This is a genomic window from Pararhizobium sp. PWRC1-1 (assembly GCF_049897905.1).
GTDB lineage: Bacteria > Pseudomonadota > Alphaproteobacteria > Rhizobiales > Rhizobiaceae > Pararhizobium.
On sequence record NZ_JAFCXE010000032.1, the window covers coordinates 1 to 56,680 of the forward strand.

The following is a 56,680-nucleotide window of genomic DNA, read 5'->3' on the forward strand; positions in this document are numbered from 1 at the left end:
TTCAAGATCGCCTGCCTCGTACCCGGTCACTACGACGCCGGAATGCACGGCGACGTGACCGTGGCCAAGAAATAATCCGACGCAAGGAGACATGACATGAAATCCATCATCAAATTCGCCTCGACAGCCCTTCTCGCAGTCGCCCTCGCCTCAGGCGCGTTCGCCGCCGAATTCACAAAGGGCACGGTCAAGAAGGTCGATGCCAAAGCGAAGAAAGTCACGATTATCCACGAGGAACTCAAATCCCTCGAGATGCCCGCAATGACCATGGTGTTCCGCGTCAAGGATGACGCCATGCTTGATAAACTGAAGGAAGGCGGGAGCATCGAGTTTGTCGCCGAGCGCGTCGAAGGCAAAATCACGGTCACGGAAGTCAAGTAACGCGAGAGGGCCGGGCTTTCCAAGGCTCGGCCCTTCCGACCTCATTCCTCGGATCGGCGTATGCCGATCGTACCGATCTGGATCAATGGATCAGAAATCATCGCCTTTTAACAACAGCGCTTCCACCCGGGAACTACGGTCGGCCTCGCTGCGGTTCGTTGTCCTTTCGATCCTGTTCGCCAATCTCGTTTTCGGTGACGGGCTCGCCAGCTTTACGACCCATGTCATCGTCAGCTCGGTCTATCTGATCGTCAGCGTGGCATCCGTCGCGGTGGCTGTCTATTTCCCGACTCAGAAGCACCTCGGCACACTGTTCGTGACGCTCGATGCGGCCTTGGTCGTGGTGATCCTTTATGAACACATCCTGGCTAGTCCGATCACGCAAGACCACGCCCTTACCACGTCGAGCTTGGTCGTGTCATTCATCCTTCTGAACCACGTAGCCTTGAAGCTCGAGCGCAGACTGATCGTTTTGTTTTCGACCATCGTGGTCTTGGCATGGGTGCTTATGCTTGCCCTCATGGCGTTCCGTCACAACGCCAGCACGCCCGGAACATTGCTGACCAACTTCTTCAACCAAGACCTCGGCCTGACCATGAGTTTCGCGTTCACGGCGCTAGCCGTGTATCTGTTGGCGCGCGATCACGACCGCACCATCAGGCAGGCGTTGAGGATCGAGGAGAAGCGCATGAACCTGTCACGCTTCTTCTCGCCAGGGGTCGTCGCCGATCTTCAGACTGCCAGTGCCAGCCTTGACCTCGAGCGGCGTGACGCGGCGATCATGTTTGTCGATATCCGCGACTTCACGTCATATGCGGAAACGACTTCCGCACGCGAGCTTGCCCGTGTCCTCGGAGAGTACCGGCATATCGTCGCCGGCACAGTGTACGCCTATGGCGGGACTGTGGACAAGTTCATCGGCGATGGCGTGATGGCGGTTTTCGGGCAGCCGAAGCCCAAGGCGGACGATGCTCAGCGGGCATTGGCCTGCGCGTTGTCTTTGACCGCGGCGCTCGGCGAGTGGCGCAACGACAACATTGACAGGGGCGGCCCCTGTCTGGACGTGGGGATCGGCCTTCACTATGGCACCATTCTCGGCGGGGTCATTGAAAGCGGTTTTCATGACGAGTTCACCGTGATCGGCGACGCCGTTAATGTCGCCCAACGCCTGGAGTCTTTGGCAAGCCTTTTAAAATCGCCGCTCGTGGTTTCAGAGCGTATGATCGAAGAGGTGCCGAGGATGTTCGGGGCCAATGATTGGGTGTACACAACGGGCGTCAGTATCCCCGGCAGGAAAGCGTCGCTCAACATCGCGTATATTCGTCGCGCTGCCGACCTCGTGCCGCCAGCCGGTTATGAAACCGGGGACATGCAGACCGATTTCCAAAGGTCTTCTTTCCAGTCGCTTCCGGCGACACCACTGGTTGGAATGTAAACCGCGCCACCAACGAAGACCCTGCCTGGGCCGTCGCATTTCACGCGGACGTCGTGGGTTCCCTTGTCGATGTACCTGATCGAACCAGCGCTATCAAACTCCGTCAGGCCGATGGTCACGTCGAAGTCGTAGTCCTGGACGGGCGATGTCTGTAGCGACGTCACGGTTAGATTGACGGTAACGTCGTGCTGGAAATGCGAAACGTGGAATGGCGGCCGCTCTGCTGACTGGGCCTGGATGGCGGAAACGGGCATCGCGAACGGAAGCATCAAGATCGTGCGGATCCACATGGACCCCTCCCAAGGTATGTGAGGAACGCATCATAGCACCAATTCATTTGGGTCACAGGGATTCTCGTAAAGCCCTAAAACAGTCAGAATCGAAGACACGGACGGTCGAGATTACAAGTACAGTTTTTTATAGATCGCTCCCCGCGATTGTCGAGCGTTGCGAACATCGGCCGAATCGGGAGTTACCGTGCCGCCGGAGACGACGGCACGGTAACCATTGTCACATAACTTTCTTGATGTCGGAATACGCGCCCGAAGTCTTCAGGATGATCGTGACGTCGGCGGCGGTTCGGTTGCGCCAGAACCAGCCGTGCTTGCCGTCGAATGCCGCTTCCATTTCGCCGGACTCGGTTGGTGTAGCCCGCCCCTTTTCATAGCTGGTGGTCTCGCCGCCGTCCCCGTCCGCGTGCATGTCGAAATTGACGACTCCACCTTCCGCGGTCCACACATAGGTGGCCTTCGCGCCCTTCGACATGGTCAGCTTGATTTCGGTCGCCTCACCTGGCTTCAGCGTCACCGACATCTTATCCTGGCGCATTTCCTGGGCGTGCGCTGTTCCGGCAACAAGCTCCCGGAACAGACGGTCCATTAGGCTTGATCCCTGTTGAGGTACTGTCCCGCTGGTCGCAGCCGGTGATTTGACTTCCTGTGCCTTCTGCCGATCGTCTTCGGCCTCTTCGGCAAGCTGGGTCTTGATCTCGCCCATCTCTGTCAGGCCGAGGACGCTACCCGTTCCGGTCGGATCGATCCCGTATTCCGACGGAAGAACGATAGTGACGAGGATCACGGCTGCCGCAGCAGCGGCGATGACCGTGGACTTCACCAGTTGTTTCGAGGATGGCAGGTCGCCTGGTGCTGGTGCCTGAGAATTGAACATGGTCGTTTTCCTTTCGAGTTAAGCAACGAAATAGCCGGTGAGCTGATATCCGATCAGCACGAACCCGGCGGTCATCATGAGGACGTTGGCGGTGTAGGCGTGGCGCAGGAAGCTCGATGTCTTGCGCCAGTAGCTCATGCCGATGAGGATGACGGCGAGCGCGATGAGCTGGCCGATCTCCACGCCGACATTGAAGGCGAGCAGGTTGGGAACAAGGCCGTCCTTTGCGATGTCGTATTCAAGGATTTTGGTCGCCAGACCGAGACCGTGGAAGAATCCGAAGATCAGCGTGGCGAGCTTCGTGTCCGGTTGATAGCCGAACCATCGCTGGAAGGCCCCGAGATTGTCGAGCGCCTTGTAGACGACCGACAGGCCGATGATCGCGTCAATCAGGTAGGAGCTGACGTTCCACCCGAAATAGACACCCAGAAGCATGGTCGTCGAATGTCCGATGGCGAACAGGCTGACGTAGATAGCGATGTGCTTCAGCCTGTAGAGGAAGAAGATCACGCCGAACAGAAACAGAAGGTGATCGTATCCGGTCACCATGTGCTTTGCCCCGAGATAGATGAACGTGAGTAGATGGACGCCCGTGATTTCCTGGATGTAGCCCTTGTCGCCCTCGGCGACGGCGTGTGCGGCAGCCGTGCCGGCCAAAGCAAATAGCGACAACATGACCAAGATGAACTGGAGGACGAGCGAACGGGATGATAACCCGCGACCGCCGCCCCTAAGAGGTGGTTGCTTCATATGGAATTTCCGTGATTGCGTTGAACACGCCGCGAGAGCGGCAGTCGTCAAATCAAAGTCACGGTGCGCGGCGGGCGGCGGATGCCGTAAGGCGGTCCGTCGGCTACGCTTTCGGATGTGACAGGATAAGCAGGAGCGGACCGAAGGCGGTATCCGAGACCCAGGGCCGTTACGAGGCCAGCCTTGTCGTGGGTGTGGTCGGCATGATGATGGTCGGAAAGATCGTCTGACGACACATCGACGAGGTCGAAATCGTCATGCGAATGGCCGTGGACGTGGCTCTCCGAACTGACTGCGGCCATGGTCGAATGGAGGCTCGGCGCATGCTCGCCAACGCCTGCCAGCGTCAGGAACAGCACCGCGATCGCCGCTATGAAGGCGACGAAAACGGTCAACGGTCTTTTTCCCCGACAAAACACCATGGTCGCACTGATATCCGGCTTCGCGGGTTCGGGCAAGATCGGCCACTTGAAATATCCTCTCCAGGGGGATAGGTAATCGTTCATGACAGAACACCGACACGCCACCCATCCAGAAATCGTCAAGCGGCTCAGGCGGGCTGAGGGACATTTGAAGAGCGTGATCGCGATGATCGAGGGCGGCCGTCCCTGCCTCGACATCGCCCAGCAGCTTCAGGCCGTAGAGAAGGCGATCACCAACGCCAAGCGCACCCTGATCCAGGATCATCTCGATCACTGCCTGGACGACGCGGTCGGCCCCCTCGGCGGCGCTCAAAGGCGGATGATCGACGAGTTCAAGGCGATCGCGAAATACCTGTGATCGATGAGCCGACATGTGCGGCTTCGGGACAACGAAAGAGAATGTGAGTTAGCTATGTGGAACAAAGTTCTCGACTGGTTTGGCTTTGGAAGTCACGGCCACAGCCACGATCCCCATGGTACGTACGGGCATACGCATGGCGTGATCGACGCGACCATTGCGACGACGGATCGAGGCATCTGGGCGATCAAGTGGTCGTTCGTCATCCTCGCGGCGACCGCGGCAATGCAGATCGTGGTCGTCGCGATATCGGGCAGCGTCGCGCTCCTCGCCGACACCATCCACAACGTGGCTGACGCCACCACGGCGATCCCCCTCTGGATCGCGTTCGTGCTGGCGCGGCGCAAGCCGACCAAGACCTTCACCTACGGCCTTGGCCGCGTCGAAGACCTGGCGGGCATCATCATCGTGATGATCATCCTGTTCAGTGCGCTGGTCGCGGGCTACCAGGCCATCAACCGCCTCATCAATCCGGAACCGATATCTCATCTCGGCTGGCTGATTGCCGCTGGCGTCATTGGTTTCATCGGCAACGAAGCCGTCGCGGTCTTCCGTATCCGCGTTGGCAGGGAAATCAACAGCGCAGCGCTGATCGCCGACGGTTTCCATGCCCGCACCGACGGCCTGACCAGTCTTGCGGTCGTCGCCGGAGCCATCGGCGTCTGGTTGGGCTTTGCGATCGCCGATCCGATCGTCGGCCTGCTGATCACCGTGGCCATCTTCGGTATCGTCTGGCAGTCGGCGCGATCGGTGCTGACGCGGATGCTGGATGGCGTCGAGCCTGGGATTGTCGACGAGATCGAACACGCCGCCGCGCATATCAAAGGCATCGACAAGGTCACGGCGGCGAAGGCCCGCTGGCTGGGGCACAAGCTCCATGTCGATGTCGCGGTGGTCATTGACGAGGGCGTTCTGCTTGCCGAGGCCAACGTCATCACTTCCAAGCTGCAAGACCAACTCTTCGCCCACATTCCAGCGCTTGCCGTCGCGACGGTCAGGATCGTTGCACCAGACCCGCAGGGACACCATCACGCCCCTGACCCGTTCCAGGTGAACGGCAAGCTGGCGCAGGGTCTCCTCGAAATCGTCGATACCGCGGACGGAGAGCGTTTTCGCCTGCGCGTATCGCGGCATTCCGAGGGTCTCTCGGCCGCCGTCGCCATCAAGCGCGACGCTGGACTCGAACAGCACGCATTGGTCCCGGTTGCGGGCGACCACCACCTTCTGCAGAGCGTAGAGGCTCCCGCCGAACCGCACGAGTTCGACGCAGAGCTTGTGCTTTCCAACGCTTCGGACAGCGAGCGACTGGCCTTCAAGATGCTCGAGCCTGCGGGGCACCATCATTAGAAGCGTGGCGCGGGCATCCAGCCGTGGGTGATCTTTTCGCCTATTCGGGCCTCTTCGTCGCGGCCTTCGGGGCTACCCGTGGCCTAAGCGCACGTGCCTGATCTCCTCAGATTGTCTGGATATCTGATCGCCGCATCCGGCGGCGACGCCCCCCAGGGCGGGCGACGCGGGCTCGGTCCTGATTGCGGCCGCGGGTGGTGGTTGTCATGACTCGCTCCATTTTGTTGTTTACCGCAGGAAACGGGCGTCAAATCAAACGGTTCCCGCACACCCGCTGAATTGGGCGGTCAAAAAACTGATGGCCTCGATCTCGACCCTCACGTTAGGACATTTTGCGAACGGTGGCCGCTCACGCGACGTCGCGATCGAGAGGATTAAGGAGCTCGCTTTCGGCAGCGACAACGAGAAATTCGTCAGGAGCGAGACACTCCTCACAATGCCGCACCCATCGGCGGGTCGCTGAGAGAAGGTGACAAGGTCACTTTCGAAGTTGGCCAGGACCGCAAGACCGGAAAATCGAAGGCTGAAAACGTTAGTGTGCCCTGACCTGCAGGCCACAGACCAGCCTGATCTATATATTGGGGCAGGCTGGTCTCGTCCGCGCTCTACGGGCTCACTGAAAACTGCTGCTCTTCGCCATCTGGTATTTATCGTTTCAGTTTGAACCACTTTCCATTTCGCCCCGATCCACTCAAGCCGAATAAAGTTGTCTGCGTAGAGTTCACTCCATCGGATTTGGTGAGGTAACTCTAGATGAAAAAATGGGTCAAATCCTGCTGTAACTCAACAGCCATGCCTGATTGTTGCGGGAGCATCACGCTTTGGCGTCAAGTTGGTTTCGCCCGACAGGAACGGCACAGCCCCTTAGCCCGGAGTTACACCTATTTTCTGATTTCCGACGACCACGGAAAATTCACATATCGGTCGCGCGTGTCGAAACAGGTATTGCCGTACATCTTGAGATATTTTTCCCTCTGATCGGGATCAGCGAAGACCGCCGCTGGATTGCCCCAATCGGCCTCATATTGGACGATGTTGTTCTCCTGAAGTGCGATCGGTAGAATGTCCATTGCCTGAGGGATGCTCTTGCCGTCAAGCCAGTCGGCAGCAAACTGCCCCATGGCGTAACCGAATACCGGAGAAGACAGCGAGATACTTGCCTTGAACGGACTGTCACCTTTCTTGATTTCTGAAACAGCTTCCGGCTCGCCGTCAATACCACCGAGAAACTGATCTGGGCGATCCTTGCCCGCAGCACGCAGTGCTTTAAGCGCACCAAGCACCACTGCGTCTCCACCGAGCACGACGTCGATATTAGGGTTGGCCAGCAAAATCGTGTTCATGGTCGCAAAGCCGCTCTCCTTGGTGACTGGGCTTGGCGCAATATCGGCGACAATTGTCACCCCGGGTAGGGCAGCAAGGGCATCTCGCATGGCTTCGAAACGAGGTGTCAGAAACTCCATCGTATCCTGGGTCAACAAGACTACATTGGCCTTGCCTCCTAGCTTGGCATTAATGTGTGTGATCGCAGCCTCGGCCAGCGCTTCGCCTGTCGCATATTGTGGCGCATTGAGCAGCAAGGTGGCTGGCGGCGGCACAATCGTTCCGACAAACGCACCTGACCAGATCGTTTGCCGAAGGCTGCCGCTCACCGCAGTTGGGTCGGATGATGTAGCGATCAGGGCGCCCACCTTGGCGGCCCGAAAAGATTGTATTTCTGCGACAGCTTCGGCGACGTTGTTTTCCACCACGCTGCGTCGGTATTGCAAACCTCGGTCTTTTGCAGCCATCGCCAGGCCGTTGTTTACACCTTGCAAAAACTCGCGCTCATTCTCCTGCACATATGCCAGAACGTTGGTCAGTCCAGAAGGCTTGCTGCAGCTGGGCGCCACTGGATCAAAAGTCGGAAACACCGTGCGTTCGGTAATCCCTTGCGACCCCTCCTGAGCATTTGCTGGCCCAGGGAAGTTACCCGCAGCAATAAAAGCGGCGAGAACCATCAGTCGCGTGGCCGGGAACCAACCGTTGTTCATGTCTTGGCGTAAAGGCATTTCAATCACTCATCATTGCGAGGTTGATTTTTGAGCAAGTTCTAGCAGCAAGTTGAAAGCGGCTCGACAGCGTCCGTCGGTCACTCTACTGATGTTCGGCTACCAGTCCTCTGTGGCGAAGCCTCCGGAGAGCCGGCTCACGATGGGAGCCCACGCTTTGGTGTAAACACCAGATATGAGGCGGTGCCGGGTTCCCGTCTCCTATATTCGATCTTGCCACCCAAACTCATACTCATTGCATTGACGATACGAGTGCCTACACCAGTCCCTTTGGCTGGTGCGCCCTCCGCACGCCCGACACCGTCGTCCTCGACAACCAACTCGACCTGGTCTTCAAGTCTTTGTACGCGCACCCTGACGTTTCCCGGTCGATCGGGATATGCATATTTGAACGCATTAGTGACAAGCTCGGTGATGACTACGCCGAGATTGATGCTGGCATCGGTGTCCAGCTCAATCGGTTCGATGTCGAATGAGAGCGTTACGCCGTGTCCTTCACTGCGCAACGATGTTCGAAGGTGTTCCAACAATCCAGATAGGTACTCGTTCAACTCGACCGAGCGCACGTCTGAGGAACTATACAGGCGCTTATGGACGAGCGAGATTGCAAAGATACGGTCTTGTGTTTCCGTAAGCGCGTCCTTGGCCGACTGATCGACTACGCCTTTGGCCTGCAGGCTCACGAGGGATGAGACGAGAGATAGACTGTTGGCAACACGGTGATTGACCTCCGAAAGCAGCACCTCGGCGTGGTCACGTGCCTGCGTCAAGTCTGCCGTCCGGGTCGCCACGCGTTGCTCAAGTTCTCCGTTGAGGACATTGACTTGGTCGCGTGTCGTTCTCAATTCCTTAGTGTAGCGTGTGATGCTGTAGGCCGCTCCACCAATAACCGCAACGATAACGAGTGCGCCGATGCCGGATACAAGACGAAGCCATCCACTGTTGGTGCGTTGCTCTGCGACGCCCGCCGTCAGTCTGCTATCGGCCTGTCCAATGATACCAGCAAAGAAAACGTTGGCTTCGTCCGTCTGCGCTTTTCCGATGTTGGTCCGGATAATTGCAAGTGCCTCTTCCTCGCGCTTTTCCCGCTTCAGCGAAATCATATGGTTGAGCTCTTCGAACTTGGCCACGATAAGCGTGCTTAGCCTTTCAAGTTTTACATCTGATCCCGTGTAGGACGGCAGAAGCGTCTGAAGCGCTGCCAAATGACGTTGCGCCTGGAATTTGGCTGCCTGATACGGCGCCAGATAGATCTCATTGCCGGTGATGATGAAGCCACGCTGACTGGACTCTGCCGTCTGCATTGCGTTTCGCAATTCGACAGCTGCGATCCGTATATCACGTGCTCCACTTGCGTCTTCAAAATAGCTCTGCGCCCGTTCGCTAAGCCAGAAGTTCATCGCGACGATAGCCATGAGGGCCACGAAACCTATAAGAAGGAACGCGGACGTCGATCGCCGAATGGATTGGGTCGAAATGGGCATCGGCGCATTCGTGCCCTATTTGACAACGCCGCGCCACAAGGATTTTTTGGTTTCAGCTGTTCCACATGAGGCGCTCCAATATTCAATATGCCGGAAATCCCCCTGTGTGGCCGCGAGCCGGCGGATTCCATCTTCTCCAATCTGCTCGCGGCAATGTCAGTTCTGTTTTTGTTCAGAGGCGGAATTTGCGTGCGGCTTCGAAGCTTGAGACGACGGAAGTCACCGAAAACCTGGCGGACGCCGGATGCGAGGAGTTGCAGGGCTTTCTACTTGGCAAGCCATTGCCGATCGGAAAGGTTGCACGCCAGGTTTCGCTCGTGCTCGAGACCCTTCTGCTCGCCGCGCGAGATGGGTCCACGGATGCCGTCGATCTGATCACCATAGCCGGGCGCGTGCATCGAGAAACCGGCCTAGCTGACGCGCCTGAAACCACCCGGCGGTCGCTTAAGTGACTGCTTAAGGGAAGCCCGACGCGTATCAGGGCCGCGCCAGAACTTCCTTCAGTGCCGCTGATAGCTCAACAAGCTGGTACGGCTTGGGGAGTATCTTGATGCCTTCGGCCTCCGCTGTTTTTTTTAGCCAGAATTGCAACTTTGGTGCAATCGCCATCGTTTAGATGAAGGTCAAGGAGTGCCAGGAAGGCGTGTGCCTCTTTAGATATTCGCAACCGTCTGCACACGAAGTTACAACCGTGATGTCTTGGAAACCTGCATCCATGAGCGTGGTTTCCAAGTCGAGGGCGATAAGAGCCTCGTTTTCCAAGATGAGTATTGAATGTGTCAACATGGATCATTTCCGATCAACAAGAGCGCAGCACTTTTCCCCGGTGGAATTATAGGCAAGCTCGACGGTCGATCAATAGGCTTAATTTTCGACCAATCGTCCTCGACAGGTCATTCAGGCGGCTCAGTTGTCAACCCGACGCGCGCCAATCGTAATGCCCTTAGAAGCTCGGATTTGTGACGATCCGCATCACGCTTGGCATCAATGACCGCCTCGGCTACGCGTTTCGACTCATCGAAATCGCCAAGAGCTGAGAGACCTCGCTTGCGCCTCTTTTTCGCAATCTTATTCATGACATGAGTCCTCCTGCCCTGCCGGCATTTCAAAACGGCAATTGTCACGATGGAAAATGATGTAGATTGGAGAATATCCACGTCAAGATACCCGCTGAAATTTTCCATTCTGATCTCGGCTAGGCTGTTATGCGCTCTCGGTAGTGTCAATATGTTCAAGCCCGGCGCTGCAGAAACGAGAGCTTGCAAGCAGCTGCGCCGCAAGCAATGCGTAGCCGAGTTTTCCCCAGCGCTACTTTTCGCTTTCAGTCAACGACATTGCAGACTCAGCGCTAAAGCCGACGCTACCACTAAGAACTGATCTGGTATTGGAGCGAACCCCTCGGGCTGGGCGAGCGAGCAGTTGATTTGAGATTCCGGTCCTTGATTTGGCACCTAATTTGATATTTTCCGCAATGGCAGCGGCCTCACATCTTAGCAGCTGACATCCACTAAACCTGCACATTTATAGATACTTAAACTTTCAAATGGCAACGTGGGTGTATAATCTCAAATTAACTGCCAAGAGCTGCTGCAACGAACGCATTCTCACGTTTAACTGCCAAACGACACCAACTAATCCGAGCGGTTGGCGACGTCGCGGCGACTCGTCTTTAGAAGCCATGCGTCATGGTTGCGGAGAAATAAATTAAGCCGGTCGGCATAGTCTTCTGTGGCAGCATCGCGTACGCTCTGGCGCGGGGCGAGTGACCTTCGCCACGCAGTCACACGCGGTAGCGCATCAAACACGCCGGTTCGTATGATCGCATCGAAGACATCGAAATATCGAAAGATCGGTGCGAAGGCAGCATCGACCAAGCTAAATGTCTCGCCGGCGAAGAATGGTCCGTCGCTCAACTCAGCCTCGACACGACCAAACTTTTCGATGAGTGCCTTGCGTTTAATGTCGTAAGTAGCTGCATCTTTGGCAGTTTCGAAACCCCACAAGTCCGAAAGAATGGAGGAGCCGAACTCGATCCAGCCCCGATGCCGGGCCCGCGCCAGTGGATCGTCCGGATGGAGCCGAGGCCCGGGCTGGGTTTCTTCGATAAATTCGCAGATTACGGCGCTCTCGAACAACACTGTATCGCTGCCGTCGTCCTGTTTTACGATCAGCAGAGGTACCTTCCCGAGCGGGGATATTGCGATGAACCAGTCAGGCTTCGCTGACAGCTCGACATACCGACGGTCAAACGGCACGCCTTTCTCCGTCAGGGCAATTGCGGCTCGCTGCACGTAAGGGCATAGATGGTGGCTGATGAGGGTCAACTTTGTATTGAACATGACGATCTCGCTTTTTTTTGCTTCACTGAATTGCGCGGGAAGGACGAAGCGCATGGGGCCCGTCGCCAAACAGGAACTGCGCGACGGACAAAATGATCAGGTAAAGAGGATACTCCCAACCGCCGCCCGGCGCAGTGAACACCCATCCATTGCCGGAATGTACCCAGATGATCGCTCCAATCAGCGCTGGGATAAGCGCCACAGCAACCCATCGGGCATAAATACCGAGAACCAGCATGATGCCACCAATGGCTTCTGCGGCAAACGTGACAGAAGCCAGCCACCCCGGGAGGCCGATGGATTCGAAATAACCTGCTGTGCCAGCAAGGCCGAAGGTGAAGAGTTTAAGCACGACGCTATGGGCAAGATACATTACGCCAAGGCTGATGCGCAGTAGCGTCACGGCGTAATCGGACAGTCGGTCCTGAAGCATGAGAGAGTCGCCTTTCTATATAAATGCATTTGCATCTATATAGAAGCTTGCCTTTTAGGTCAATATAGATGCAGATGCATTTATGTCCGACGATTCACATGTCTTAGCTGCACAGCCATCGCCCGCCGTCACCCGGGCTTGGGTGGGCCTTTTGCGTGCTCATCAAAGCCTCATTGCGGCAATTGACCAGGAATTGAAAGCGAATGTGTTGCCGCCGCTTGGCTGGTATGACGTGTTGTTAGAGTTGTCCCGAGCCGAAAGAGGCAAGTTACGACCCTATGAAATCGAGGCGCGCACGCTCTTGGCGCAACACAATCTTTCACGCCTTCTTGACCGCATGGAAAAAGCAAATCTCGTCCAGCGTGAGGTCTTCTCAGAGGACGGGCGAGGCCGTTGGGTCATTATCACCGATGCCGGCCGCGCCATGCAAACACGCATTTGGGGTGTTTACGGATCAGCAATTGAGCGGCTTCTAGGCGGCAAGCTGGACGAAGCCCAAGCCGATCAACTGGCTGAACTATTGGCCTATATCGCGCAGGATTGTGGAGATTGGGGCCCAGAGCACGCCGCTGGAGCTTCCAAGTAATCAGTGGCGGGAAATGGCCCTGCAAGAAGATCATGAAATCTGACAGTCAGGTTGGGAACGCTCAGCGACCATCGAAATGCCTTTCGGTTTCCCATGCGCCCGCCGCCTGCTGATGGAGATCGAGATAGTGCCGCGCGATGTGGTCTGGATCGAACGCGGTTCCCGGCGCCACCGAACCGGCAACCGTAACCATGGCGACATGGATCCCGTCTGCTACCAACTCTGCCATGGCAAAGGTGAGACCGCGGAGAGCGGACTTGCCGGCCCTGTGAGAAGCGACACCGGCCATACCCGGGATAAAGCGCAAGAACGCCGCGCAGCCCGCTACAGTAGCGGTCACGGGTTTCGCCGGACAAAGTTTCGAAAACTAGATCGATGCCGCCTGCTGCGGTCGCAACCTCTCCAAAACGTTGCACGCGATAGTCGATTACCAAATCCACGCAAAAGGTTTTCAGCCGTTCCAGCCCGACGCTATTGCCGTGGCCACCCCCCATGCGCCGTGAACCTTGGCCAGTTGTTCCTACTTCAGGATCGTCGGCGTCAGGATCGGCACCATCAGCATTTCGAATTCAAGTTGCTGGCAGAGAGGGCTGGCTTCAGCTTTTCCTTTTTAATGCCTCGGGCTTGTGCGCGGCTTGTTTGCCAGACTTGGTGCTCTCAACGATCATCTGTGGATTAGACTTCGTTGCTTTCACGGTATGACCCTTGATTTTCGTGTCAGACGTCTGTTTTTTGACAATCTTTCCTTCGGTGTTCCCTTGGCTGGTCTCCCATTCGACCTTGTCGTCCTTCTTTAAGTTTTCGCTCATCGGATTACCTTTGGAGCTGTTGGCATGGATCTAGCCGATTTCATCATGGCCCCGCGCTCCGGGGACATCCGGGAACTGCCATGAGCGGCAGTTGTTCCTTCATTCGGTGAAATACTGCGGCAGAGACTCGTAGAGAAGACGGTCGTTATCCCGATACAGTCCATTCCACTCGTGCCGCAAACCGGAGCAATCGCCGCTGGGAGGCTTGCCGGACGCGTGCAGCTGATCAACATGGCGGCGATGCTGGCGCTGACCGCATCCGCGCTAAGCGTGCCGGTCGCACTTCTTACCGCCTCGCCCCTCTAAGCTGCCCTGATTGCCTGCGAGCGCGTGGGGTTCTCAAGCGAAAACAGAAGCGAGTGTGATGGCCTCAGGAACTGTGAAATGGTTCAACGTCACCAAAGGCTACGGTTTCATCCAGCCGGATGACGGATCGCTCGACGTGTTCGTAAATGTCTCGGCTGTGGAGCGGTCCGGTCTTTTCGGCCCGAACGGTCAGAAGGTCGCATACGAACTCGTCCGGTAAGACTTCGGCGGCGGACCTGAGTACTATCTAGCCACCGTCTTCAAACATATGGCTTTTGCACTCGCTGTTTGTTGGTCTGCAACTTGTTGCGGACCCGCAGGACGTGGCCCTGCAACTATCCGATTTTGAAGTGTGCCTTGCAGTCAAGGTCGCTGATCGTGCAAACACCATTTGTGCGGGTTGAAGAGACGAGTTGGCCAGATTCGTTCCCACCGAGCCGCGGCACCAGTCGCTCTCCCTCCAGGCACAGTTGGGTCTGCGCGTCGAGAACGCCGACACGTTCGATCCACGCTTCAGGCCAGATGATAGGGCTTTCAGCGTACGTCATGCACCTTGCAGCGCGACAGTGGCCGTATATACAGAACGGGCGGGGGGTTACCGCGCATTTGAAATTAGGGGCTGCCCGTCCAGAAGTGGCATACGCACTCAGCTGCCTCTTGAATTGCGCATTTCGTCCATCCATATACCATCCACACGGATGGAGAAAACAATGATTGACAATGTTTATAAGCTTCGCGACAAGGTCGCAGAGTCGGAAAAGATCACCATCAACCTCGGCTATGTCGACCTCGGTCGTATTGACCTTCTCGTACAAGAAGGGTTTTACTCCAACCGCACCGACTTCATACGTACGGCGATCCGCAACCAGCTTGGCGTCGACGGTGAGGCGGTTAAACAGTCGATCGTCCGCCACACCCTCGAGCTGGGATTGCGCGACTACAGCAGGGCCGATCTGGAATCGCTGAAGGCAGCCGGCGAACGAGTGCACATCAAGGTGGTTGGCCTTGCTCGTATCGCCGCCGACGTCACGCCCGGACTCGCCCTTGCAACCATCGAATCCATCACCGTGCTCGGCGCGCTCCAGGCCAGCACGGAACTGAAAGCCGCGCTCGCAGATCGCATGCGATAAGGCGTTAGCGCCCCCAAACAAGGACAAGACCATGAACAATGAATTTGCCGCGGCCATGCGCCGGGCGACGCTCTCCACGCATGCCATGAACTTCACCGAGGCCACCCGCGTGATCCAGGACGCCCTTGCCGAGCGAGCGGCCGCGAAGGAGCCCGGCCCAGCTCCCGATATCATGCCCCCTGCGGCGAAAAAGCGTCCAAAACCTTTCTCCGTCGATCCAAACGCCGAGGTCGTCGAGCCTTCGACAAAACTGGAGCCCGCCGGCACTCGGACGTATCCGTCCCGGCCGCTAAGGCCACGACGATCGCTCGCGGAAACGCTGAGGATGCTGGACGAGGGTCAGGCGTCCGACAGTTCGGTTCGATTTCCGGCGGCGGACTGCCCGGTGTAGCGAAACGTTCCCCCTCGCCTTTCGTTCCGGATGGGGCCCAATATCTGGCGCGCAGCTTCACTTGCGCGGCAGGCACGCGAGGTTACAAGCTCTACGTTCCGGCTTCGAGCAGCCGTTGTCATATGATGATGGAACTCATGAACCATACAGATGTCACGAGGGTTTCAACACGGATAGCAGACGGGTGCCACGATTACGGAAATTGGACTGAAACTCGAAATTCTGCCCACGGACCTCGACGCCCTTCTCGGGTCCGAGCTCCTCGGCGAACCGTCCGACATCATCGATCAACGTTCCACCTATTTCGACTTTGAGGACCGCAGGCTGTCTCCGATGAATGGGACCTGCTGGTAGCGGGGCAAAACGGCGATCGATCTTGGCCTGAGCGAACACATGGCCACTTGCGGAAATCGGTTACTTCATCCACGAAAACGGATATGGGAAAGATGCCGCTTCCGTGACGCTCGGTTGGTATTCCAGCAGGGGGAGTTGATTATCGCAGCGCTCATGATCGTTTTGGCGCGTCCGGTCCCGTGGATTACATGCTGACCGCGAGCTCGGGCGCGTGTTCAAAACGAAGCGACTTGCGAGTTTCGGGTCGATGCGGCCTATAGCGATGTGTCGATGGGGTCGAGACGAATGTCGTCGGTTTCAGGCTTTACAACGATTTCTCATGCAGGCGTCCGGCGGCTGACGATAGAAAGACACTCTGACTGCCAAAGTGAACAAAGGGATCATCATGTCGCCATTCCATAACGCTGGTCGGACATTGATCGAGCGAATTAGGGCGTTTGAGCTGACCGTATTGATCTTGTTCGGGGTGATCTCCGGCGGTGCTTTTCTTTTCTTCACATTGGCAAGCGAAGTACTGGAGGGCGAGACCCGGCGCATCGACGAGGCGATACTGCTGTCACTCAGGCAATCCGGTGACCCGTCTCTTCCGATCGGTCCTGGATGGGTCGGCCATGCCGTACGAGACGTAACGAGTCTTGGCGGCACCACCGTGTTGACCCTCGTGACATTGATAACGATCGGATATCTTCTGTTGGCGCAGCGTCGTCGCCTTGCAATCTTGCTCTTCTTATCCGTAACGGGAGGCTGGCTGGTCAGTCATGCCCTAAAACTGGGCGTGGCACGCCCGCGGCCGGACATCGTTGCCCATCTCACCGAAGTCAACGATTTGAGCTTCCCGAGCGGCCATGCGATGCTATCGGCGGTCACGTATTTGACGATTGCTGCGATCCTCGTGCATACACAAGACCGGAGCGGCGTCAGAATGTATATCATGTTGATCGCCGTCTTCCTTTCGCTCCTAATCGGTCTCAGCCGTATCTATCTTGGCGTCCATTATCCCACCGACGTCCTCGCCGGATGGTGTGCCGGAGCGGCATGGGCAAGTCTTTGCTGGCTGGTCGGGCGGTGGTACCTGGGCGGTACAACGAACCGAGGAGGTTGAAATATTTTATCTATCAAACACCACGCGACTGAGAGCTCATTCACAGCGCATGTTATAATGGCTGCAGGTCTTCTGATCTTATAAGCAATGAGATTTAGGCGGCGCCCTGACCATTTGGTATAAGGAAGTCTAACCTTACCGGTGTTGCTCAGAACTCCCTTGCCGTCCACACTGATCCGCAAGACACAGGACGCTGTGGATGAGTTGCGCGATGCGAAGCGTTTCTGGCAAGAGTGAAGTCCGACAAAGTTGACGCGACATCATCTCATCAACAAAGCTCGCTTGCCAGCTGGACAAGGAACATTCTGAGAGCGTCACGGCAGTGACGCACCCGCGTGCTAACGCTACCGGTGACACCAGTTCCCCTCTTTTGTGTCATTCATTTCGACCCCGTTGTTTCGGGGTCTTTTTTGTCTCGACTTTAGCGCATTCCCGTAAGGCTTGATGTCAAACGCACCCTCCAATGGTGTCACTTTATCCATGCGCGCTCCTCTCGTCTCCAATTCCCATGAATACCGTCTCTGCCGTGGCCTCCAATCAGGACCGTCACCCAGATCGATGAGCGAGGTCGCCCCCGGGAGTGAACGTTGCGAACGGCGAGACCTCAAGCTTGCAGTCAGACTGGTGATTTCGGCATTCAAGGTTCAACACTACAGCCAGGTTTAATTCGCGCTGCGATCAGAGAGGGTCGGCATACTTTTCAGCCTATGCCGCCGCGCGATGTTCTTCTCGCGACGCTTCCCAAACTTCTCGCGCTGCATCGATATTCATCACAGCAATACCTACACCTACAATCAGGTCGGGCCATGCAGAGTGCCACGCGTAGGCCGTGACAATACCGGCTCCAATGATGGCGATATTGGCGAAGGCATCATTGCGTGCCGAAAGGAATGCGGCCTTTGTCAGGCTGCCGCTTGCGTGGCGAAAAGCGGCAAGCATGTACGCGCAGCAAAGATTGACTGCAAGTGCGCCCAAGCCCGTTACCGTGAGGAGAAAGGGCTGCGGCGGAACCGGATCGATGAAGCTCTGATAGGCCGTCCAGAATGTTGCGATTGCGGGGGCAAGCAGGATGAACGCCAAGGCCATTCCCACACGAGCACGGCTCCTGAGCGACCAGGCAAGCGCAAGAAGGATCAGCAAATTGACAGATGCGTCCTCCAGAAAATCAACGCTATCGGCAAAGAGAGAGACGGAGCCGATTTTGAGCGCCACAGCGAACTCGATCCCAAAATATCCCAGGTTCAACAGCGCGACGAGCGCCACGATCCTTCGTAGGGGTGTATCGAGATAGCGGTGCATATGCTTACACTACGATGGTTGACTTGTAACCACCGTTACATCCATAAACTGCGTATGGCTACAGAGACTTGGTTTCTCCTCACATACAAGGTCCCCGCTGAACCCAATCGGCGTCGCGTCGCGCTATGGCGAAAGCTCAAAGGCTAGGCGCGGTCTATCTTCAAAACGGCGTCTGTCTGCTCCCGAAGACCGACGATCATCGACGCGCGTTAAAAGCGATCGAGAACGAGATTGCCGAGATGGAGGGTAACGCTGTCCTCATGGAAACCGTAGCGCTCGACAAGTCACAAGGCGACAAGGTCGTTGCCCGCTTCCGCGCCGATCGCGACGAGGAATACAAGGAGCTTCTGGGACGCTGCGACGACTTCGAAGCTGAAATCGCCAAGGAGACAGCGGCCAATCATTTCGCCTACCCGAGATCGAGGAGAACGACCTGGACCTGAAAAAGCTCAAGTCCTGGTTCGAAAAAATCCGCAAGCTTGATTTCTATGACGCAACCCTTGCCGGGCAAGCAGAGGCACGGCTGGGAAGATGCCGAGTGTTGCTGGATGGCTACGCCAATTAGGTGTTCGCCTTCAGGAAGAGGACCGCAGCCCGTCGGAACAGGAATGATCCGATGCGTTTACACATTAGTTGATGGGTATACATGACGTCGATGACAGCCGACGGTGGCAAAGGCGCTCATGAGCGCGGTGAACGCCTCTTTGCGAGCGCCTCCACCACTGCAAGGCGCGTGGCTGAAGGCCCACTGTGTAGCACTTTGCGAAGTTCATCCGGCCTGACTGCTTTGCGTAGGCTTGAACGTCGCTCATCAAATTTCGCAACGCGGGGGCGATCCTGAAGCTTGCGGTCAGGCCACAGAGGAAACGCGCATTGCGTCGATTGGCTGTCTTCATAGCAAAATATCTGTCGCCTTGAAACGGAATAGAACCCGCCAGCAAATTTCCCAGACCTCAACACGCTGATTACATGCGATAATGTCTTATCTTGATACTCGTCAAGCCGCGAAAACTGTAGATAGCCAGCCAGTCTCACACAACGCGAACTTGATTGGCTTCGTATGGATTATGCGGTTCGGGTTGCTCCTTGCGCCTTAACCACGGCTGACTGTTCAACTTTTTACCCTTATTTATCCCAGGGTTAGAGGCCGCTGCTGGTAGTCCTTATTCCAGAGGTGCTGATGTTCGATCCGCATCCATTTGGAAAGGTGAGGATCCGCCTTGCGCTAAAGCATCCAGAGCGCGTCGAAACCCTGATCGTACAGAACGGCAACGCCTATACCGAAGGCCTCGCCGCATTCTGGGATCCGATCAAGGCCTATTGGGCAGAGAAGACGCCGGAGCGCCGGGAAGCCCTCGCAGGCCTGGTCACGCTCGATACCACGAAGTTCCAGTATACCGACGGCATGGGCAATGTAGCGCATATCAGCCCCGACAACTGGGTCGTCGATCAGGCGTTGCTTGATCGCCCTGGCAACAAGGACATCCAGCTGGATCTCCTGGGTGACTACGGCAGCAACGTACCCCTTTACCCGCAGTTCCAGGCCTTCTTCCGCGACCGCCAACCGCCGACGTTGATCGTCTGGGGCAAGAAAGCATCTCCTCACTGCTGTCGTCGATATGCTCGTCAAGTCCTACGGGAACTCAGTCGAAGTCGAATATGCCATTGAGGACATCGATGTCTCGGCCGACACGGCCACGCCTTTGGCGCTTCTCGCCAACGAAGTCGTTACAAATAGCCTCAAGTATGCGTTCCCTGACGCCCAGGGTGGGAAAATCGCCGTGACGTTGAAGGCGTTGTCCAAACGCAGGGCTGCCTGGTCATCAGTGACGACGGTGTGGGGTTCGACCGCGAAAACATGCACTCTGGGATGGGTTCTCGTCTCATCAAGGGGGTCGTGTCGCAGCTGCAGGGCGAGTTCATCTACCAAAGGTATGACGGGACGACCTTTACGGCTGAGATGGACATTATTGAGACGGCGGACCCTGCTTAAACAAAAACGTTCTGAGTGGGTGACTGCCTTAGCCCACCCTCTTATGGCAGCGTTTTAACCGAGACTGAGGGGTTGGCCAGATCGAGGTTTGGCCGGTGCGGGGACCGCCTTTGTCGAAGCTCGCTTCGGCATCAGAGGCGACGTACTGAATCCAGCCCGTCGATCAAAATCTCCTAGCAAGCTCAGCGATCCGTTTGATGGGGAACCTTTTACCCGGGTTAGGATTGTCAAATTATCGTCCGACATCTGGAGTTCCCTATGCAAATCGCTCTCGCCGCCGCAGTATTCCTGATCGCCTCCATTCCGCCCGCATTCGCTGACGAAAGCGGATTCCTGAAATCCATCGGTGGGGCGTGGTCAGGCAAGGGCACAGTCACCACCAAAATCGGGACATCCCCGATGGATGTAACCTGCAAGTTCGCTGGCACCACGAATGGACCAGCGCTCGCGATGGCCGGCCAATGTCGAGGTTTGCTGGTAATCCGCCGGGCAGTCTCAGCCGACATAAAGGCAAATGGCGCTAAGTACAGTGGAACCTACATCGGCCCCTCTGGACGCCCATCCAGTCTTTCGGGAACTCGCAAGGAAACTCAATTAATTTCGCCGTACGATGGAGCCGGGAGATCAACGGAGATCGGTTGGCTCAAATGACAATCGAGAAAATTGGCACTCGTGGACTTCGTCTTCGCACTACCGACAAGGACCCCAAAACGGGGAGGAATGTGGTCACCAGCGATATCCGTCTCACGAGATAAGTCAGGTTGATTAGGTCATGAACACCAAGGGCATCCGGTATCTATTAACACGGATCGAAAACAGCGAAGTCACCGTCGGATCGCTTCCCCAAACCGTTGATGACATCAAACTGGTTCTCGCCGAAAACGATATTCCTGTAGAGGAAGGACTTGCGCATCTTCACCAGTTTGGCGCGCTAAAGCTCAGCCAGTCAGCCGGTGATGGATCGGTTGAGATCATCTTGCAAGCCAAACAGGTTCACTGAGGGCCAGTGCATCTAGGAATTAGGTCTGATCCGCTCAGTTTCGGTATGTAGCGATGGGCGTAATCGCTTTATGATTTCGTCCCGGCAATACCCTTTTACAGACTCAACCGTCGCCCGCACATACGGATTACTGTTCACGGGCGCTAGCTTTTCGTCAACAAGCTTTTCCACGGCGGTGATAGCGTGTGCGACCGCAGGAGAGGCTAAACCGACTGAAAAATGCTGGGCAAGCGCCACGTCGAGTTCGCGAAACGCCACCTCCGCCTCTTTGGCGAGGCTGCTATATTCCGTTCTGAAGCCCCTCATGAGCACCTCCGTCCAAGAATATATGTCAATCTTGGCGTGTGGAAAACCTTCAATTTGAGGGTTTAAAGTCCAGAGAAAGTTTCGAAGGCTGATAGTCGCACGCCGTTAATCGGTGGCCCTGGTCGCGAAGTTTAGAAGTCCGAGGCCGCGAGAGGGCGGCCTCGGAAGGCCTCAATTACAAACCGCGCTTAGCGTAACGGTTGCGCTCAGCATCGATCTTGTCCTGAGTGTATGGGTCAGCCTCATCGTCGAACGCCGTATCGCGAAAACAACTCTGCCGAACGGTCCGCGAGCGAGAAGTTCCATGCCAGAGATCCCTCCGAAGCGGGTCAGTCGCCTGACGCGCTAGTATGTTAATGCACGGTGTGCGACAGCCAGTGTTCGCCAACTGGCGAATGAGCCGAACTGTTGCCGCCTGTCCGCTGGTCCATCGGCGCGGAGGCCAAAAAAGACCCCGCCGATAGCGCGGTCAAGCAGTTCAGCTTCGTGCGTTGAATACGAGAGGGGATTAACGCACCTCGGGATGTTACCACACATTTGTGGCGATGGCATTTGCAGTTCGCCTGCCCGCGTACCGACCTCGCGTCATACTTTCGATCCACCCATGCGCCAGCACGATGCGGCGGAACTGAAGAGCAAAAGGCAGTCTGGGTTTGACCATTTACTCCATTGACGTTGTAAGTCGCGATTTTCACTTGGACTTGTGATCGCCCTTGGCACGCTCGCCGAGCTTCGCATCGTTCTTCGCGTTCTGTCGTTTGTCGGCGGAAAGCGAACGGCCGACATCAACGGATTCTTTGAATCTACCATCCTCGTCACGGCGCACGTAGCGTTTATCAGTTCCGGTATCGATCACTTCTCGCTTGGACATTGTAGCCTCCATTCGTTTTACTCGTCCGAAACGCACGGAAAGAAGTTACATATCGATGATGTCCGGCCTTGAAGCGTTGCGACAGCTAAGGCGCGCAGGCTTGTAGACACAGCCACAGCACCGCGAGTGAAGCCAGCACCAAGGCAGAGCGGATTACGAAGCTCTCGGGATACCGCGCGAGACAAGGAGACCGCGTAAAAACGTTTAACCGCCCTTGTATGCAATCACAAGGAGGAGACGGGGCGGTCTCAGCCGAGTGCAAGTGGCCGAAGGCCAACGCAAAACTGCGGAGCTCCGCCTCCGCGTCCCATATTTCTACGAAGAAGACCCCTCGCCCGGGCATGCCCGACAGCAAAGCGCGCTCATTGATATTTCAACATGACGCATGCTACCGTCAGCTTCGAGCAATGCGTTAACTGCGACGGCTCGAGGCGCTTCGATTTTGGTCTCACGTAGTCCATTGCCCTTGTTTCTGCTGTACAGCGGAGCGCAACACCTCGGCGCTCCGCCGGTTCCAATTACCTAGTTCGAGAACTCGCTCATAATGGAGCGAACCTTTTCCACGACTGGGGCAACGCTTTTAGTGCCGTTGCTCTGCTGGGTCTTGACCCAAGCGTCCTGAGTGTCCTGATACTTGGTGGTGGCAACCCATTGCGCAGCCTCAGCCTTGTCGAGAACTCGAACGGTTGCGCCCGCATCTTGCAGTTCCTTGATCTGCGCGTTGAAACTGTTGTCCATGACCGATCCGAGGGTGGAGTACGCTGACTCAGCCGCCCGGTGGAAGGCGTCCTTGTCTTCCTGCGCCAGTCCATCCCAAGTGGCTTTGTTCATCGCCAGAAGATAGACATGCCCCAGCCACAGATCCTTGGACGCAAGAACATTGGGCGCAACTTCGTGTACTTTCAGCATATAGCCGCTGTCCACGTTCACCATGAGCCCATCAATCGTTCCGTCTTTCAGAGCAGCGGGGACTTCGGGACCCCAGTGCATTGTAATGGGTGTCGCGCCCACGTTTGTGAGAAAATCCTGATGCCAGAAGCTGGCAGTTCGCCACTTCCCACCCGCGACGTCACTCAAGGTATTGATGGGCGCCGTACTATAGAAAGCGACAGGGTATCCCGTCCCAAAATAAACAGTTACGAGGTTGTTCTTGGCCATTTCCTCTGAAAATTCAGGAACCTCATCGTACACGCGTTTGAAGAACTCGATCTGTTTGGTGCCGGTAGGTCCCATGGGGAAACCCTTAAAGATCTGGTGCAGTGGCATTTCTTTGGCAGAATACTCGGGCACGACGGTGGATAGATCGGTGACCTTACCCGCACTTACAGTCCCCCGAGCCTCATAGGCCACGGCAAGTTCGCCGTTCCAATGGTCCTCCACCTTTAATCGGCCGTTCGATTCTTTCTCGATGGCGGGGAAAAGAACTTCTTTAAGGAAGCGGGTGCGCATGCCGCCGAACGGCTCATGGTCGCTATAAACAAGCACTTTCGGTTCTTGAGCCGCGACAGGGGTGTTTATCAGCAGCAACACGGAGGCGGCCATAGTCGTCGCGACGACCAACCTTCGGCTGACTTCAGTCAAACCGAGTTTCTGAGTATTTTTCAACATTTGAAATTCTCCTTCGCAACTAGATCGTTATTGCAAGCTTGGTTCGTGGATCAGCATAAAGCTGGTTGGAAACACCCGAGGGAAGTCCCACAGTGACGAATTTGCTTCTCGCCTTATCCCTGCGACAAACATAGCTGTCCATTGTCGCAGAGGTATGCCAATTCCCGCCGAAACTGTATTAAATTGTAACAAGCGGCGGCATGAAACCCAGACGAGTTTTGACGCTCATTTGAGCGCAAGGCGCTGCGCAAGGCGCTGCGCAAGCTAGTATACTGCCGTCACCCATGCTTTAACCTGTGCCCGTAATTTGTCTCATAGTCATTGTCTTTCCCCCAAATCCAGGCCGATGGGATACAAGGTAGCTATAGTTAAGGGGGCCATTGCACCTTCAAGGTTCGGGCCATCACTCCCAACATTCGGACTTGAGTTCCTGCCAGTTCAAGTCATTAAAATTGGCGCAGACGGAAACCGCGACGACAAAGGCGACCTTGCTGCCCGCTGGATGGCGTCATAGTTTTCTTGCTCATCCAGCAATGACACATACGCACATCCGTTCGCCGCCGCGCGCCGCGCCTTGATGGACGAGCACAAGGGTTCAGCTAGAGTCAGTGAAGGCGGAACACCTCGATGGGGTGCACCCGATTCCGAATGTGAACGAGCCCTACGGATTTGAGACGATAGTTGCTAGCGCATGCAAGGCGTGCGGTAGTGCCGCACACGAGACATTGGGTTCCGAAATCCTTGTTCAATCTTTCCAGACGCTGCGCCAAGTTCACAGCGTCACCATAAAGTGTGTAGGTCTGTCGCCCGTCGCTGCCGACCGTTCCTGCTGCGACCGGCCCCGTGGCGATCCCTATCCGCAGATGGATAGACAGGCCTTCGAACCGACGTCGTGAAACGAGTTCCAGAACACGCCGTGCAGTCTGGATGACTTGGGCTGCAGGTTGCGCGGCAGGAAGCGGCGCGTTGAACGAAGCGAGGATGGCATCCCCAATGTAATTGATCACCACTCCGCCATTGCGTTCCACCACGCCGGCTACTGTCGAGAACAAATCGTTAAGCAACACGACAAGCTTGGCTGGGGGCATGGTTTCGGCTATTCGCGTAAATCCCTCGATGTCGATGAACAAAAGGGTCGCCTCCCGCATCTGTGGCTCCAGGTGGCCTTCCCTGATCAGTTCCGTCAGGACGGTCGGCGGGACGTATCGACCGAACAGGGTCTCGACCTTCTGTCGCTCGGCGTCTGCTTGCGCATGGGCCCGCACCATTCCGCGGGCGCGATGAACGCCCCAAGCTGCAATCGCTGTTACGGATGCCAGAATGATGGCTTCCCGACCGCGCAGCGACAATCCGATGAAGTTCGGATTGAGCACAGCATCAAGGAAAACCTCTCGCCAAGGCAACGGCGCCATGTCACGAAACGTGACAATCGTGTCCATCCCTAAGACGATCCAACCCGTCGCCGCCACAAGACCGGCAACGGCCCATGCCCCGGTCCAAATGACGAGCGCCGGCGATAGCGTCAGGATTGCTGTGGCGATTAGGATATAGAAGTATTGTACCTTGGGGGTGAGAAAGACGAGATTTTGCGGAACGTCGCTGCTGCTGCTCAAGGGAACAAAAGCGATAAGCGCGGTGATGACCATGGTATCGAAGGCAAAAAGGGCGAACCGTAACTTGCTCTCGTAACGAGTTTTGACGGCAAGGAGTGAAAGGACGCCGATAAGCGCGGTGCCAGCAGCTCCTCCAAACGCATACATGTTAGTTGGAGAAGGAAGGTTGACGAGATTGAGCAGGCCAATCATCAAAATGGCGCAGCTGAGGCTAAGGAGGGCAAAAAGAAATCCCTTCCGTTCTGCGTCATCCAGCGCAGATTCGATCCGGTTCTGTTCTTTGCGTGTCCGACCGGTCGTCGCCTCCCAGTCTGGCGCCCCCCCATTTCTCGGCGTGATTGGCGGCTCGGGTGCGTCGTCGAACGCGGCCTTTTTCCAGTGTGCGGAAAATCTCGGAAAAATTGTCATCGCGATTTCCTACAGCCTGCATTGTTTACGATCGGAGCGGCGGCTGGTTAGAAACAGGCGCGGATGCGAATAGAATGTTCTAAGAATTCAGATATCTCGGGAAGCCAAAATTCTTGGTGGGGCCGTCGCGTTTAAAGCAATAACGTCCTGTTTAAGGGGCTGTCTAAACGTGAAGATTTCAGCTTGATCATGGCCTCAATTGGCGTTCGCTTCTTCCGAAGAAGTGTGAAGACTTGATACGGAAAGAGTGTGCTGATGATGACCGCCCAGGCCTCAAATCGACAAAGCAACGTCGGCGGTGGCAATGAAAGCGACGCGCCGGTCAACGTAATCCGGGTGGGATTCTACTAACATCTCCATTCCTTTCGGATCTATGTTTGAGCTCCGTCATTCCGCTGGGGACGCGGCCCCCGAATGTCCCTGCATCGGTGCAAGCCCGAAACTTCCCTTGAAAATTCTCCGGATTGCGACGAACAGAACGGGGATAAACACGATGCCGAGGAACGTGGCGGAGATCATGCCGCCCATGACGCCGATACCGATCGAGTTCTGGCTGCCGGAGCCGGCCCCGGTCGCGATCGCCAGCGGCAGAACGCCAAGGATGAAGGCGAAGGAGGTCATCAAAATCGGCCTTAGGCGCTGACGCGAGGCCTCCAGTGTCGCCTCCAGCAGCGTCTTGCCAGATTGCTGCTGCGCGATGGCAAACTCAACGATCAGAATGGCATTCTTCGCGGCAAGACCAATGGTCGTGAGCAAACCGACCTTGAAGTAGACATCGTTTGCCTGGCCGAAAAGGGTAGCGGCGACCAGTGCGCCGAATATGCCAACCGGCACGGCCAGCATGACGGAAAGCGGGATCGACCAGCTTTCATAAAGAGCGGCGAGCGCCAGAAAAACAACAAGGATGGAGATCGCATAGAGTTGGATGGCCTGGTTTCCGGCAAGCTGCTCCTGGGCAGAGAGGCTTGTCCACTCGTGGGAGAATTCTCGTGGCAGGTGCTCCATCATCCGGTCGATTTCTGTCATCGCCTGACCCGAGCTTGTTCCGGATGCTGCGGCGCCCTGGATCTGGACGGCGGATACGCCGTTGTAGCGTTCAAGCCGCGGCGAGCCGTAGGTCCACTTTCCTGTGGCGAAGGCGGAGAAGGGCACCATTTCGTCGCGGGTGTTGCGGACATACCAGCGATCAAAATCGTCCGGCTGCATGCGGAAATCGGCTTGCGACTGGACGTAGACGCGCTTGACGCGGCCGCGGTCGACGAAATCGTTGACATAGGTGCCGCCCCAGGCGGTCGATAGTGTTGAATCAATGTCGCTAAGGTTAAGGCCCAGCGCGCTTGCGCGCGCGCGGTCGATCGATACGGAATATTGCGGCGTGTCTTCCTGACCGTTGGGGCGGGTGCCGGTCAACTGCTTGTTTTGTCCGGCTAGGCCAAGAAACTGGTTGCGGGCGGCCATAAGCGCCTCATGCCCTTGGTTTTCGGTGTCACGTATGAAGAGGTCGAAACCGGTGGAACTACCGAAGCCTGGAATGGCCGGCGGCGCGAGCGCAATTACGCGCGCATCCCGTATGCTTCCAAAAGCCGCCATCGCACGGCCTGCGATTGCCTGCGCTGAGGATTGGGGCGTGGTCCGCTCGTCGAAATCCTTAAGCGCGATGAATGCGACGGCAACATTCTGGCCCTGTCCGCTGAAATTGAAGCCGACAGTACCGAATACACCATCAACATAATCCTTCTCCTTGGTCAGGAAATGCTCGATCACGGTATCCAGCACGCGGGCGGTTCTGTCCGCGGTAGCGCCGGGGGGAAGTTGGATCGTCGCGAGAAGTCGACCTTGATCTTCTTGTGGAAGGAACCCCGTCGGCAAGTCGCTGAAGAGGAGGGCTGTGCCGGCAACAAGCGCGAGAAATGCGAAGATCGAGACGGCCATCCATCGGATCATCGCCCCCACGCTGCGCTTGTAGAGCTGTGTGCCCTGCTCGAAACCTCGGTTGAACCAGCGGAACACGAAGGCCTTGCGTGCGTGATGTTTCGGCTTGCGTAGGATCGTTGCGCAGAGGGCAGGTGTCAGGATGAGCGCCACGAACACCGACATGATCATTGCGGTGACGACCGTGACGGAAAACTGGCGGTAGATAACGCCTACCGAGCCTGTGAAGAAGGCCATGGGAATGAAGACGGCCGAGAGAACGGTGGTGATGCCCACCAACGCACCGCTGATCTCTCGCATCGACTGAATGGTCGCCTCGCGCGGGCTCAAGCCCTCCTCTTCCATGACGCGCTCGACATTTTCGACGACGACGATGGCATCGTCCACGAGAAGGCCGATCGCCAGCACCATGCCGAACATCGTCAGCGTATTGATCGAGTACCCGAAGAGGGCAAGCACGCCGAAGGTTCCGAGGAGGACGACGGGCACGGCGAGTGTCGGGATTAATGTCGCCCGGAAATTCTGCAGGAAAACGAACATGACGATGAAGACCAGCGCCACGGCCTCGATCAGCGTGTGCACGACGCCTTCGATAGAGAGCCTCACGAATGGGGTTGTGTCATACGGATATTCGACCGTGACATTGGCCGGCAGGCTATCTTTCTGGCGGTCGATTTCCGCACGCACCGCGTCGGCGGTGTCCATGGCGTTCGCGCCGGTCGCCAGGCTGAAACCGATGCCGGCGGCGGGATGGCCGTTGTAGACGCCTGTGGTCGTGTAGCTTTCCGCGCCAAGCTCGACGGTCGCCACATCCTTCAACTGGACAAGCGCGCCGTCGTCCTCGCTCTTGAGAATGATGGCTTCGAATTCCTCCTTCGTCTGCAACCGGCTGCCCGCCGTCACTGTCGCATTGAGCTGCTGGCCGGAGCTCTGCGGGAGGGCGCCGAGCTGCCCGGCGGAAACCTGCGTATTCTGCGCTTCCACGGCGGCTGTCACGTCGCTGGCGATCAGTTGATATTTCGCCAGCTTGTCCGGATCGATCCAGATGCGCATTGCATAGCGGGAGCCGAAGACCTGGGTGTCGCCGACGCCCGGCACGCGACGTAGCGCGTCGATGAGGGAGGCATCGATATAGTCGGCGAGATCGTTTGCCGACTGCTTGCCATCGGTCGATACGAACGACGCTATCATGAAGGAGCTGGACGTCGATTTCGAAACGGTGATGCCGGTATTCTGCACGACCTGCGGCAGTCGCGCCTGGACGAGCTGGAGATTGTTCTGCACCTGCATCTGCGCAACGTCGGGATTGGCCGCATTGGTAAAGGTCAACGAAATCGAGGCTTGGCCGGTCGATGTTGAGTTGGACGTGATGTAGTCGAGATTGTCGATGCCGGTCATGCCCTGTTCGATGACCTTGGTCACGGAATTCTCGACGGTCTGGGCATCAGCTCCGGGATAATTTGCCGTGACTCGCACAGTGGTCGGCGCGATCTGCGGGTACTGCGAGACAGAAAGCGTGGTGATCGACAGGGCGCCCGTCAGCATCACGACGATGGCAATGACCCAGGCAAAGATCGGGCGATCGATAAAGAAGCGTGACATCTTTGAATCCTAGCGAGCGGTGATATGGGAAGTGTCTGACGCGAGATGACGTTCGTCTGCACGATCCGCTGGTGCTCGCTTATCCTCGGTGGGGGCGACGACTTCTCCGGTTTTCTCGTCGATCCGAACGGCGGTCACTTTCACTTCCTGTCCGTTCTGCGCTCGCTGCAGCCCGTCGATCACCAGGCGATCACCGTTCGCGATGCCCTCATCGACCAGCCAGTTGCTGCCGAGGTTGCGATCGATAACCAGCATGCGTTCCTCGATCTTGTTATCGGCACTGACGAATTTCGCAACGGCCTCGCCCTTCGAATTCCTCGAAACGGCGCGTTGCGGCAGCAGGAAACTGTTTTCCCGAAACCCTTCCTCGATAATGGCGCGGACATACATGCCTGGCATCAGCAGCCTGTCCTGGTTTGGAAAGGTCGCCCGGATCGTGACGGTGCCGGCGGTGGTGGATACGAAGGATTCCGAAAATTGCAATTTGCCGGGATAGGGGTAGCGGCTGCCATCCTCGAGCACGAGTTCGACGGCGACGACGTCGCCGTTCGTCTTGATCCTGTCTGCCGCGAGCGCCTTGCGCAGGCGCAGCATGTTGGCACTCGATTGGACAACATCGACATTGATGAGGTCCAGTTGCCGGATCGTGGCCAGCGGCGATGCCTGATCGGCGGTGACGAGCGCGCCGGGCGTAACGCTGGACGCATCAATGCGTCCAGCGATCGGCGCGCGGATTTTAGTATATTCGAGATTGATGCGCGCGGTCTCAAGCGCGGCCGTTGCGGCGGCTACGTCCGCCTCCGCTTGCAGTAATGCCGTTTGCGCATCATCGAAATCCTGTTGGCTGACGGCGTTTCGCGTCGTCAGGGTCCTGTAGCGGTCCAGACGGGATCGAACGCTTGGAATGGCGCCATTGGCGCGCTGGAGTGCGGCTTCGGCATTCTTGCATGTCGCTTCGAAAGGAGCCGAGTCCAGCTCATAGAGAATGTCTCCGGCCTTGACGTCACTGCCTTCCGTAAAATTTCTGCTGCGGACGATACCGCTGACGCGAGGGCGAACCTCGGAGACGAGATGGGCGCTCGTACGTCCCGGCAGTTCAGCCGTCAGCGTCACGGTCTGAGGGTGAAGCGTCTGTGCACCAATTTCCGGCTTTGGCGGTGCAGGACGAGCCTCGGCAGCTTTTTCATTATTGCAACTTGCCAATGCGAGCATCATGGCAGTCCCTGCGAACAGGCGGAGAGATAGATGTCGCACGATCATAGAAGATCCTTCGTAGGCAACGGTCGTTTCTGTATACGCGTCGGGCAATTCGCACAGCGAGAGCGTCCAAGTCGCAGCTTGAATGTGGTGAGGCTAACGGACTATTGTCGCAGAGATGTGCCACCGACCTGGGAGATTGTATTAAATTGTATCGTGGCCAGTCCATTTGGGTGCAGCACACCAAAACTGCGACACTTTAATACAATTTTTTGGGTGCTCGTTTCTTTCGCAGCGGTATATTTGAGCGTGCCATAGAAAGTCCTGGGTGTTGAATGACAAGCGAGCCCCATATTGTCGTCGTCGACGATCACCGTGAAATACGCGACCTCGTGGGCGCGTATCTCTCTCAGCACGGTTTTCGCGTCAGCGTCGCGGAAAGCGGCGCGGCGCTTCGCACAATTCTCGAACGTTGCCCGGCCGATCTCCTCATTCTGGATATCATGATGCCAGGGGAAGACGGTTTGTCGGTCTGTCGACAGATCCGTAGCGGCGGTGAATTGCCGATCATTTTTCTGACGGCCATGGCCGACGAGACCGATCGCATTATCGGCCTGGAGCTGGGTGCTGACGACTATCTGGTGAAACCGTTCAACCCCCGGGAGTTGCTGGCGCGGGTAAGGGCCGTGCTACGCAGAGCATCCACCACCGCGGCGCCGCGGGAAGTATCCAAAGACCAGATCATTGATTTTCATGGATGGCGCCTTCATGTTCGCCGACGGGAGCTTCAATCCAGTGATGGGCTGGGGGTAGCGCTCAGTACAGCCGAGTTTCGCTTGCTAAAGGTTTTCCTGGATCATCCGCATTCCGTGCTCACGCGCGATGAGCTGTTGGATCTAACCGTCGGGCGCACGGCCGAGCCCTTCGATCGGAGCATTGACAACCAGGTCAGCCGGTTGCGAAAAAAGATCGAACCTGATCCAAAGAATCCGACGATCATTCAGACCCACTGGGGTGGCGGCTACAGCCTTTCTGTCGAGGTAAGCGTCAAATGATGCTGTGGTGGAAGAAGAGCCTCGCGGGTCAATTTATCGTCTTCATTCTGGCGGCGCTGCTTGTGGGCCAGACCATCGCTTTCTTGATATCATCGAGACAGCGCGAGAGCGCAATCAGGCAGTCGGTCGAAAGCGACTTCCTAAACAGGACTGCTGCGCTTTCGAGCGTATTGGAGACTGTTCCCGACGACATGCGCCGAAATGTCCTGATTGCAAGCTCCACGGGGTATGTGCGCTTCTGGCTTTCGGATCGCGACCCTTCCAGCGATCCCTACGCCTGGTATAAAACGGCGCAGTCCTATCTCGGCGTTTCCGTTTCCGACCTTATCCGATCGCAGAACGTGGATGGGGCGGCACCGGAAGCTACCATTGCGACGACCACATTGGGAGACCCGGATGTCACTGATTGGCATCCATTCGCCTCCGAGCCGGCTATTCCCGACGCCCGGTTCCTGCATTTTTCCAGCCATGAAGGCATGGGTATTGTTCAGAAGCTGGGCGATAACTCTTGGCTCAACGCCGCTTACTACAAGCCGACCCCGCCAGGCCTCTGGAGCAGCCAGTCGATACTTTCAATTGGGATCACCGCGATTGCGCTCAGTTTGATCGGGGTTTTGGTCGCACGCCAGATCGCGCGCCCTTTGCGTCGCTTGACGGTTTCCGCCGAGGCACTGGGGCGAGGCGAGGCAATAAATCTTTCCCCTCCGAGTGCTCCCGACGATATCCGGCAACTCTACGAGGCCTTCGACCGCATGCAATTAAGGCTGCGGCGCTTTGTTGATGATCGAACGCGCATGCTGGCTGCGATTGGCCATGATTTGCGGACCCCGCTCACGACTTTGCGCTTGCGAGCTGAGTTCGTGACCGATCCCGAGCTTCAGAGTAAGATACTCGCGACCGTTGACGAGATGCAGACGATAACGGAAGCGACACTCTCCTTTGCCAAGAGCGAGGCGACAGCGGAAGAAACGCGAACGGTCGATCTTACGGCGCTCTTGGGAAGCCTCTGTGACGACCTTGCAGAACTGGGCCACGAAGTCGTTTTTCAGGAGAGAGACAGGATCAGCTATCGCTGCCGCCCCGACAACCTTAAGCGGGCCGTCCGAAATCTTATTGAGAACGCACTTCGATACGCAGGCCGCGCGGTAGTAAAGGTCGACACGCTTCCAGACTCGATTGAAATATTGATCGAGGACGACGGGCCAGGAATTCCATCGGGCGAATACGAACAGGTGTTCATGCCGTTTTATCGGATCGAAAGCTCGAGAAACAGGGAGACTGGTGGAGTGGGGCTGGGTTTGTCCATCGCCAGGGCGATCGTGCGTCATCATGGCGGAGAGATCCTTCTATCGCCAAACAACCCGGGTTTGCGCGCTGCGGTGGTATTGCCGGTTGTATGATGTTTGTCATTTTGGCCAAAGAGTCTAGCTGCCGCAGATTCCCCGATATGCTCACGTCCTGACTGCCGCGAACATGGCGGCGCCTCTTCTGCGGCGCAATCTTCGATGCGGATTGCAGGTGCGAAATATGTTGAGCTCACCGGGCATGCCGTGGAGGGCCGCCATGAGCTATGGCCTTAAGATGGACGAGCTGGTAGCGACCACTATTGCGCCCTTTAACCGGGCCGGGATGCCCGCGTTCTCATCGTCCGGGCCGGAGATAATTGTCGCCGCTAAAGCCGCACTGGCGTTCGGCATGGCCCTCCACGAACTGTGCACCAACGCTGTTAAATATGGCGCGCGCTAGCTTCAGAAGTGAAAGCCAGCGTCGTTGTAGAGTATCCCGTGACAGGCTTAGTTTGCATTGTGACGGCGCCAACCGACACGTTTTCGAACGGCTAAGTAACAGGTCCCTCTCCCTGCTTGTGTTTCTCTCTCCCGACGTAGCGCTTTCAACCGTTTTGATCTCGTAGTCGAAATCCGTTTTCTAGCTTCGTCGTTTACTTGCTAAAAAGCCTGCATCGCACCCGTATTATAGGGCTCGCGGCGCGTTGCTGCTTGAAACAGAACGATGAATAGACCGTTCACCGCGCTAGATACATGACGCTGGAAACGATCGGACAAATGAGCGATGATCCTATCATCAGCTTGCCGGCAGTGGCACTCATCCGGCCTTCAGAAACGAGCCATGGTCGTCTAACTGTCCATCTCAAGACCGCGCAGGAACAGGGTGTCGGCATCGTTGCCTACAATCGCAAAGAGGGTCGCGGATTCGGCGAGGTCGTCAAATATCTGGTGTACAATGCGCGACGAAATGCTGCATTCGGCGACTGTCCTGATGGCTATTTTGCAGGCACCGAAGAAATCGCTGGCGTTCAGGATGTTCGATTCCAGGAATTGTCCATCAACGTTGTGCACTGGCTGGGTGTTGGAAGAATTGATCGGTGGGTTTCGATGAGCCACCACAAATATCAGGCCTCGATTGACACTGGCATAGAAGTCGTCAGGCAGATCGAGCTGCCAAACGATCTCAGCGCCGCCGAGGCCGAGGTTGAAATCTCCGCCAAAAAATCAGCGGGATACTTTACCCAGACCCATGTAAACGGGCCCAACCGCAGCGAACGGTGATCAAACGAGTGTCAGTTTCGCTTGAAAGCGAACTGGGATGTTGTCTTTGTCGCTCCATTGACCTGATCCACAACAGTCTGTTCAAATGTGTTTTGTCCAGTGCGCCTGAGAACCATCTGGGCCTTGCGATCCCCATTCACCACACCTCCCCATGTGACAGCCAGAACCAACCTGTCACCTTTCACGGTCCCCGAGAGTTGGGCGGGGCCAGTCCTCGCCCCACTGTATGTGCCGGTCACTCGACCGCCGCCAGCTGTTTTCAAGTTCAGGCCGAGTGACTGGCGGAACAGGAGAAAACGGCAGTTACCCATCATAGAGACGTTTCGATCACCATCGTTGACCGACAACTTGCAGTTTGCCGAGATGTCTCCAACTTTCTTCAAATATGCTTGCCCGGAGCCCGACCATTGGCCGGAAAGATCTGAAAAGAAGTCACGCGCCACGGCCGGTGACTGGACGGCCAGAAAAGCGATGGACAGGATCGTTGCGAAGACCTTGATTTTCATGATGCGGCCTCTCAAAAGAAATTTGATTGTTGATCGTTCCGTTATCGTAACTGCCAGACGCTCGTCGCCCTCAATCAAGTCCGAAGGCGATGCGTTCCGATGAAGTATCAACATCCTCTCCCCGATGGGTCGGGGTCCGCTGGGTTGCAGTTAAAAGCCTGTCGAGTTCCATCCGCCCAACCCGACAAACCATACCTGGCTGCGAGTTCTGCGGGGGAATAGAGATCGTTGTTAGACACAAAGTTCACCAAAGGTTGTGAGTACGATGAACGCTTTACTGTGGAAGTCGTTCCCACTTGGCGCATGTCAGTGTCATCGACTAGGCCCATGCCTTGATTTTCAGTTTGCCCACCGCAGTCTGAACGAGGCGCGGCTTGGCGAACGCCATCGTGTTTCGGATTGACGAGTTGCTGGGCTTGCCCAGCCATCAACGCATGATGGACGGATACCTTGTGTAGCTGTGGCCAATTCTTCAGATCTTTCACCCCGGGCGCTCAACGCTAGCGAGAACGCCTCTTGCAAGAAGCCGACGCGCTTCAAGTATTTTTTGTGGCCAACTTGTGAATGACCTCAAAAGTTGAAAAATCGAAATGCGCAGGAGGCAGACGCCACCATTGAGAGCTCGGACTTGCCGGTGATGCCTATCACCTTTGCTTAAGCCTGGAACTTTAAGCCATTCATCGGGATTAAAGCCAACTATCAGAACGCTAGGAGGCAAAGATGACAGACGATGCAATCGACCGTGACAAGGTCTGGAAAGATTTCGCTAAGGCAGTCAATATGACCCCTGCAGCGTTAGAGAAATGGCTGGCGACCGAGGACAGCAAGTCCGTAGGCTGGACGGAGAAAGAGGGCACGGAAAGCGTCGGCCATCATTCGGGTCGCCGGATCGTTGCCATCAAACATAAAACGAAGAGTGACATGACCGAAGACGATTTCACGCACATGCGAAAAGTCGTCGGCTACGTGCATCGGCATCTCGCGCAAGGTGGTCCAAAACAAGACGTTGAGCACTCGGCTTGGCGATATTCCCTTATGAACTGGGGACATGATCCGCTGGAGAAATAGCTGACTTCAACTTTTCCTTTTCAATGCCTCGGACTTGAGCGCGGCTTATTTGCCAGACCTGGTGCTCTCGACGATCATCTGTGGATCAGACTTCGTTGCTCTCAAGGTATGACCTTTGATTTTCGTATCAGACGTCTGCTTTTTGACAACCTTTCCTTCGGTCTTGCCTTGACTGGTCTCCCATTCGACCTTGTCGTCCTTCTTTGTTGGCCTGGATCTAGCCGATTCACGATGGCCTCGCGCTGCCGGGAACATCCGGGAACTGCCATGAGCGGCAGTTGTTCCTTCATTCGGCGAAATACTGCGGCAGAAACATTCAGGAGTAGCGGTCGCTATCACGATACAGTCCATTCCACTTGCGCTGCAAAGCGGGGCAATCGCCGCTTAAAGATTGGGTGCTGCACGAGGCTTGCCGGCAGAACAAGGTATGGCAGGACGCCGGGCATATGCATCCATCACCGTTTTGATCAAAGTGTCGGCGCGACAGTTTCAGGACAATTGCAGGACGACCAAAGTGAACAACCCGAATTGGAACAAAAACGATAGGTTGGTGTTGCTGCTTTTAAGTGAGCTGACTTTTTTTGTCAAACTCAGCCCCCAAATTCGGCTGTTTCTTTATTGGAAAGCCGTGTCCAGAAATTGGATTAACCCCGGAGCACCGATATGGATCGCCGTACCATTCTCACCGGCTTTGTTGCCGTTGGAGCAGCCCCTATTTTTCTGTTTCAAACGCGCCAAGTGATGGCCGCAACGTCCGCGGCGTCTATGCCGGCTGGAGTATTCGCCGACGTAAAAACAGCCGCGCAGTTCTATTCCACCGTCATCGGCCGCGCCGAAATCTCGCTCGCGACATCCCAGATCGCTTCCGAAAAGGCCACTCAGAAGAACGCGTTGGAATTCGCCGGCTTCGAACTTGGCGAGGCCATTACCGTCAATATGGTTCTCAAGGATACGGGCGCGATGGGTCCGGGCATGGACGCGAGCGCGGACGGCATGGTCGAGAAGGTAACATCGGCTGCCAAGGGCAAGGCCTTCGACAAAGCCTATATCGCGCTCCAACTGGAGAACCACGAGTATCTACGCGATCTCGCCGACGCCTTCATTCATAATTCGACCGGCGTGACCGATCCAGCCGAGCTGCAGGGCCGTCATCTGAGCATGCTGATGCTGGCCGTGTTCAAGGAACACGTCGCCATCTGCAAGCGTATCTCCAACGAGCTCGGCGCGTAAGCGCCGGCACTCAGCTAGTTATAAAGGATCATCCGATGAAAAGCTCAGTTCGCATATCCATTCTGGCCGCTCACTTGATTGCCAGCACCGCTCTGTTTTCAGCGCCATCCGCAGTCGCGCAAGAACAGCCAAAGCCCAATCCTCTGGCTGAAACGCCGGATAGCGGCACGATGAAGCGCGCCGATAAGGAGGACATGGCAGTGGTTCTCATGAAAATGCAGGAGCTTGGCGCCAAGCCGATCGAATCCCGCACCGTCGAAGAGGCTCGCACCCAGACGACACCGGCTGATGCCGTCAAGGCTGTTCTCAAGGATCAGGGCAAGGTGGTACCCATGCCTGCCGTCAAAAAGCAGGACATGACCTATCCGATCGCTGATGGCACGCAGCCGGTCCGCATCTACACGCCAGAAAATGCTGGCGACGGCCCCTTGCCGGTCATCGTCTACTACCATGGTGGCGGATGGGTGATCGCCAATATCGACACCTATGAATCCTCCGCACTTGCCCTCGCATCCAAAGCCAAGGCTATCGTCGTCAGCGTCGAATACCGCCATGCGCCGGAAGCCAAATTCCCGGCAGCGCACGAGGATTCGTTTGCCGCGTACAAATGGGCGCTAGAAAAGGCTTCAAGCTTCGGTGGAGATCCAGCGCGCGTTGCTATAGCCGGCGAAAGTGCCGGCGGCAACCTGGCAGTCAATGTCGCTATCATGGCTCGGGATCAGAAAGTCCAGATGCCGGTTCACATGCTGCTGGTCTACCCGGTCGCCGGTACTGACATGAATACGCCATCCTACATCGCCAATCAGAATGCCATGCCGCTGTCCAAGGGCGCCATGGGCTGGTTTGTCGGCAAGGTTCTCGCCAATCCCGAAGATGCCATGAGCCCGATGCTCAACCTCACGACGATGGCAGATCTCAAGGGCCTGCCGCCGGCAACGGTGATTACCGCCGAGATCGATCCACTGATGTCAGACGGTGTGATGCTGGCTGAAAAGCTGGAGGCTGCGGGTGTCACCACGACCTACCTGAACAATGAAGGTGTCACCCACGAGTTTTTCGGCATGGACGCCGTTCTTGACGACGCACGGCGGGCGCAGGATTTTGCGGTTGAAGATCTGACCAAGGCGTTCGAAAAGAAATAATGTAGATGCCGGCTAAGTATAAGCCGGCCTTATTTTCGATCGCTCTGAGGTCCAAGCCCTGGAAGACGACCGAAATCAGCCAACCGATCGGTATAAGGCAGATCGCGGCTTACGCATTGTGTGCCGCCAGACCGCCGCTGTGCTCAAATGTCCGCTTCCGCACATACACATGTGCTTGTGTGGCCGCTGCGCGGGGTGGCCTTTCATGTCGTTCCACCCCGGATGCCAGGCATGATCCAACATCCTTTTCCCACCCCAGCTGTGCTTTCGGAAAGGCATCGTCATGTACCCGCACGTGGTCTGCTCTGAACGGGCAAATCGTAAGATCTGAGCGTGCCGACAGTTTACTGTCATGTCGGGTTTTGTTGTAGTACAAGGGGAAAATGCGGGTAATTTTGCGTGCGCGAGAGGTAATCTGGCTGCGTCGCTGAGCGGACTCTCGTGAAACTTAAAGCGGTAGGCCAGCCGGCATGGGAAGTTTGCTTGCGGTCGGCGAGGCACAGGTACGCTATGGTAGTCAAGCCGTCTGGAAAGCATTTTAGCTAAGACCACCCGCCGAACGCAAGGCAGGGCAATCCGTCGGGTAAAATGGATGGCGAAGCTGATTTTAATCGGGATGATTTTTTAGCGCTCCCGATTGTCGGCATTGGTGCGTCGGCAGGTGGCATTCAAGCACTGAACCAGTTCTTTGCCGCAATGCCTGATGAAAACGATTGCGCATTCGTGGTTGTCCTACACCTTGATCCAGCGCGTGAGAGCGAACTGGCTCGATGGGCATACCAGCTGTAGCGGAAACCGCGAAAGCCGTTCGCCTCCGCAAGACCGGTTAAAAGGGGTTGCCGCAGGAAGTTTAGCATAGCGCCGGCAAAAAGCCGGAAACCGGGACCGACAGCCCCCGGCGCGCGGGTCCGCTCTCAAACCAGCGTCCGCCGCAGTACGGCTTTTGGGTAGTTGAATGTGAACGCCTTGAACGGATTCGAACTAGTGTTTTCTGTATACTCTGGGGGCTAAGCCTCAGATTTAATAATATTCCTTACAATGGAGACGCCGGCATTCGAGAGGTGCTTCAAACGTCGGGCGCCGCTTACGGCGCATGGTCGATCCTGGATGCGCTGCTGTCGCCGTGGTGGTGGATTTTTTTGCGCATTAATTCGTTCGACACCACGCGGTTCGACTTCCAATGGGACGATATTGGTGTCGCTCATGTGGAAGGGTGAAACATGCTCTCAGGGTGATGTGCGGACCTTGATTGACAAACCAAAACTCGGCAAAAAGCAGGCTTCCCAGTTGAGCAAGTCTTCTCCGACGCATCCGCGAGCGATGGTTTACTGTTCCAATGGGCGAAATTGGGCGACCGACTTGCGCTCGATAATTTCGCATTCAAATTTCATTTTCTGGTTCTCGCGTTTCAACCGTGGCGTCAACAACAATTCCGCGAGCTTTTCAACCGCGTAATGCGCCATGTCAGCGTGAGGAAGTTCCATTGTCGTCAATGGTGGGAGCATGTCGGCTGTGTACGATTCATTGTCGAAGCCAATCACCGAAATATCGCCGGGGATCGAAAGCCTAGCTTCAGCCGCAGCAGCATAGACACCCATTGCAGTTCGATCGCAAAAACAGCAAAGCGCGGTTGGCGGCTCAGTCAACGTTTGAAGTCGCTTAAATGCGTTGTAGCCTCCCGTTATGGTCCACCCCCCTTTGAGTACCAATGCATTGTCGAAAGGTATGTCGCGCATCATAAGAGCGCGTCGATATCCCTTAATACGCTCCCGTGAGGCCTCGATTGCATCCTCTCCCCCAATATAAGCGATCCGCGTGTGTCCGGCATCGATCAAACGCAGCGTCGCTTTCATGCCCGCCACAAGATCACCGGGTACAACACTGGGGAAAGGCTCATCCGACGTATAACAATTGAGCAGCACGGTCGGCCATTCCGACAATCTGGCTGGTACTGATACCTGTTGGGTTATTAGCCTGGCGTAAATGACGCCGCTCACCGGGAGTGTAGCCAAATGATCGAGGGCCGCATGCTCAGTCTCCTCGTTTCCAGCGGTCGGCATAACTGAAACCAAGAAACCAAGCTCATTTGCGGCTTCCGCGACACCCTCTATAAGCCCAGCGACGTGTGGGGAGCTTGAGACATCATTGATCATCATCGCGATCAGTGGGCGACGCTCGACACGACGTGGTCCGGTATTGTAGCCAATTTCAGCGGCCTTGGTGAGCACAGCCTGGCGTGTCGCGGCAGATATGCGCGTTCCCGGCGAATTGTTTAAGACCAATGACACCGTCGCCTGAGACACCCCGCAGGCCGCAGCGATGTCGGACATGGTTGCTTTCTTGGTCACAAGGCATCCCTCTTATAAAGCCGACCCCGCATAACATGAATATTTAGCAGCCAACAAGATCACGCCCTTGTCACTGCTAATACTATTAGTTATAAAAATGAAAATATCACTAAACACTCGAGGAGGAGTGGATGGCGGAGGTTTCCCTACAAGGGGTGTCAAAGAACTTTGGTGCAATTAATGTTATACGGGACGTATCGCTAAAGATTGCCGACGGCGAATTTGTCGTGTTTGTCGGGCCGTCGGGCTGCGGAAAGTCAACGCTCCTGCGGATGATAGCAGGCTTCGAGACCATATCTGGTGGCGACATCTTGATTGGGGAAAAGCGGGTCAACGACATCGCTGCGCGTGACCGTGGTGTCGCAATGGTGTTTCAGAACTACGCGCTTTACCCGCATATGACGGCCCGGGAGAATATGGCATTTGGGTTACGCAACATCGGCACGCCGAAAAGCCAAATCGCCGAACGCATCGCCAAAGCGTCTTCCATCCTCCAACTCGATCCCTATCTCGACAGAAAACCTAAGGCGATGTCTGGAGGCCAGCGTCAGCGCGTCGCCATCGGGCGGGCCATAATGCGTGAGCCAGGGGTCTTCTTGTTCGACGAGCCCCTCTCAAACCTCGATGCTGCCCTTCGCGTTTCGATGCGCACCGAGATCGCCAAACTTCACCACCGTCTTTCCGCGACCATGATCTACGTCACCCATGATCAAACCGAGGCCATGACGATGGCCGACCGGATTGTCGTATTGAGAGCTGGGCAGATTGAACAAGTGGGAGCGCCCATTGAACTGTATGAACGTCCGGTTAATTCGTTTGTGGCCGGCTTTCTCGGAGCGCCACGCATCAACCTTCTTCCCGCGACAGTCGACGCCGTCAATGGTGAAGCTGCCGAGTTGAGCTGTGCCGGCGGTGCGCGACTGACGGCCCAAGTCTTAGCGGGGTCGACTAAGCCCGGTGACAAGGTCACCCTTGGCCTACGGCCAGAGTTGCTAGCTCCAGCTGACGATGGCGCCCTTCAAGGCATCGTCGATGTCATCGAACAACTCGGCTCGATGCAGCTTATCTATGCGACGCTCGCTGACGGGACATCCATCGTTGCTGAGCAACGGGGCGGCAGCGCGCCCACGATCGGATCGCCTTGCTTGTTTGCGATAGCGCAAGGGACCCGACACGTATTCGATACGAACACGGTTTCCATCACCCGGCATCCGGGGGATAAGGCATGACCATCACAAGCCAGGCGGCTGTCCGTCGCAGAGATGCGTTGACCGGCTACGCATTTCTAGCCCCGTTTTTCATTATCTACGTCACCTTCCTGGTTTACCCGTTTTTCAAGGGACTTTGGATCAGTCTTTACGACTGGGAGCTGGCCGGAGATTATCGCGAGTTTATCGGTCTGTTGAACTACCAAGACCTGTGGACAGACCCGGTCTTCTGGAGGACCGTCGGAAACACCTTGTTGTTTGTTGTCATGACGGTCCCCGCGATGACTGCATTGGCGCTGGTCCTAGCACTCGCTGTTTTTGGGCAAGGTCGATTTAAAGGGATATTGCGGTCGATCTTTTTTATGTCGAGCGTGTTTTCGGTCTCCGTTGTAACCCTGATCTGGTCGATGGTTTTGTCGGCAGATAATGGTCTGCTCGTGCCACTGTTCCGGATGATCGGCGTGTCGCCTATCAACTCTCTTGGCCACCCGACGCTCGCCATGCCATCGATCGTTTTAACCACACTTTGGTGGGGTGTCGGCCTACCTATGGCATTGTTTCTCGCAGCTCTTAGCCAGATTCCATCCGAACTTTACGAAGCCGCCGAACTCGATCACGCGGGCCGCTTCACAGTGTTGCGCAGCATTACACTCCCATCCATCCGGCATACGGTCCTCCTCGTATTGGTATTACAGATCGTCGCTCAGTTTCAAATTTTCGGTCAGACGCACTTGATGACCCAAGGCGGGCCAGCGAACAGAACCCGTACAATTGTCCAATACATCTACGAGACCAGTTTCCGGGATTGGCAAGTTGGTTACGCCACTGCCATGTCATTCGGATTGTTCGTTCTCATGCTAGGCTTCACGATGCTGCAGCTCTGGCTTGGTCGTAAGGGAGACGAGTGATGGCGACAGCCCGCAACAGCGGCCTCCGCCGCGCCACCGATCTGCTAATCCTCGGCGCAACAATAGCTTTCGCCATTGTATGGCTTATCCCGGTCATCTGGGTGGTTGCCATGTCACTCAAGCCGAGCGCCGAATTGATGCGCTCGACAGCGGGTTTCCTGCCAATCCCGTTCACATTAGACAATTATATAGGCCTTCTAAAACTCGATACCGTTCCGTATTGGCTGTTACACAGCCTGATCGTCTCGGTCACAATGACCCTGCTCGTTCTGATCGTCTCATCAACCGCAGGCTATGCGTTTGCCCGCCTGGAGTTCCCGTTCAAGAAAACATTGTTTTTAATCATGGTCGCCGGACTTATGGTGCCCGAACAAGCGGTGTTCATCCCATTGCACACGATGGTCTCCGGTTGGGGCCTGCATAACACTTATTTTGCACTGGTAATGCCGCGCGTAGCTGTGCCCATTGGCGTCTTTTTGATGATGCAGTTTTTCCGCGGTGTCCCTAAGGAGCTAGAGGAAGCGGCTGAGATCGACCACGCTTCGCGACTAACGATCTTCCTAAAGATCATGCTGCCGCTTTCGGTCCCTGCCCTAACGACCCTTGGCCTATTTACGTTTATCTTCGCCTGGAACGACTTTCTTTGGCCGCTTGTCTCGGCGACCAAGGCAGATATGTACACGGTGACCCTGGGTCTTGCTTCGATCCAGAGCAACTTCGCGTTTTCCGAAGGGCTTGGTGCCGTAATGGCATCGGCGGTGTTTGCCAGTCTGCCGATCGTTCTACTCTTTCTGGTCTTCCAGCGTTTCATTGTGGCGGGTGTCGCCATGAGCGCCGGCAAGTAACGAAGGCCGCCCCGGTGAGGCCGGGACGTTTGAGAATACCCGCATCGACAAGGAGGATATGATGCACATGATGAAAACGTCTAAACGCCTGGCGCTCGCCACGGCCCTTATGACCACGCTCTGGGGAGGAGCGGCCCAAGCCGTCGACATTTCGTTTTTCCGATTCTTCGGTGACTGCAAGACCGAGTACGGCGACGTTACCGACGTCTCAAAAGCGAACGGCGAGTGCGGCATCATCACCGCGCTGACCAACAAATTCAACGCCGAAAACACAATCGGCGCTAAGGTCGTCACTCAAACGGTCGACTGGGGTACCTATTACGACCTGCTGACCGCAACCTACTCCACGGGCAATATTCCTGACGTGGCGGTCATGCACGCATCGGTTATGCCAAACTTCTCCGATCGCGATCTATTGACGCCACTCGGCAAGCCCTTGGCCGACCTTGGAATCAAGACTGATGATTTCGTTCCCGCAGCTTTGAAGAATGCGACAGCAAAGGAAGAGGTCTACGCCCTTCCCTACGACCTTCACGCGCTACTGTTTCATATCAATATGGACCTGATGAAGACGGCCGGCCTTGTTAACGGGGATGGCTCGCCGATCCTGCCCAAGTCACCCGAGGAGTTGGTCGCGCAGGGCAAGAAATTCAAGAAGGCAACGGGCAAGTATTATCTCGGCTCGGAATCGCAAAGCTCCGAAGGCATGATGATCCGCTTCTTCGACTCGCTTATGTGGCAACAAGGCGTCGATGTCATTTCGCCGGATGGCAAGACCGCCAGCATCAATACCGCCGAGGGTTTGAAAGCTGCAAAACTTATATCGACCATCTATTCCGACGGTTTGGCCAACTCGGCGCTTGACTATCCAGGCTCCGAACAGGCGTTCCTGAATGGCGAAACCGGGATACTTCTAAATGGCACCTGGGCTGTCGACAATTACGACGCGCAAGCAAAAAGCGGCAAAGCCGCACTCAAAACTTACCGCGTCGCCAATGTGCCGCAGATTTATGCAAAGCCTGCTGTTTGGGCAGACAGCCACATGTGGGTGATCCCCAAGGATGACGGCCGAAGCGAGGAAAAAACTCAGGCGGCCCTCGCCTTCCTCAAATTCCTGAATGACAACAACTTCGAATGGTCGCGAACCGGCCACCTCTCGGTCCGCCAGTCCGTGCTCGGGTCGGAAGAATTCAAGTCTCTGCCGCATCGCGCTGAATTTGCTGAAACCACCAGCAATGCCACGGCACTACCGCAAATCCAGAACCAGCGGGCGGTCTACAATGCGATGATCACGGATTTTAACGCGATGTGGCTGACAAGTACCGACCCGCAGGCGGCACTCGATGCCATGCAATCGGGTGTCGAGCGAGTACTTCGCCGCAACCGCTAAGCCCTACCGATCCCCGCAATAGGGGTTGGCCTTGTACCGGGATACGCGACGTTATCGCGTATCCCGGACCATAATCAAAAAACTTCTATCCAAGGACACTCCAATGAACGCGCACTCCGTAACTCCGAGCCGTGCAAAGTCGCCGCTTCGAAGCGTAGTAACACTCGACGGCATATGGCAATTCCGGCACGACAGCGACGGTAGTTTGCGACAAGTGAAAGTGCCTGCGCCGTGGCAGGCATGTTTTGAGGATCTCGCAGTCAGTTTTGGTTCCGCCACGTACAGGCGAACTTTCGTGGTTCCCCAAGATTGGGAAGGCCGGCAGGTCATGTTGTGCTTCGGAGCGGTCAGCGAATTCTCCACCGTGTCGGTGAACGGCACGGAGATCGGACGGCATGAGGGCGGCTACCTGCCGTTCGAATTCGTCATTCCAGCGAACCTTTTGAAGTCGGAAAACGATCTTGAAGTGATTGCTATGCTTCCGGATGGCCATCGAACCTCAGAATTTGCGGATTTCGCGGAAATTCCTCATGGCAAGCAAAGCTGGTACGGCCCACAAGGCGGTATCTGGCAGTCCGTGCGGCTTGAAGCTCGAGACCCAATCCATTTCACGTCAGTTCGGCTAGATCCTTACTGGCCGGAAGGAAGGGTGGACTTGCAAGTGGCACTTTCGACGACAATGGTTGGGACGCTCCGCTTCAAAATCGTCGGACCTGGAGGCACCACAGTCCACACCGGGGATGTGCCTATAGACGGCCAGAGCCTGCAGCATTCGCTGATGATTGATGCGGTTGAACCATGGTCGCCCGGCGCGCCAAATCTTTACACGATTGAACTTTTGCTTTCGTCTTCGGACAAAGAGCTTGACGGCCGCGCGGAAACTTTCGGCTTTCGAAGCTTCAAGGCCCGGGACGGGTTTCTCCACCTTAACGGCGCTCCATTCTATCTCCGCGGCGCTCTCGACCAGGATTATTACCCGGACGGCTTTGGAACGCCTCCATCGCTTGATCTTCTCGAAGACCAGGTTCGCAAAGCCAAGGCAATGGGGCTGAACTGCCTGCGCTGCCACATCAAGGTTCCTGATCCCCGCTACTACGAGGTCGCCGATCGGCTCGGCATGCTGATATGGACCGAAATTCCCAACGTCGAGACGTTCTCGCCGGCGTCCGCCATACGTCTGCGCAACACGATGGAAGGCATACTGGAGCGGGACCGAAATCACCCCTCAATCGTCATCTGGACGCTAATCAACGAAGACTGGGGAACTCGTTTGCGCGAAGCGGCCGAACAGCGGCGATGGATTTCTGATATGGTCGATTGGCTACGCGCCGAGGATCCACTTCGCCTGGTGGTCGACAACTCAGCTTGTTTTCCGAATGTTCATATCAAGACCGATATCAACGATTATCATTTCTATCGGACCGCCACAGACCGCCGCGAAGAATGGGACTTGCTTTGCCGCGAGTTTGCTTCCGGTGCGGATTGGACATTCTCGTCAGAGCCGGAGGCTGAATGGACGAAAAGGGAGCCGCTCATTCTCTCTGAGTTTGGCGTTTGGGGACTGCCCGATCCAGCCCGTCTTCGTGACGAGACCGGGCGGGACCCCTGGTGGATGGCCTATGGTGCGACTTGGGCGGACGGCACAGCCCTGCCGCAGGGTATAGAAGCACGGTTTCGCGAATTGGGCCTTGGTCAGGTTTTCGGCAACCTGAGTGCTTTTATTGAGCAAGTGCAGTGGTATCAGTACATGAACCTCAAATACGAGATTGAGGTTATTCGCACCCATGCGCCCATTGGCGGTTATGTCATCACCGAACTGACCGATGTCCACTGGGAGGGCAACGGCCTCATGGACATGGCGCGTAATCCGCGTGTGTTCGCATCAGCACTTCCCAATGTAAATTCCGATGTCGTCATTGCCCCAGGGGCGGTTAGACATGCAATACGTGCGGGAGACAGCGCATCCTTCGACCTGAAGATCTCGTCAGGAGGCTCGACCCTACCCGACGGCTGCAGACTGGCATGGTCATTTGGTGACAAAAAAGGAGAAGAAGTCCTTCCTTTCGTGGCACCGATGCAGGTCTACAGTGTCGCGGTCTCGGCGGAAACTGTGAGTAAACACAGCCCAGAAATCCGCGCAGCGGAGTTCACGATTTTCGCACCCGACGGAAGCGTTCTCTCGCATAACAGCGAAGCTGTTGCCATGCACGCGGCGCGTGACACAATCTCACCAATCCGGTTTGCCTCCGATGACACCGATATTGCCACACGACTAATAGCGCTAGGGCATACGTACGTTGCGAGCGATCAGGCGGAGGTATTTGTCACGGGTGATATCGACGCCGAACGCGTCGAAGCGATCCACTCTGGTCAACGCGTGCTTCAAATTATCTCGAAGGCCCCGGGCCGTCTCCGTGACGACACGCCACCGCGCGACGGTCCGATGACCATGCAAATCGATCCCGGTGCGGGCGGTATGCAGTCCGGTCCTTACTTCACCTTCCCTGGCTATAATCTTGTTAATCGTCACAAGTCGATGTGGAGAGGAGATTGGGTCGGGAATTTTTCCTGGCTCCGACGTGACGGAGTATTTTCGCATATTCCCGGCGGACCTCTTTTTGATCTCTCCTTCACGACTATAGTTCCCCACCAGGTCATGACGGGTTTCCGCCCGTGGGAGTTCCACGGCCGCGTGCATTCGGGGGTGATCATCGGATGGGTACACAAGCCAGCCGCTTTCCTAATCGAAAAGAGGTTGGGCCGCGGCAAGTTAGTGGCGACAACATTCCGGTTACACGAGAAAATGCCAGATATCGATCCGTTGGCTACGGCCCTCTATGATGGACTATTGGCGCTGGCAAAAGTCGCCTGACAAGGGCTCTTCATGCGAAGCCTAGGGTCTGAACCCGATCCCGCCTGTCTTGGAGGGTTGGAGATCGATGACCATCGTGTAAAAGTGGCGGTGAACACCCAAATCGGGGAAGCACGGGTATGTCTCACGCCTTGAAAGGATTTGAACCGGTGACCCCGTGGTTCAATGGCTTATATTTGCATTAAATTTTTCAGTCCGGGCACCTACTTGCTCTCCGGAATGGCCAGTATGGGGCCGGAGAACGAACCCGCTTCGCGGGAGGGCGCCTGCGGTTGAGGTAGAGGCCACAGGCCGGAGGTTGCGCCTGCATTGAACGTCGTCTGGCAAGGGCGGAGCATGACAAGCTTCTTCAACAAGGAGCCTGACCATGCAGCACCCCCATCTCGACACGCCTATCAGCCCGCTGCGCCAGCGGCTGATCGACGACATGAACATGCGCCGTTTCTCAAGCGAAACGCAGCGCAACTATCTCCGCGACATCGGACGCCTGGCGACCTTCCTCGGGCGTTCACCAGACACGGCGACCGCCGACGACCTGCGCCGGTTCCAGATCGAGCAGCAGGAGGATGGCGTTCCCGTTCCGACGATGAACAGCATCGTGTCGGCGCTACGGTTCTTCTTCACCCAGACCCTCGACCGCCCGGACCTGGCGCGCAGGCTCGTCCGGCTGGCGCACCCGCGCAACCTGCCCGTGGTGCTGAGCCGCGACGAGGTTGCCCGGTTGCTTAATGCCACCACCTGCCTCAAGCATCAGGCGGCATTGTCGGTCGCCTATGGCGCCGGCCTACGTGTTGCGGAGGTCTCCATGCTGAAGGTCGCCGACGTCGACAGCGAGCGGATGCTGCTGCGCGTCGAACGTGGCAAAGGCGGGCATCAATGCTATGCTTTCGGAGGACCTGCTCACCCTGCTGCGCCAGTGGTGGAAGGTGGGGCGGCAGCAGGGTGTGATGTATCGCGACGGCTGGTTATTCCCTGGCCAACACGCAATGAAGCCGATCAGCACGCGGCAGCTCTATCGGATCGTCGTTGAGGCGGCCCAGGCCGCCGACATCGCCAAGCGGGTGGGGCCGCATACGCTGCGCCACAGCTTCGCCACCCACCTGCTGGAGGACGGCACGGATATTCGGATCATCCAGGTCCTGCTCGGGCACGCCAAGCTGAACAACACGGCCCTCTACACCAAGCTGGCGACCCGCACGGTGCGAACGGTGACAAGCCCGCTCGACAAGCTCGGCCTGTTCAAGCCGGCAGAGACCCACGGTTGAACCGTGCGTGCCTCGATCGAGGTCGCCGACAATCTTCCGTGCTGCCGGCGCGGCATACCGGCGCGCGCATGCAGGACATCTGAGCCTGCCGCAACTGAACGTGATGTCGGCGGTCGAAAACTGCCGCACTGCTGCCCTCGGCGGTCACGTCGAGGCCTGCGAGGACTGCGGCCAGTGGCGGATCGCCTACAACTCCTGCCGCAATCGGCATTGCCCAAAGTGCCAGGGCGCAGCCTCACGGACATGGCTTGCCGAACGCGAGGCTGATCTGCTTCCAGTCGGATACTTCCACGTCGTGTTCACGCTGCCGGCCGAGGTCGCCGGCATAGCGTTCCACAACAAGGCGCTCGTCTATGACCTGCTGTTCAAGGCGGCGTCGGAGACGATGCTGACCATCGCGGCCGATCGCAAGCACCTCGGCGCGCGTATCGGCATCACCGCCGTGCTCCACACCTGGGGATCGGCGATGACGCACCATCCGCATGTGCACAAGATCGTTCCGGGCGGCGGCATCACGCCAGACGGAAGTCGATGGATATCATCGCGCCCGGCCTTCCTGCTTCCGGTACGCGTACTCAGCAAACTGTTTCGACGACTATTCCTCACCCAGCTGGTCGCTCTGCACGACGCCGGGCGGTTCAGCTTTTTTGGCGCACTTGCTCATCTCGCCGAGCGGCAGGCATTCTTGCGGCATCTATCGCCGGTCCGAAAGAAGCGCTGGGTGGTCTATGCGAAGGCGCCGTTCGCGGGTCCTGAGGCGGTTCTTGCCTATCTGTCGCGCTATACCCACCGGGTCGCAATCTCGAACAGCCGCCTCATCCGCTTCGACAAGGACAGCATCACCTTCCGCTACAAGGACTACCGCCGCGACGTCTGCGACCGGCAGCAGATCATGACGCTCGCGGTCGATGAGTTCATCCGCCGTTTCCTGCTCAATGTCTTGCCGCGTGGCTTCCATCGTATCCGGCACTACGGCCTGCTCGCCGGCTCAGCCCGCAAGACCAGCCTCGCGCTCGCGCGCGAACTCCTCCACGTCGCAGCACCGGTCGATGACGGCGTACCAGGCGAACGGGATAACTTCCGCCCGCCATGCCCCTGCTGCGGCGGACGAATGATCGTCATAGAGATGTTCGAACGCTGGAAGCAGCCGCGCGGACCGCCGGATGCGACGGCGACGAACCGGGAGACGGCTTCATGACCCGGCATGGCATGGTCAAGACTTCAGTCGCAGGCGTCACGCCTCCGGCAACCGACCCGCATGCGTCCGTGGCGATCATTGCCGCCGACAGGGTCGCGGCGAGCCTGGGCCAGGCCCGGAAAGCCGCACGGGTGCGCAAAGAAGCGATCTGCCCGCCATCCATCATTCCACTCCCTGACTGCGATCCTGCTACCGCGCGCATGAGCCGCAGATTGAAATCTCCATAGCCTTCTCGACTGGGGTCCGCGGGGACTTTCGTACGCCTCGCGGCGCCCGAAACTCTTCACGGTTGCAGTCAGGCGGCTTTCGGTGCGCGAGAAGCGATAGCGGACGGAAGGGAAAGTCTGAGTGACTAACGGGCTCTGCGAGGCGCTGGCCAAGGGACAGTGACGCCCCACCTTGTTCTGTCCGTGCGGCCCGCTTGCGTTCCGTCTGGTTGACGGCGTCCTCAAAGCGCTGGAATTCCCCAGCCCGTAGATTGCACGATATCGGATTGTTCAGAGTGAGACTAAAGGAACCAAGGTAAATCGTTGCCGGCCGTTTCAGGGTACCGTCGCTTGGGAGCGGAACGGTTCGTAGCGACAAGCTCCTTCTCAATGTTAGCTGCGGCGCCAGTCAACGGGGATCGTATTGCGCAGATGGTGATAACGGAGGCAGGCGAGAACAGCTTCGAGCAGCCGGTCATCGACAAGGTCGAAGGCAAGACCAGGACAACGTCACGGTTTTTCGTTTAAACGAAAGTAGCCTCAGGCACGTGTCTGAGTGAAATAGCCCGCCGCTTTTTTGGCAGATATCTCCACGGTCGCTCCGGGCCCTATCAGATCGGTGGGAAGCTCAACCTGCTTCACGATATCGATCCCTGCTAAAACAACGGCGTCGCGCTTGTCGTTGCTCATCGACAACCATGCGTCGATCCGCGAAACGCCCAGCCAATGCAGCACGTCGACGGCAAGTTCCTGACACCTCATGTCGCTCACCCCCGCGACGTCCTCCGTCCGTGAAAAGTAATCGTCGGCTCTGTCACCTGATCGGGCGTTGCGCCGCGCATTGTAGACCAGATATTTGACGACCTCGCCCAGCGCACGTCCTTCCTTGCGATTGTAGGCGATGACGCCAAGCCCGTTCTGCTGTGCAGTCCGGACGCATTCCTCTGCTGCAAAACCGAGATAGGATCGACATGTGCACATGTCCGATCCGAAGACATCAGAACCGTTGCATTCGTCATGAATTCGGCAGGCGATCTTCGTATCCACCTTTCCAAGCAACGCTGGGTCGCAACCAGATCAGGATACATCCCTCCACTCGCGTCAACCAAAGCACGTCGCAGGGCCGTTTCGGTTATGTTGAGGCGGTCGGCGATGCCGGGCAGCCACCAGACAGGCTCGATAGCGATTTTTGTTACCCGGACCCCTCCGAGGCTGTCGACAATGCTCCCATCCGCGACAAGCCTTCCTGCCCGCAGAGCATCGGCGATCTCCGGCATCATCAGCCGACCGTCCGTCACCGCGATCGTCGGCTGGACCTTGCGGCCCGATGCGATTTCAGGGGCAAAATCGTCGGTCACCCGGTGGCCCCAGGGATCGAGAGCGACGATCTTGCCGGGATCGAACCACTGGGGGAATGGCCCGATGTTGCCGGATGGCGTCGTATTCCAAGGTCTGGAGTGTGAGACGCAGATAATGCGCCCGATGCTATCGCGATCGCACTGTAAGGCGCGAACGGTCCCGCATGAACTCCGATGGTGTTCCGTCCCGGCTGGAAACCCGCAAGGATCGGGCCTCGTTCTAGGGGCGACGCTGCGTCCCAGCAAAGCTCGATCTGTGGCAACAGGCGTTCAACCGCATGCGCGTTCGTTTCCTGCCTCGCCACGATGTCGTTGGCAATGGGACTGTGATTTCTCATGGCACTCCGACCGTTGCAAACATGTGGGGCGCGTCGAGGTTCGTTCCTCCACGCAGAATGTAGGCAATTTGCTCGATCCTGCTGATGCCGACAACTGCTGCGGCCAGTCCGATGATGTCTTCCAATCCGGTCAGATAAAGAACTGGCCACAAGGCGAAAAGCAGAAGCGCCCCTGCCTTGGCCGACCAGAAGTGAAACATCATCAACTTGCCGGTGAGAAGCCAGGAGGCGAGGAGATACAAGAGCGGACCGCCGAAAAGAACCGCCAATGCCATCGAATGGTGCAAAGCGACGTCAGGATACGAGAGGATCAGGAAGAACAGGATGGCGACCGAAAAAATGTTGTCGACAATGGCGTCAAGGCGAGCGCCATATTCCGATGCCCGTCCCGACTGCCGAGCAACCCAGCCATCGATCAGGTCGGTTGTCGATGCTGCCAGATAGACGACGATCGCGTAACCGAGGTGGTTATAGCTTTCCAACAGAAGTATCGGAACGATCAACACACCTCGACTGACCGTCACGACGTTGGCCAGTTTCAACGACCCCTCTTCGAAGACGATCTGGCCATAGGGGACGCTCATGACGGCTCCACGCAAAGTCTCAACGTGGAGTCGCGTGCGATCAGCTGCTCGATCGAATAGGCGTTATGATGCATTGGGCAGACGATCTGCTCCTTTTCATTGATGTAACCGAACTTCAGAGGGCCACCACGGTGAGGGCATGTGTTTGGAACCAGATAGAGCTGATCACGATGCGAAAGCAGGAAATACTCGACACCGCTTCTGACAATGGGTGGAAGATCCTGACCGATCCAGCTTGCGTTCTCGCCCATCCCTCAGACCTCGCGCGCAACGCTTGAAAGAGGAAAGTGCGTGAACACAACGGGGTCGGTGATGATGCCGATCCCACCGATCTGAAGCGCGCGCCGCGCAGTGGCGTCTTCGGTCGGTACCGCGCAGCCGCCCGGCGCAGTCAGGTCGGCGCGCATTCCAAACTCTGCTGCTCCCTCCCGGACCGCTTCCTCGAATGCCATCGTCACCTCGAGCATGTGCTGTCCAGAGCGCTCGAACGCCATCCGCGTCAATTCTGCTCCAACGACTATTTCGGTTCCGACATCCGGCCCGAACTTTGAGACCAAGGGGGTGACGACTTCATCCGCCACCATTGCCGAATGATGGATGTCGATATGGGCGTGTTCGCCGAAGTAGTGAGCATCGACGCCAGGATGGAAACGCTTCAGATATCGGAAGTGCTCTTCCGTCGACCGCTGGTAGCTCGCTTCCGCATAGAGCAGGAAGCCAATCTGGAGAAACAGGTTGCGGGGGCTCTGGAACATGAAATGGATGACATTGTGCAGTTCCAATGTCGGCGTGTCGAACAGCGCCCAATAGGTGTTGTATTCCTCGCTCAGATCGAACCCACGCATTGTCGATCGAAAAAGCACGCTGTGCTTCTTGCCATGGGTGCCGTATCCGAACTCATCGATGAGAATTCGAAACAGGGCGGATTGAGGCTCCCCATATTCGCCGATCACGCCCAGTGCCGAGGCGGAAGCCTCCGCCAATAGATCGACAGACGATTGGACGAGGAAATTTCGGTAGTGGTGCGCGCGTGACTGCGATTGCTCCAGAAATGCCAGGAATGCGCTCGGCGGGCTTTTTTTGAGGGCCGGAACCAGACTGCTCACATAAGTGACGCAGTCCTGCCCGGCCGCGATATTACGCGCGTTTTCAACCAAAGGGGCAATCAGGATATCTTCCAGATCGGCTCGCATGACGTCGAGACGCAAAATTTCGCGCGGATCGTAGTGTCGCTGCAGGCGCGCCACAATTGACTCGCTCGGCGCGGCGCTTGGCAGAAGGACATAGCGTCCCTGATAGCTTCGCATTAGCGTCTGATGTTGAACGTATTTCTGAAGCTCCGCGTTATCGCCGGTGGCGAGCAAAGCAGCGTCCGTGCGCACGTCATAAACCGACGGAGGTACAGCACCAGCTCGCGCCGAAAGACGTTCTCCGATATCGCACAGCACCTGTCGCGAAAGCGCGTTCATGCTCTCACCGTCCTCGACTCGTAGATCGTCACGGCCACACCACTCTTACTAAAGCAGTCGACGAGCCGCCATCTGGTCAGGTCGAATGCACCTCCCGGTTCATTGGGATACATATAGCTCGGAGCCTGCGTCGATCCAGTGATCACCGGGATATGTTTTATGATGATGCGGTTCACCAATCCCAACTGATGCAGACTGTGCAGCAGGCGGCTGCCGCCCTCGACGATCATTGTCTTGACGCCACGGCCCTCCAGAATATCCATGAGAGCCGCCAGATCGACGCTGCGCTCGCCGCACGCGAGCACTTCGACATTGCGTTTCGCCGCCAAGGCGGCCACGTCGGCATGCTCCGCCGTGCGGGAAACGGCTACGATTGTCGGCAGGCCGTCGTTGAGAAGCTTCGCATCCAAAGGCAGCTTGGCGCTTGATGATGGGATAACTCGCAGTGGATTTGGACCGCTTGCATGCCGCACTGTCAATTCCGGATCATCAGCAACGACAGTTCCCGACCCGACCATGATCGCATCGTTCGATGCCCTCTGCGCGTGAAACCAGGTACGCAGGTCGTCACCATAGAAATCGAACAGACCTTTGCTGGATGCCTCTGGCCCCAATGACAGTTTCCCATCGATCGTCAGTTCGGAGAGGGTTGTGATCTCGATCATGCTGTTTCCACTGCGGTATCTTTGGAGATGGAGCCGGCCCGAAGTTAAACAAGCGGTCCATAAGGTGATTTCGCTATTTCCGGCAAGCCGCATCATCCACGGCTCCAGCCAAACCACCCGTGGAGCCGGTCACTCACCCAACGGTCTTGCGCCTGAGACCGTTTGTTTTCCAGTAGAACCGGCGGGCCATCGCGCCCACCATATGGCCGGCGATCAGCACCCAGAGCACGACCTTGAAGATATCGGCGTGCACGTCACCAGCTCCAGCACAACCTAGATAGTAGGCCGCGATACCTGACCGCCATCGCTATCGAAAGACATACAGGAGAACATGGGCAAGATTGGCACCGCTCTGAAGATTGCGGACTTTTGCGGCGGTGACGCTGGGATGCCTTGGGTGAACCGAACGGCAAGACGGAGTGCGACGAGGATCAAGATGGCCATCCCGACAGGCATGTATATTGGGGCTGGCCACCTGTTCCCCTGTTGCTGAACCCGTTCGTTTTTTGCTGCGGTTCCATTCCTCCATCCCATCAGGGAGCAGCAGATTAAAGAACACAAGTGCTGCCGTCAGCCAGTGCAGACGCGCTGCGGCAGGGAAAATGAGGCGGGCTTTTTCAAGAGAGATATGCTTCTTCTGCTGAAACAGGAGCGATCTCGGGGCGGCTTGTCGCGGCCCCGAGATCGTCAAAAGCTCATCAACTATGGCGATTTTCACTTGGTGACTGTAAGCATTGCATGCATGCCCGCCTGGTAATGGCCCTTAATGTTGCAGAGAAGGACATAGGAGCCGGGCGCAAGCTTGGCATTCAGCTCTCCATCCGCGCCGGGCTTGAGCTCGGACACTTCGCCTATGCTGTTCAGCTTCTTTTCGTTGACCCGGCCCTTGGCGGTATCGACGGCAATCTTCTGATCTGCCGATTTCAGCTTCACAAGCACCATTTCGTGCTCTTCGCTCATCGCGTCGTTGTGAACCAGAAAAGTTGTCTCGCCGGCTTTGATCGCCGACTGGTCCAACGAAAGCGTCATCGGGCCGCCGCCTTCACCGCCCTCAGTGACTTTGACCATGCTTGCCGCGAATACAGGCGATCCAAGACAAATGACAGCAAGTGCAGCGATCGAGGATTGGAACATGCTCATGAGTTTAACCTTTCACATGAAATTGTCAGTGATATTTAAGCGGCTTTACTGACGAGAACCTGAACGTGAAGGGGAATGTAAATGGTTCCTCTTGAAGGTATCAGCCGCGACGACCCCGCAGTTACGGGTTCCATCTGTGACAGATTCTCAGGCCTCGAGACAAACTAGGCCCGGAAGAATAGTTGATGTGGGGCCGAGAGCAGACAGGCCGCTTTCGGCACTCGAACCGCCGCGACTTAATGGCCGAAATGACGGCGCGAAGCGGAGATCATTTCCGATGCGGGGGAGGAAGCTGACCGACGGCTCAAAGCCTAGGCACTTCAAGCGCGTCCACATCTGGTCTTGTAGCTACTCGACGATCTTCCAATAGGAATCTTTGCGGATCACCTGGCCATTCCGAAACGTATAAAGATCGCATCCCTGGACTTCCGTCTTTGTCCCGTTGACCGACGTACCCACGAGGGTCCATCTCGATATCCCAGTTCCGGATGCCTCATCAACGAAGTGCTCAGCATTGTTGTAGGCAACGTCAGGCAAGCCCTGAAAGCGCGATGCCAAAGCCTCTCGCACCTTGGTCTTGCCTTCGAAGCGAGACCCCCATGGATCGTGTCCGCGTGGCATGTCCAATATGCAGTCTTCAGCGA

General features: G+C 56.7%; 51 protein-coding genes and 10 pseudogenes (1 of these 61 cut by a window edge). 32 read left to right on the forward strand and 29 right to left on the reverse strand.

The genetic code is table 11. From position 1 onward, the window contains the following. The 3 genes and pseudogenes from ACP7E0_RS31385 to ACP7E0_RS31395 all read left to right on the forward strand — a co-directional run. Positions 1–75, forward strand: a pseudogene (locus ACP7E0_RS31385) (cupredoxin domain-containing protein); the annotation flags it as partial. A 21-nt stretch (positions 76–96) separates the two neighbouring features. Continuing rightward, positions 97–381, forward strand: coding sequence for a copper-binding protein (locus ACP7E0_RS31390; protein WP_426130872.1), 285 nt, complete (start codon positions 97–99; stop codon positions 379–381). Between the two features lie 85 nt (positions 382–466). Continuing rightward, the gene (locus ACP7E0_RS31395; protein WP_426130874.1) at positions 467–1,816 is read left to right on the forward strand and encodes an adenylate/guanylate cyclase domain-containing protein; all 1,350 of its coding nucleotides are present in this window, start codon (positions 467–469) and stop codon (positions 1,814–1,816) included. A gap of 510 nt (positions 1,817–2,326) precedes the next feature. Here the strand turns inward: ACP7E0_RS31395 and ACP7E0_RS31400 are convergent. From ACP7E0_RS31400 to ACP7E0_RS31410, 3 genes are read right to left on the reverse strand one after another with little or no spacing between them, the layout of a single operon-like run. Then, a complete protein-coding gene (locus ACP7E0_RS31400) occupies positions 2,327–2,983 on the reverse strand; it encodes a transmembrane anchor protein (protein WP_426130876.1) in 657 nt (218 codons plus the stop codon). Between the two features lie 18 nt (positions 2,984–3,001). Next, complete coding sequence (locus ACP7E0_RS31405; RefSeq protein WP_426130877.1) at positions 3,002–3,733, reverse strand: HupE/UreJ family protein; 732 nt, start codon at positions 3,731–3,733, stop codon at positions 3,002–3,004. Positions 3,734–3,780: 47 nt separating this feature from the next. Then, the gene (locus ACP7E0_RS31410) at positions 3,781–4,128 is read right to left on the reverse strand and encodes a hypothetical protein (protein WP_426130879.1); all 348 of its coding nucleotides are present in this window, start codon (positions 4,126–4,128) and stop codon (positions 3,781–3,783) included. A gap of 109 nt (positions 4,129–4,237) precedes the next feature. Between ACP7E0_RS31410 and ACP7E0_RS31415 the strand changes: the two genes are divergently transcribed. From ACP7E0_RS31415 to ACP7E0_RS31425, 3 genes and pseudogenes are all read left to right on the forward strand, one after another. Then, on the forward strand, positions 4,238–4,513 hold the full coding sequence (locus ACP7E0_RS31415) for a metal-sensing transcriptional repressor (RefSeq protein WP_426130880.1): 276 nt from the start codon (positions 4,238–4,240) through the stop codon (positions 4,511–4,513). Positions 4,514–4,567: 54 nt separating this feature from the next. Further along, the gene (locus ACP7E0_RS31420) at positions 4,568–5,860 is read left to right on the forward strand and encodes a cation diffusion facilitator family transporter (protein ID WP_426130882.1); all 1,293 of its coding nucleotides are present in this window, start codon (positions 4,568–4,570) and stop codon (positions 5,858–5,860) included. Positions 5,861–6,310: 450 nt separating this feature from the next. After that, positions 6,311–6,406, forward strand: a pseudogene (locus tag ACP7E0_RS31425) (cold-shock protein); the annotation flags it as partial. A 335-nt stretch (positions 6,407–6,741) separates the two neighbouring features. Here the strand turns inward: ACP7E0_RS31425 and ACP7E0_RS31430 are convergent. Together ACP7E0_RS31430 and ACP7E0_RS31435 are read right to left on the reverse strand one after the other, a co-directional pair. After that, on the reverse strand, positions 6,742–7,911 hold the full coding sequence (locus tag ACP7E0_RS31430; protein WP_426130960.1) for a sugar ABC transporter substrate-binding protein: 1,170 nt from the start codon (positions 7,909–7,911) through the stop codon (positions 6,742–6,744). A gap of 137 nt (positions 7,912–8,048) precedes the next feature. Continuing rightward, complete coding sequence (locus ACP7E0_RS31435; protein WP_426130883.1) at positions 8,049–9,326, reverse strand: sensor histidine kinase; 1,278 nt, start codon at positions 9,324–9,326, stop codon at positions 8,049–8,051. Positions 9,327–9,580: 254 nt separating this feature from the next. Here ACP7E0_RS31435 and ACP7E0_RS31440 point away from each other — a divergent pair, with 254 nt between their 5' ends. After that, a complete protein-coding gene (locus tag ACP7E0_RS31440) occupies positions 9,581–9,847 on the forward strand; it encodes a hypothetical protein (RefSeq protein ID WP_426130885.1) in 267 nt (88 codons plus the stop codon). Between the two features lie 441 nt (positions 9,848–10,288). Here the strand turns inward: ACP7E0_RS31440 and ACP7E0_RS31445 are convergent, their stop codons facing one another. The 3 genes from ACP7E0_RS31445 to ACP7E0_RS31455 form a co-directional block, all read right to left on the reverse strand. Beyond that, positions 10,289–10,579, reverse strand: a complete 291-nt coding sequence (locus tag ACP7E0_RS31445; protein WP_426130886.1) for a hypothetical protein — start codon at positions 10,577–10,579, stop codon at positions 10,289–10,291. 447 nt (positions 10,580–11,026) lie between these two features. Continuing rightward, a complete protein-coding gene (locus ACP7E0_RS31450) occupies positions 11,027–11,734 on the reverse strand; it encodes a glutathione S-transferase family protein (RefSeq protein ID WP_426130962.1) in 708 nt (235 codons plus the stop codon). A 22-nt stretch (positions 11,735–11,756) separates the two neighbouring features. Then, a complete protein-coding gene (locus ACP7E0_RS31455; protein WP_426130888.1) occupies positions 11,757–12,167 on the reverse strand; it encodes a DoxX family protein in 411 nt (136 codons plus the stop codon). 82 nt (positions 12,168–12,249) lie between these two features. On the opposite strand from ACP7E0_RS31455, the gene ACP7E0_RS31460 reads away from it, so the two are divergent. Further along, on the forward strand, positions 12,250–12,753 hold the full coding sequence (locus tag ACP7E0_RS31460; RefSeq protein WP_426130890.1) for a MarR family winged helix-turn-helix transcriptional regulator: 504 nt from the start codon (positions 12,250–12,252) through the stop codon (positions 12,751–12,753). 61 nt (positions 12,754–12,814) lie between these two features. Here the strand turns inward: ACP7E0_RS31460 and ACP7E0_RS31465 are convergent, their stop codons facing one another. Together ACP7E0_RS31465 and ACP7E0_RS31470 are read right to left on the reverse strand one after the other, a co-directional pair. Beyond that, positions 12,815–13,093, reverse strand: coding sequence for a hypothetical protein (locus ACP7E0_RS31465; RefSeq protein WP_426130892.1), 279 nt, complete (start codon positions 13,091–13,093; stop codon positions 12,815–12,817). 256 nt (positions 13,094–13,349) lie between these two features. Then, complete coding sequence (locus tag ACP7E0_RS31470) at positions 13,350–13,562, reverse strand: DUF2945 domain-containing protein (protein WP_426130894.1); 213 nt, start codon at positions 13,560–13,562, stop codon at positions 13,350–13,352. Between the two features lie 364 nt (positions 13,563–13,926). Between ACP7E0_RS31470 and ACP7E0_RS31475 the strand changes: the two genes are divergently transcribed. The 4 genes from ACP7E0_RS31475 (at position 13,927) to ACP7E0_RS31490 (ending at position 16,845) form a co-directional block, all read left to right on the forward strand. Further along, positions 13,927–14,088 (forward strand): cold-shock protein, encoded by a 162-nt coding sequence (locus tag ACP7E0_RS31475; protein ID WP_426130895.1) that lies wholly within the window; start codon positions 13,927–13,929, stop codon positions 14,086–14,088. A 490-nt stretch (positions 14,089–14,578) separates the two neighbouring features. Next, positions 14,579–14,998, forward strand: coding sequence for a CopG family transcriptional regulator (locus ACP7E0_RS31480; RefSeq protein ID WP_426130896.1), 420 nt, complete (start codon positions 14,579–14,581; stop codon positions 14,996–14,998). Between the two features lie 31 nt (positions 14,999–15,029). Then, complete coding sequence (locus tag ACP7E0_RS31485) at positions 15,030–15,389, forward strand: hypothetical protein (RefSeq protein WP_426130898.1); 360 nt, start codon at positions 15,030–15,032, stop codon at positions 15,387–15,389. 739 nt (positions 15,390–16,128) lie between these two features. Continuing rightward, positions 16,129–16,845 carry a phosphatase PAP2 family protein gene (locus ACP7E0_RS31490; RefSeq protein WP_426130964.1) on the forward strand — a complete coding sequence of 239 codons (717 nt, stop codon included), beginning with the start codon at positions 16,129–16,131 and terminating at the stop codon, positions 16,843–16,845. Between the two features lie 705 nt (positions 16,846–17,550). Here the strand turns inward: ACP7E0_RS31490 and ACP7E0_RS31495 are convergent. Continuing rightward, entirely contained in the window at positions 17,551–18,144 is a 594-nt protein-coding gene (locus ACP7E0_RS31495) for a cation transporter (protein ID WP_426130900.1), read from the reverse strand. Between the two features lie 125 nt (positions 18,145–18,269). Here ACP7E0_RS31495 and ACP7E0_RS31500 point away from each other — a divergent pair. From ACP7E0_RS31500 to ACP7E0_RS31515, 4 genes and pseudogenes are all read left to right on the forward strand, one after another. Further along, positions 18,270–18,709 (forward strand): annotated as a pseudogene (locus ACP7E0_RS31500) (Chromate resistance protein ChrB). Between the two features lie 642 nt (positions 18,710–19,351). Then, positions 19,352–19,735, forward strand: a pseudogene (locus ACP7E0_RS31505) (alpha/beta hydrolase); the annotation flags it as partial. Between the two features lie 660 nt (positions 19,736–20,395). Beyond that, a pseudogene (locus tag ACP7E0_RS31510) lies at positions 20,396–20,892 on the forward strand (hypothetical protein). Between the two features lie 17 nt (positions 20,893–20,909). Further along, on the forward strand, positions 20,910–21,137 hold the full coding sequence (locus tag ACP7E0_RS31515) for a hypothetical protein (RefSeq protein ID WP_426130901.1): 228 nt from the start codon (positions 20,910–20,912) through the stop codon (positions 21,135–21,137). Positions 21,138–21,149: 12 nt separating this feature from the next. Here ACP7E0_RS31515 and ACP7E0_RS31520 read toward each other — a convergent pair whose 3' ends face one another. The 6 genes from ACP7E0_RS31520 to ACP7E0_RS31545 form a co-directional block, all read right to left on the reverse strand. Next, positions 21,150–21,443 carry a hypothetical protein gene (locus ACP7E0_RS31520; RefSeq protein WP_426130902.1) on the reverse strand — a complete coding sequence of 98 codons (294 nt, stop codon included), beginning with the start codon at positions 21,441–21,443 and terminating at the stop codon, positions 21,150–21,152. A 691-nt stretch (positions 21,444–22,134) separates the two neighbouring features. Next, positions 22,135–22,314 carry a hypothetical protein gene (locus ACP7E0_RS31525; RefSeq protein ID WP_426130904.1) on the reverse strand — a complete coding sequence of 60 codons (180 nt, stop codon included), beginning with the start codon at positions 22,312–22,314 and terminating at the stop codon, positions 22,135–22,137. A gap of 522 nt (positions 22,315–22,836) precedes the next feature. Beyond that, positions 22,837–23,922, reverse strand: a complete 1,086-nt coding sequence (dctP, locus tag ACP7E0_RS31530) for a TRAP transporter substrate-binding protein DctP (protein ID WP_426130905.1) — start codon at positions 23,920–23,922, stop codon at positions 22,837–22,839. Positions 23,923–24,527: 605 nt separating this feature from the next. After that, positions 24,528–25,943, reverse strand: a complete 1,416-nt coding sequence (locus ACP7E0_RS31535; protein ID WP_426130907.1) for an adenylate/guanylate cyclase domain-containing protein — start codon at positions 25,941–25,943, stop codon at positions 24,528–24,530. 387 nt (positions 25,944–26,330) lie between these two features. Next, positions 26,331–29,477 (reverse strand): efflux RND transporter permease subunit, encoded by a 3,147-nt coding sequence (locus tag ACP7E0_RS31540; RefSeq protein WP_426130909.1) that lies wholly within the window; start codon positions 29,475–29,477, stop codon positions 26,331–26,333. 9 nt (positions 29,478–29,486) lie between these two features. Next, complete coding sequence (locus ACP7E0_RS31545; RefSeq protein WP_426130910.1) at positions 29,487–30,737, reverse strand: efflux RND transporter periplasmic adaptor subunit; 1,251 nt, start codon at positions 30,735–30,737, stop codon at positions 29,487–29,489. A 272-nt stretch (positions 30,738–31,009) separates the two neighbouring features. Here ACP7E0_RS31545 and ACP7E0_RS31550 point away from each other — a divergent pair, with 272 nt between their 5' ends. From ACP7E0_RS31550 to ACP7E0_RS31565, 4 genes are all read left to right on the forward strand, one after another. Further along, complete coding sequence (locus ACP7E0_RS31550) at positions 31,010–31,729, forward strand: response regulator (protein ID WP_426130912.1); 720 nt, start codon at positions 31,010–31,012, stop codon at positions 31,727–31,729. Further along, positions 31,726–33,129: a sensor histidine kinase gene (locus tag ACP7E0_RS31555; RefSeq protein WP_426130914.1), complete on the forward strand. Its 1,404-nt coding sequence runs from the start codon at positions 31,726–31,728 to the stop codon at positions 33,127–33,129. The genes ACP7E0_RS31550 and ACP7E0_RS31555 overlap by 4 nt, the downstream gene beginning before the upstream one ends. 163 nt (positions 33,130–33,292) lie before the next feature. Then, positions 33,293–33,475, forward strand: a complete 183-nt coding sequence (locus ACP7E0_RS31560; protein WP_426130915.1) for a hypothetical protein — start codon at positions 33,293–33,295, stop codon at positions 33,473–33,475. A 293-nt stretch (positions 33,476–33,768) separates the two neighbouring features. Beyond that, entirely contained in the window at positions 33,769–34,296 is a 528-nt protein-coding gene (locus ACP7E0_RS31565; protein ID WP_426130971.1) for a hypothetical protein, read from the forward strand. 11 nt (positions 34,297–34,307) lie between these two features. Here the strand turns inward: ACP7E0_RS31565 and ACP7E0_RS31570 are convergent, their stop codons facing one another. Next, positions 34,308–34,802, reverse strand: coding sequence for a hypothetical protein (locus tag ACP7E0_RS31570; RefSeq protein ID WP_426130917.1), 495 nt, complete (start codon positions 34,800–34,802; stop codon positions 34,308–34,310). 720 nt (positions 34,803–35,522) lie between these two features. Here ACP7E0_RS31570 and ACP7E0_RS31575 point away from each other — a divergent pair. After that, entirely contained in the window at positions 35,523–35,870 is a 348-nt protein-coding gene (locus tag ACP7E0_RS31575; RefSeq protein ID WP_426130919.1) for a DUF3140 domain-containing protein, read from the forward strand. A 45-nt stretch (positions 35,871–35,915) separates the two neighbouring features. Here the strand turns inward: ACP7E0_RS31575 and ACP7E0_RS31580 are convergent, their stop codons facing one another. Further along, on the reverse strand, positions 35,916–36,125 hold the full coding sequence (locus ACP7E0_RS31580) for a DUF2945 domain-containing protein (protein WP_426130965.1): 210 nt from the start codon (positions 36,123–36,125) through the stop codon (positions 35,916–35,918). A gap of 408 nt (positions 36,126–36,533) precedes the next feature. Between ACP7E0_RS31580 and ACP7E0_RS31585 the strand changes: the two genes are divergently transcribed. The 3 genes and pseudogenes from ACP7E0_RS31585 to ACP7E0_RS31595 form a co-directional block, all read left to right on the forward strand. Further along, a complete protein-coding gene (locus tag ACP7E0_RS31585; protein ID WP_426130921.1) occupies positions 36,534–37,100 on the forward strand; it encodes a hypothetical protein in 567 nt (188 codons plus the stop codon). Positions 37,101–37,135: 35 nt separating this feature from the next. After that, positions 37,136–38,242, forward strand: a complete 1,107-nt coding sequence (locus ACP7E0_RS31590) for an alpha/beta hydrolase (protein ID WP_426130922.1) — start codon at positions 37,136–37,138, stop codon at positions 38,240–38,242. Between the two features lie 588 nt (positions 38,243–38,830). Beyond that, positions 38,831–39,010: pseudogene (locus ACP7E0_RS31595) on the forward strand (chemotaxis protein CheB); the annotation flags it as partial. Between the two features lie 557 nt (positions 39,011–39,567). Here ACP7E0_RS31595 and ACP7E0_RS31600 read toward each other — a convergent pair. Further along, positions 39,568–40,590, reverse strand: coding sequence for a LacI family DNA-binding transcriptional regulator (locus tag ACP7E0_RS31600; protein WP_426130924.1), 1,023 nt, complete (start codon positions 40,588–40,590; stop codon positions 39,568–39,570). 131 nt (positions 40,591–40,721) lie between these two features. Between ACP7E0_RS31600 and ACP7E0_RS31605 the strand changes: the two genes are divergently transcribed. The 8 genes and pseudogenes from ACP7E0_RS31605 to ACP7E0_RS31640 all read left to right on the forward strand — a co-directional run bounded on the left by ACP7E0_RS31605 (position 40,722) and on the right by ACP7E0_RS31640 (position 50,503). Next, positions 40,722–41,819 carry an ABC transporter ATP-binding protein gene (locus tag ACP7E0_RS31605; RefSeq protein WP_426130926.1) on the forward strand — a complete coding sequence of 366 codons (1,098 nt, stop codon included), beginning with the start codon at positions 40,722–40,724 and terminating at the stop codon, positions 41,817–41,819. Then, positions 41,816–42,706, forward strand: coding sequence for a carbohydrate ABC transporter permease (locus ACP7E0_RS31610; protein ID WP_426130927.1), 891 nt, complete (start codon positions 41,816–41,818; stop codon positions 42,704–42,706). The genes ACP7E0_RS31605 and ACP7E0_RS31610 overlap by 4 nt, the downstream gene beginning before the upstream one ends. After that, positions 42,706–43,551 carry a carbohydrate ABC transporter permease gene (locus ACP7E0_RS31615; RefSeq protein WP_426130929.1) on the forward strand — a complete coding sequence of 282 codons (846 nt, stop codon included), beginning with the start codon at positions 42,706–42,708 and terminating at the stop codon, positions 43,549–43,551. Before ACP7E0_RS31610 ends, ACP7E0_RS31615 begins: the two co-directional genes overlap by 1 nt. A gap of 67 nt (positions 43,552–43,618) precedes the next feature. Next, the gene (locus ACP7E0_RS31620) at positions 43,619–44,941 is read left to right on the forward strand and encodes an extracellular solute-binding protein (protein WP_426130931.1); all 1,323 of its coding nucleotides are present in this window, start codon (positions 43,619–43,621) and stop codon (positions 44,939–44,941) included. 103 nt (positions 44,942–45,044) lie between these two features. Beyond that, entirely contained in the window at positions 45,045–47,813 is a 2,769-nt protein-coding gene (locus ACP7E0_RS31625) for a glycoside hydrolase family 2 protein (protein WP_426130933.1), read from the forward strand. A 367-nt stretch (positions 47,814–48,180) separates the two neighbouring features. After that, positions 48,181–49,078: pseudogene (locus ACP7E0_RS31630) on the forward strand (tyrosine-type recombinase/integrase). Between the two features lie 3 nt (positions 49,079–49,081). Then, positions 49,082–50,276: pseudogene (locus ACP7E0_RS31635) on the forward strand (IS91 family transposase). Further along, positions 50,273–50,503, forward strand: a complete 231-nt coding sequence (locus ACP7E0_RS31640) for a hypothetical protein (protein WP_426130935.1) — start codon at positions 50,273–50,275, stop codon at positions 50,501–50,503. The pseudogene ACP7E0_RS31635 and the gene ACP7E0_RS31640 overlap by 4 nt, the downstream one beginning before the upstream one ends. A 519-nt stretch (positions 50,504–51,022) precedes the next feature. Here the strand turns inward: ACP7E0_RS31640 and ACP7E0_RS31645 are convergent. From ACP7E0_RS31645 to ACP7E0_RS31685, 9 genes and pseudogenes are all read right to left on the reverse strand, one after another. After that, the gene (locus ACP7E0_RS31645; RefSeq protein WP_426130937.1) at positions 51,023–51,529 is read right to left on the reverse strand and encodes a hypothetical protein; all 507 of its coding nucleotides are present in this window, start codon (positions 51,527–51,529) and stop codon (positions 51,023–51,025) included. Positions 51,530–51,645: 116 nt separating this feature from the next. Continuing rightward, a pseudogene (locus ACP7E0_RS31650) lies at positions 51,646–52,178 on the reverse strand (GTP cyclohydrolase II); the annotation flags it as partial. Beyond that, positions 52,175–52,762 (reverse strand): CDP-alcohol phosphatidyltransferase family protein, encoded by a 588-nt coding sequence (locus ACP7E0_RS31655; RefSeq protein ID WP_426130939.1) that lies wholly within the window; start codon positions 52,760–52,762, stop codon positions 52,175–52,177. The gene ACP7E0_RS31655 and the pseudogene ACP7E0_RS31650, both read right to left, overlap by 4 nt. Next, positions 52,759–53,013, reverse strand: a complete 255-nt coding sequence (locus ACP7E0_RS31660; protein ID WP_426130941.1) for a Rieske (2Fe-2S) protein — start codon at positions 53,011–53,013, stop codon at positions 52,759–52,761. Before ACP7E0_RS31660 ends, ACP7E0_RS31655 begins: the two co-directional genes overlap by 4 nt. A gap of 3 nt (positions 53,014–53,016) precedes the next feature. Further along, entirely contained in the window at positions 53,017–54,231 is a 1,215-nt protein-coding gene (locus ACP7E0_RS31665) for an iron-containing redox enzyme family protein (RefSeq protein WP_426130943.1), read from the reverse strand. Further along, positions 54,228–54,896 carry a RibD family protein gene (locus tag ACP7E0_RS31670; RefSeq protein ID WP_426130945.1) on the reverse strand — a complete coding sequence of 223 codons (669 nt, stop codon included), beginning with the start codon at positions 54,894–54,896 and terminating at the stop codon, positions 54,228–54,230. The genes ACP7E0_RS31665 and ACP7E0_RS31670 overlap by 4 nt, the downstream gene beginning before the upstream one ends. A 133-nt stretch (positions 54,897–55,029) precedes the next feature. Continuing rightward, positions 55,030–55,517, reverse strand: a pseudogene (locus tag ACP7E0_RS31675) (cytochrome b). Positions 55,518–55,610: 93 nt separating this feature from the next. Further along, on the reverse strand, positions 55,611–56,036 hold the full coding sequence (locus ACP7E0_RS31680) for a plastocyanin/azurin family copper-binding protein (RefSeq protein ID WP_426130947.1): 426 nt from the start codon (positions 56,034–56,036) through the stop codon (positions 55,611–55,613). Between the two features lie 348 nt (positions 56,037–56,384). Then, a protein-coding gene (locus tag ACP7E0_RS31685) for a nuclear transport factor 2 family protein (protein WP_426130949.1) crosses the window boundary here: on the reverse strand, positions 56,385–56,680 show its 3' portion. Its footprint extends 76 nt past the window's final position; 296 of the gene's 372 nt are visible here — the last part of the coding sequence; the start codon falls outside the window, past its right edge; the stop codon is at positions 56,385–56,387.

Bases quoted from the DNA above. Each gene is read 5' to 3' on its own strand.
- ACP7E0_RS31670 (WP_426130945.1), bottom strand. From the start codon at position 54,896: ATGATCGAGATCACAACCCTCTCCGAACTGACGATCGATGGGAAACTG.
- ACP7E0_RS31590 (WP_426130922.1), top strand. From the start codon at position 37,136: ATGAAAAGCTCAGTTCGCATATCCATTCTGGCCGCTCACTTGATTGCC.
- ACP7E0_RS31575 (WP_426130919.1), top strand. From the start codon at position 35,523: ATGACAGACGATGCAATCGACCGTGACAAGGTCTGGAAAGATTTCGCT.
- ACP7E0_RS31420 (WP_426130882.1), top strand. From the start codon at position 4,568: ATGTGGAACAAAGTTCTCGACTGGTTTGGCTTTGGAAGTCACGGCCAC.
- ACP7E0_RS31455 (WP_426130888.1), bottom strand. From the start codon at position 12,167: ATGCTTCAGGACCGACTGTCCGATTACGCCGTGACGCTACTGCGCATC.
- ACP7E0_RS31555 (WP_426130914.1), top strand. From the start codon at position 31,726: ATGATGCTGTGGTGGAAGAAGAGCCTCGCGGGTCAATTTATCGTCTTC.
- ACP7E0_RS31585 (WP_426130921.1), top strand. From the start codon at position 36,534: ATGGATCGCCGTACCATTCTCACCGGCTTTGTTGCCGTTGGAGCAGCC.
- ACP7E0_RS31625 (WP_426130933.1), top strand. From the start codon at position 45,045: ATGAACGCGCACTCCGTAACTCCGAGCCGTGCAAAGTCGCCGCTTCGA.
- ACP7E0_RS31395 (WP_426130874.1), top strand. From the start codon at position 467: ATGGATCAGAAATCATCGCCTTTTAACAACAGCGCTTCCACCCGGGAA.
- ACP7E0_RS31660 (WP_426130941.1), bottom strand. From the start codon at position 53,013: ATGGGCGAGAACGCAAGCTGGATCGGTCAGGATCTTCCACCCATTGTC.
- ACP7E0_RS31620 (WP_426130931.1), top strand. From the start codon at position 43,619: ATGATGAAAACGTCTAAACGCCTGGCGCTCGCCACGGCCCTTATGACC.
- ACP7E0_RS31400 (WP_426130876.1), bottom strand. From the start codon at position 2,983: ATGTTCAATTCTCAGGCACCAGCACCAGGCGACCTGCCATCCTCGAAA.
- ACP7E0_RS31460 (WP_426130890.1), top strand. From the start codon at position 12,250: ATGTCCGACGATTCACATGTCTTAGCTGCACAGCCATCGCCCGCCGTC.
- ACP7E0_RS31515 (WP_426130901.1), top strand. From the start codon at position 20,910: ATGAACACCAAGGGCATCCGGTATCTATTAACACGGATCGAAAACAGC.
- ACP7E0_RS31525 (WP_426130904.1), bottom strand. From the start codon at position 22,314: ATGTCCAAGCGAGAAGTGATCGATACCGGAACTGATAAACGCTACGTG.
- ACP7E0_RS31520 (WP_426130902.1), bottom strand. From the start codon at position 21,443: ATGAGGGGCTTCAGAACGGAATATAGCAGCCTCGCCAAAGAGGCGGAG.
- dctP (WP_426130905.1), bottom strand. From the start codon at position 23,922: ATGTTGAAAAATACTCAGAAACTCGGTTTGACTGAAGTCAGCCGAAGG.
- ACP7E0_RS31485 (WP_426130898.1), top strand. From the start codon at position 15,030: ATGAACAATGAATTTGCCGCGGCCATGCGCCGGGCGACGCTCTCCACG.
- ACP7E0_RS31570 (WP_426130917.1), bottom strand. From the start codon at position 34,802: ATGAAAATCAAGGTCTTCGCAACGATCCTGTCCATCGCTTTTCTGGCC.
- ACP7E0_RS31540 (WP_426130909.1), bottom strand. From the start codon at position 29,477: ATGTCACGCTTCTTTATCGATCGCCCGATCTTTGCCTGGGTCATTGCC.
- ACP7E0_RS31390 (WP_426130872.1), top strand. From the start codon at position 97: ATGAAATCCATCATCAAATTCGCCTCGACAGCCCTTCTCGCAGTCGCC.
- ACP7E0_RS31580 (WP_426130965.1), bottom strand. From the start codon at position 36,125: ATGTTCCCGGCAGCGCGAGGCCATCGTGAATCGGCTAGATCCAGGCCA.
- ACP7E0_RS31615 (WP_426130929.1), top strand. From the start codon at position 42,706: ATGGCGACAGCCCGCAACAGCGGCCTCCGCCGCGCCACCGATCTGCTA.
- ACP7E0_RS31665 (WP_426130943.1), bottom strand. From the start codon at position 54,231: ATGAACGCGCTTTCGCGACAGGTGCTGTGCGATATCGGAGAACGTCTT.
- ACP7E0_RS31560 (WP_426130915.1), top strand. From the start codon at position 33,293: ATGAGCTATGGCCTTAAGATGGACGAGCTGGTAGCGACCACTATTGCG.
- ACP7E0_RS31470 (WP_426130894.1), bottom strand. From the start codon at position 13,562: ATGAGCGAAAACTTAAAGAAGGACGACAAGGTCGAATGGGAGACCAGC.
- ACP7E0_RS31680 (WP_426130947.1), bottom strand. From the start codon at position 56,036: ATGAGCATGTTCCAATCCTCGATCGCTGCACTTGCTGTCATTTGTCTT.
- ACP7E0_RS31475 (WP_426130895.1), top strand. From the start codon at position 13,927: ATGGCCTCAGGAACTGTGAAATGGTTCAACGTCACCAAAGGCTACGGT.
- ACP7E0_RS31640 (WP_426130935.1), top strand. From the start codon at position 50,273: ATGACCCGGCATGGCATGGTCAAGACTTCAGTCGCAGGCGTCACGCCT.
- ACP7E0_RS31405 (WP_426130877.1), bottom strand. From the start codon at position 3,733: ATGAAGCAACCACCTCTTAGGGGCGGCGGTCGCGGGTTATCATCCCGT.
- ACP7E0_RS31450 (WP_426130962.1), bottom strand. From the start codon at position 11,734: ATGTTCAATACAAAGTTGACCCTCATCAGCCACCATCTATGCCCTTAC.
- ACP7E0_RS31605 (WP_426130926.1), top strand. From the start codon at position 40,722: ATGGCGGAGGTTTCCCTACAAGGGGTGTCAAAGAACTTTGGTGCAATT.
- ACP7E0_RS31495 (WP_426130900.1), bottom strand. From the start codon at position 18,144: ATGCACCGCTATCTCGATACACCCCTACGAAGGATCGTGGCGCTCGTC.
- ACP7E0_RS31545 (WP_426130910.1), bottom strand. From the start codon at position 30,737: ATGATCGTGCGACATCTATCTCTCCGCCTGTTCGCAGGGACTGCCATG.
- ACP7E0_RS31655 (WP_426130939.1), bottom strand. From the start codon at position 52,762: ATGAGCGTCCCCTATGGCCAGATCGTCTTCGAAGAGGGGTCGTTGAAA.
- ACP7E0_RS31430 (WP_426130960.1), bottom strand. From the start codon at position 7,911: ATGCCTTTACGCCAAGACATGAACAACGGTTGGTTCCCGGCCACGCGA.
- ACP7E0_RS31550 (WP_426130912.1), top strand. From the start codon at position 31,010: ATGACAAGCGAGCCCCATATTGTCGTCGTCGACGATCACCGTGAAATA.
- ACP7E0_RS31535 (WP_426130907.1), bottom strand. From the start codon at position 25,943: ATGACAATTTTTCCGAGATTTTCCGCACACTGGAAAAAGGCCGCGTTC.
- ACP7E0_RS31490 (WP_426130964.1), top strand. From the start codon at position 16,129: ATGTCGCCATTCCATAACGCTGGTCGGACATTGATCGAGCGAATTAGG.
- ACP7E0_RS31435 (WP_426130883.1), bottom strand. From the start codon at position 9,326: ATGGCTATCGTCGCGATGAACTTCTGGCTTAGCGAACGGGCGCAGAGC.
- ACP7E0_RS31610 (WP_426130927.1), top strand. From the start codon at position 41,816: ATGACCATCACAAGCCAGGCGGCTGTCCGTCGCAGAGATGCGTTGACC.
- ACP7E0_RS31415 (WP_426130880.1), top strand. From the start codon at position 4,238: ATGACAGAACACCGACACGCCACCCATCCAGAAATCGTCAAGCGGCTC.
- ACP7E0_RS31480 (WP_426130896.1), top strand. From the start codon at position 14,579: ATGATTGACAATGTTTATAAGCTTCGCGACAAGGTCGCAGAGTCGGAA.
- ACP7E0_RS31445 (WP_426130886.1), bottom strand. From the start codon at position 10,579: ATGGAAAATTTCAGCGGGTATCTTGACGTGGATATTCTCCAATCTACA.
- ACP7E0_RS31565 (WP_426130971.1), top strand. From the start codon at position 33,769: ATGACGCTGGAAACGATCGGACAAATGAGCGATGATCCTATCATCAGC.